48 protein-coding genes and 3 tRNA genes (1 of these 51 running past the window's edge) are annotated in these 56183 nt (G+C 63.0%); 15 read left to right on the forward strand and 36 right to left on the reverse strand.

Going from position 1 to position 56183, the window contains the following annotated elements; translation table 11 throughout:
• Positions 1-47: 47 nt before the first annotated feature.
• The 16 genes from ACRCYW_RS17600 to ruvA all read right to left on the reverse strand — a co-directional run bounded on the left by ACRCYW_RS17600 (position 48) and on the right by ruvA (position 12309).
• A tRNA-Lys gene (locus tag ACRCYW_RS17600) sits at positions 48-123 on the reverse strand.
• 45 nt (positions 124-168) lie between these two features.
• Positions 169-244: transfer RNA gene (locus ACRCYW_RS17605), tRNA-Val, on the reverse strand.
• Between the two features lie 32 nt (positions 245-276).
• Positions 277-352 (reverse strand) — tRNA-Lys (locus ACRCYW_RS17610).
• A 174-nt stretch (positions 353-526) separates the two neighbouring features.
• Positions 527-1336 carry a tol-pal system protein YbgF gene (ybgF, locus tag ACRCYW_RS17615; RefSeq protein WP_438551320.1) on the reverse strand — a complete coding sequence of 270 codons (810 nt, stop codon included), beginning with the start codon at positions 1334-1336 and terminating at the stop codon, positions 527-529.
• A gap of 159 nt (positions 1337-1495) precedes the next feature.
• Complete coding sequence (gene pal / locus ACRCYW_RS17620) at positions 1496-2020, reverse strand: peptidoglycan-associated lipoprotein Pal (RefSeq protein WP_100859355.1); 525 nt, start codon at positions 2018-2020, stop codon at positions 1496-1498.
• 50 nt (positions 2021-2070) lie between these two features.
• Positions 2071-3396 carry a Tol-Pal system beta propeller repeat protein TolB gene (gene tolB / locus ACRCYW_RS17625; protein WP_438551321.1) on the reverse strand — a complete coding sequence of 442 codons (1326 nt, stop codon included), beginning with the start codon at positions 3394-3396 and terminating at the stop codon, positions 2071-2073.
• A 93-nt stretch (positions 3397-3489) separates the two neighbouring features.
• A complete protein-coding gene (tolA, locus tag ACRCYW_RS17630) occupies positions 3490-4641 on the reverse strand; it encodes a cell envelope integrity protein TolA (protein WP_438551322.1) in 1152 nt (383 codons plus the stop codon).
• 5 nt (positions 4642-4646) lie between these two features.
• Positions 4647-5093: a protein TolR gene (gene tolR / locus ACRCYW_RS17635; RefSeq protein WP_438551323.1), complete on the reverse strand. Its 447-nt coding sequence runs from the start codon at positions 5091-5093 to the stop codon at positions 4647-4649.
• Entirely contained in the window at positions 5093-5779 is a 687-nt protein-coding gene (gene tolQ / locus ACRCYW_RS17640) for a protein TolQ (RefSeq protein ID WP_010672873.1), read from the reverse strand. Before tolQ ends, tolR begins: the two co-directional genes overlap by 1 nt.
• Complete coding sequence (ybgC, locus tag ACRCYW_RS17645; RefSeq protein WP_438551324.1) at positions 5769-6176, reverse strand: tol-pal system-associated acyl-CoA thioesterase; 408 nt, start codon at positions 6174-6176, stop codon at positions 5769-5771. The genes tolQ and ybgC overlap by 11 nt, the downstream gene beginning before the upstream one ends.
• Positions 6177-6545: 369 nt before the next feature.
• Positions 6546-6857 (reverse strand): cyd operon YbgE family protein, encoded by a 312-nt coding sequence (locus tag ACRCYW_RS17650; protein ID WP_438551325.1) that lies wholly within the window; start codon positions 6855-6857, stop codon positions 6546-6548.
• Entirely contained in the window at positions 6844-6960 is a 117-nt protein-coding gene (gene cydX / locus ACRCYW_RS17655; protein WP_100859361.1) for a cytochrome bd-I oxidase subunit CydX, read from the reverse strand. Before cydX ends, ACRCYW_RS17650 begins: the two co-directional genes overlap by 14 nt.
• A gap of 14 nt (positions 6961-6974) precedes the next feature.
• Positions 6975-8111, reverse strand: coding sequence for a cytochrome d ubiquinol oxidase subunit II (gene cydB / locus ACRCYW_RS17660; RefSeq protein WP_438551326.1), 1137 nt, complete (start codon positions 8109-8111; stop codon positions 6975-6977).
• Positions 8112-8123: 12 nt separating this feature from the next.
• Complete coding sequence (cydA, locus tag ACRCYW_RS17665; RefSeq protein WP_438551327.1) at positions 8124-9680, reverse strand: cytochrome ubiquinol oxidase subunit I; 1557 nt, start codon at positions 9678-9680, stop codon at positions 8124-8126.
• 943 nt (positions 9681-10623) lie between these two features.
• A complete protein-coding gene (gene ruvB / locus ACRCYW_RS17670; protein WP_438551328.1) occupies positions 10624-11634 on the reverse strand; it encodes a Holliday junction branch migration DNA helicase RuvB in 1011 nt (336 codons plus the stop codon).
• A 60-nt stretch (positions 11635-11694) separates the two neighbouring features.
• A complete protein-coding gene (ruvA, locus tag ACRCYW_RS17675) occupies positions 11695-12309 on the reverse strand; it encodes a Holliday junction branch migration protein RuvA (RefSeq protein WP_438551329.1) in 615 nt (204 codons plus the stop codon).
• 355 nt (positions 12310-12664) lie between these two features.
• Between ruvA and ACRCYW_RS17680 the strand changes: the two genes are divergently transcribed.
• The 3 genes from ACRCYW_RS17680 to ACRCYW_RS17690 all read left to right on the forward strand — a co-directional run bounded on the left by ACRCYW_RS17680 (position 12665) and on the right by ACRCYW_RS17690 (position 15795).
• A complete protein-coding gene (locus ACRCYW_RS17680) occupies positions 12665-13042 on the forward strand; it encodes a hypothetical protein (protein ID WP_438551330.1) in 378 nt (125 codons plus the stop codon).
• Positions 13043-13252: 210 nt separating this feature from the next.
• Positions 13253-14977, forward strand: coding sequence for a proline--tRNA ligase (locus tag ACRCYW_RS17685; protein WP_438551331.1), 1725 nt, complete (start codon positions 13253-13255; stop codon positions 14975-14977).
• A gap of 188 nt (positions 14978-15165) precedes the next feature.
• Complete coding sequence (locus tag ACRCYW_RS17690) at positions 15166-15795, forward strand: 3'-5' exonuclease (RefSeq protein ID WP_438551332.1); 630 nt, start codon at positions 15166-15168, stop codon at positions 15793-15795.
• Between the two features lie 145 nt (positions 15796-15940).
• Here the strand turns inward: ACRCYW_RS17690 and ACRCYW_RS17695 are convergent, their stop codons facing one another.
• The 3 genes from ACRCYW_RS17695 to ACRCYW_RS17705 all read right to left on the reverse strand — a co-directional run bounded on the left by ACRCYW_RS17695 (position 15941) and on the right by ACRCYW_RS17705 (position 17828).
• Positions 15941-16621, reverse strand: coding sequence for an SDR family oxidoreductase (locus tag ACRCYW_RS17695; RefSeq protein WP_438551333.1), 681 nt, complete (start codon positions 16619-16621; stop codon positions 15941-15943).
• A gap of 32 nt (positions 16622-16653) precedes the next feature.
• Positions 16654-17283, reverse strand: coding sequence for a TIGR04219 family outer membrane beta-barrel protein (locus ACRCYW_RS17700; protein WP_438551380.1), 630 nt, complete (start codon positions 17281-17283; stop codon positions 16654-16656).
• Between the two features lie 104 nt (positions 17284-17387).
• Complete coding sequence (locus tag ACRCYW_RS17705; protein ID WP_438551334.1) at positions 17388-17828, reverse strand: copper chaperone PCu(A)C; 441 nt, start codon at positions 17826-17828, stop codon at positions 17388-17390.
• Between the two features lie 89 nt (positions 17829-17917).
• On the opposite strand from ACRCYW_RS17705, the gene ACRCYW_RS17710 reads away from it, so the two are divergent.
• Positions 17918-18667 (forward strand): enoyl-CoA hydratase, encoded by a 750-nt coding sequence (locus tag ACRCYW_RS17710; protein ID WP_438551335.1) that lies wholly within the window; start codon positions 17918-17920, stop codon positions 18665-18667.
• A gap of 3 nt (positions 18668-18670) precedes the next feature.
• On the opposite strand, the gene ACRCYW_RS17715 is transcribed toward ACRCYW_RS17710, so the two are convergent.
• Entirely contained in the window at positions 18671-19114 is a 444-nt protein-coding gene (locus tag ACRCYW_RS17715; protein WP_438551336.1) for a DUF2753 family protein, read from the reverse strand.
• Between the two features lie 119 nt (positions 19115-19233).
• Positions 19234-19941 (reverse strand): ParB-like protein, encoded by a 708-nt coding sequence (locus ACRCYW_RS17720; RefSeq protein ID WP_438551337.1) that lies wholly within the window; start codon positions 19939-19941, stop codon positions 19234-19236.
• A 172-nt stretch (positions 19942-20113) separates the two neighbouring features.
• On the opposite strand from ACRCYW_RS17720, the gene ACRCYW_RS17725 reads away from it, so the two are divergent.
• The 5 genes from ACRCYW_RS17725 (at position 20114) to ACRCYW_RS17745 (ending at position 26134) form a co-directional block, all read left to right on the forward strand.
• Positions 20114-21718, forward strand: coding sequence for a peptide ABC transporter substrate-binding protein (locus ACRCYW_RS17725; RefSeq protein ID WP_438551338.1), 1605 nt, complete (start codon positions 20114-20116; stop codon positions 21716-21718).
• Between the two features lie 116 nt (positions 21719-21834).
• A complete protein-coding gene (locus ACRCYW_RS17730; protein ID WP_438551381.1) occupies positions 21835-22134 on the forward strand; it encodes a hypothetical protein in 300 nt (99 codons plus the stop codon).
• 162 nt (positions 22135-22296) lie between these two features.
• Positions 22297-23856 carry a methyl-accepting chemotaxis protein gene (locus ACRCYW_RS17735; protein ID WP_438551339.1) on the forward strand — a complete coding sequence of 520 codons (1560 nt, stop codon included), beginning with the start codon at positions 22297-22299 and terminating at the stop codon, positions 23854-23856.
• 176 nt (positions 23857-24032) lie between these two features.
• Positions 24033-25349, forward strand: a complete 1317-nt coding sequence (locus ACRCYW_RS17740) for a sphingomyelin phosphodiesterase (RefSeq protein WP_438551382.1) — start codon at positions 24033-24035, stop codon at positions 25347-25349.
• Positions 25346-26134, forward strand: a complete 789-nt coding sequence (locus tag ACRCYW_RS17745; protein WP_438551340.1) for a hypothetical protein — start codon at positions 25346-25348, stop codon at positions 26132-26134. The genes ACRCYW_RS17740 and ACRCYW_RS17745 overlap by 4 nt, the downstream gene beginning before the upstream one ends.
• A 66-nt stretch (positions 26135-26200) precedes the next feature.
• Here ACRCYW_RS17745 and ACRCYW_RS17750 read toward each other — a convergent pair whose 3' ends face one another.
• A complete protein-coding gene (locus ACRCYW_RS17750) occupies positions 26201-27703 on the reverse strand; it encodes an alkaline phosphatase D family protein (RefSeq protein ID WP_438551341.1) in 1503 nt (500 codons plus the stop codon).
• Between the two features lie 88 nt (positions 27704-27791).
• Positions 27792-29012: a DEAD/DEAH box helicase gene (locus ACRCYW_RS17755; protein ID WP_438551342.1), complete on the reverse strand. Its 1221-nt coding sequence runs from the start codon at positions 29010-29012 to the stop codon at positions 27792-27794.
• 136 nt (positions 29013-29148) lie between these two features.
• Between ACRCYW_RS17755 and ACRCYW_RS17760 the strand changes: the two genes are divergently transcribed.
• Positions 29149-29718: a hypothetical protein gene (locus tag ACRCYW_RS17760; protein ID WP_438551343.1), complete on the forward strand. Its 570-nt coding sequence runs from the start codon at positions 29149-29151 to the stop codon at positions 29716-29718.
• A 69-nt stretch (positions 29719-29787) separates the two neighbouring features.
• Here the strand turns inward: ACRCYW_RS17760 and tpx are convergent, their stop codons facing one another.
• On the reverse strand, positions 29788-30291 hold the full coding sequence (gene tpx, locus ACRCYW_RS17765) for a thiol peroxidase (protein WP_100859384.1): 504 nt from the start codon (positions 30289-30291) through the stop codon (positions 29788-29790).
• Positions 30292-30528: 237 nt separating this feature from the next.
• Here tpx and ACRCYW_RS17770 point away from each other — a divergent pair, with 237 nt between their 5' ends.
• Complete coding sequence (locus ACRCYW_RS17770; RefSeq protein WP_438551344.1) at positions 30529-32973, forward strand: zinc/cadmium/mercury/lead-transporting ATPase; 2445 nt, start codon at positions 30529-30531, stop codon at positions 32971-32973.
• A 220-nt stretch (positions 32974-33193) separates the two neighbouring features.
• Here the strand turns inward: ACRCYW_RS17770 and pulA are convergent, their stop codons facing one another.
• On the reverse strand, positions 33194-37252 hold the full coding sequence (pulA, locus tag ACRCYW_RS17775; protein ID WP_438551345.1) for a pullulanase-type alpha-1,6-glucosidase: 4059 nt from the start codon (positions 37250-37252) through the stop codon (positions 33194-33196).
• Between the two features lie 261 nt (positions 37253-37513).
• Here pulA and ACRCYW_RS17780 point away from each other — a divergent pair, with 261 nt between their 5' ends.
• Positions 37514-37924 (forward strand): hypothetical protein, encoded by a 411-nt coding sequence (locus ACRCYW_RS17780; RefSeq protein ID WP_438551346.1) that lies wholly within the window; start codon positions 37514-37516, stop codon positions 37922-37924.
• Between the two features lie 9 nt (positions 37925-37933).
• Here ACRCYW_RS17780 and dmeF read toward each other — a convergent pair whose 3' ends face one another.
• Entirely contained in the window at positions 37934-38872 is a 939-nt protein-coding gene (dmeF, locus tag ACRCYW_RS17785; protein ID WP_438551347.1) for a CDF family Co(II)/Ni(II) efflux transporter DmeF, read from the reverse strand.
• Between the two features lie 69 nt (positions 38873-38941).
• Between dmeF and ACRCYW_RS17790 the strand changes: the two genes are divergently transcribed.
• Positions 38942-39217 carry a metal/formaldehyde-sensitive transcriptional repressor gene (locus ACRCYW_RS17790; protein WP_438551348.1) on the forward strand — a complete coding sequence of 92 codons (276 nt, stop codon included), beginning with the start codon at positions 38942-38944 and terminating at the stop codon, positions 39215-39217.
• Between the two features lie 27 nt (positions 39218-39244).
• Here ACRCYW_RS17790 and bcsC read toward each other — a convergent pair whose 3' ends face one another.
• The 7 genes from bcsC to bcsG are packed head-to-tail and all read right to left on the reverse strand — an operon-like array spanning position 39245 to position 51098.
• Complete coding sequence (bcsC, locus tag ACRCYW_RS17795) at positions 39245-42685, reverse strand: cellulose synthase complex outer membrane protein BcsC (protein WP_438551349.1); 3441 nt, start codon at positions 42683-42685, stop codon at positions 39245-39247.
• A complete protein-coding gene (gene bcsZ, locus ACRCYW_RS17800) occupies positions 42670-43767 on the reverse strand; it encodes a cellulose synthase complex periplasmic endoglucanase BcsZ (RefSeq protein WP_438551350.1) in 1098 nt (365 codons plus the stop codon). Before bcsZ ends, bcsC begins: the two co-directional genes overlap by 16 nt.
• Before the next feature lie 12 nt (positions 43768-43779).
• Positions 43780-46005: a cellulose biosynthesis cyclic di-GMP-binding regulatory protein BcsB gene (gene bcsB, locus ACRCYW_RS17805; RefSeq protein ID WP_438551351.1), complete on the reverse strand. Its 2226-nt coding sequence runs from the start codon at positions 46003-46005 to the stop codon at positions 43780-43782.
• Positions 46002-48569, reverse strand: a complete 2568-nt coding sequence (bcsA, locus tag ACRCYW_RS17810; protein ID WP_438551352.1) for a UDP-forming cellulose synthase catalytic subunit — start codon at positions 48567-48569, stop codon at positions 46002-46004. Before bcsA ends, bcsB begins: the two co-directional genes overlap by 4 nt.
• On the reverse strand, positions 48563-49231 hold the full coding sequence (gene bcsQ, locus ACRCYW_RS17815; RefSeq protein ID WP_438551353.1) for a cellulose biosynthesis protein BcsQ: 669 nt from the start codon (positions 49229-49231) through the stop codon (positions 48563-48565). Before bcsQ ends, bcsA begins: the two co-directional genes overlap by 7 nt.
• A complete protein-coding gene (locus ACRCYW_RS17820) occupies positions 49222-49431 on the reverse strand; it encodes a hypothetical protein (protein WP_438551354.1) in 210 nt (69 codons plus the stop codon). Before ACRCYW_RS17820 ends, bcsQ begins: the two co-directional genes overlap by 10 nt.
• Before the next feature lie 14 nt (positions 49432-49445).
• On the reverse strand, positions 49446-51098 hold the full coding sequence (gene bcsG / locus ACRCYW_RS17825) for a cellulose biosynthesis protein BcsG (RefSeq protein ID WP_438551355.1): 1653 nt from the start codon (positions 51096-51098) through the stop codon (positions 49446-49448).
• Between the two features lie 405 nt (positions 51099-51503).
• On the opposite strand from bcsG, the gene ACRCYW_RS17830 reads away from it, so the two are divergent.
• Positions 51504-52700: an aromatic amino acid transaminase gene (locus ACRCYW_RS17830; RefSeq protein ID WP_438551356.1), complete on the forward strand. Its 1197-nt coding sequence runs from the start codon at positions 51504-51506 to the stop codon at positions 52698-52700.
• 131 nt (positions 52701-52831) lie between these two features.
• Positions 52832-53761 carry a LysR family transcriptional regulator gene (locus ACRCYW_RS17835; protein WP_438551357.1) on the forward strand — a complete coding sequence of 310 codons (930 nt, stop codon included), beginning with the start codon at positions 52832-52834 and terminating at the stop codon, positions 53759-53761.
• 26 nt (positions 53762-53787) lie between these two features.
• On the opposite strand, the gene ACRCYW_RS17840 is transcribed toward ACRCYW_RS17835, so the two are convergent.
• From ACRCYW_RS17840 to ACRCYW_RS17850, 3 genes are all read right to left on the reverse strand, one after another.
• Positions 53788-54111 (reverse strand): DUF1820 family protein, encoded by a 324-nt coding sequence (locus ACRCYW_RS17840; protein ID WP_438551358.1) that lies wholly within the window; start codon positions 54109-54111, stop codon positions 53788-53790.
• A 126-nt stretch (positions 54112-54237) separates the two neighbouring features.
• A complete protein-coding gene (locus ACRCYW_RS17845; protein ID WP_438551359.1) occupies positions 54238-55131 on the reverse strand; it encodes a YjjW family glycine radical enzyme activase in 894 nt (297 codons plus the stop codon).
• Positions 55121-56183: the 3' portion of a YjjI family glycine radical enzyme gene (locus ACRCYW_RS17850; protein WP_438551360.1), read on the reverse strand. The gene runs 464 nt beyond the window's last position; only the last 1063 of its 1527 coding nucleotides appear in the window; the start codon falls outside the window, past its right edge; the stop codon is at positions 55121-55123. Before ACRCYW_RS17850 ends, ACRCYW_RS17845 begins: the two co-directional genes overlap by 11 nt.

A 56183-nucleotide genomic window follows, 5' to 3' on the forward strand; every position in this document is an offset into this window, starting at 1 on the left:
GTGCTCTCCCAGCTGAGCTAAACGACCTGGGAACTCTGTGGTCAAGATGGTGGGTCGTGTAGGGATCGAACCTACGACCAATTGATTAAGAGTCAACTGCTCTACCGACTGAGCTAACGACCCATCTTGAACCTGTCACCGTCCGCATGTGGCGAACCGTGTTAAACATGGTGGTCGTTACTGGGCTCGAACCAGTGACCCCCTCCTTGTAAGGGAGGTGCTCTCCCAGCTGAGCTAAACGACCTGGGAATCTTGTCTTCACCCTTAGTGAAGAAATGGTGGGTCGTGCTGGATTCGAACCAGCGACCAATTGATTAAAAGTCAACTGCTCTACCGACTGAGCTAACGACCCTCACCACGACCAGGTCCGAGTGCACTGCTGCACCGGCTCTGACGGCGGCCTATATTACGGATTTATCATCCTGGCGCAATAGAAAACTCTCAAATTAAATCTGTTTGCTCACTGTGCATACAAAGCCGGGCACTGTTTACAAGACTGTTACGAAAACAGTGACCTACGGCAATGTTACAGCTTGCCGAGGCTCTGCTTGGCGAGTTGGGCCGGCGAGGTGTTCGGGTAACCCTTGATCACCTGCTCGTAGAAGTTCTTGGCTTCCGCCTTCTTGCCATCGAGCTGTGCCAGCATGCCGAGCTTCAGCAGCGCATCGGCCCGCTTGGGAGACTTGCTGTACTTGGTCGCGACCGTGGTGAACTGGGCGGCGGCGCCGGTTCTGTCACCCTTGTTGAACATCAGCTGGCCGAGCCAGTAGTGGGCATTGGGCACGTAGCTGGAGTTCGGGAACTGCTTGATGAAGCCCTCGAAGGCGGGGATCGCCTTGTCGTAGTTCTTCTCCTTGAGCACCATGTTCACGGCGGCGTCATAGGCCTGGTTCTCGTCCTGATTGGTCGAGTAGTTGGCCGCAGCGGCTGGCGTGGCTGCCGTACCGGCAGCGGCAGGTGCAGCTGCGGCGGCCGCAGGCTGGCTGTTCGCCACCTTGTCGAGCTCCTGATAGAGCTGACGCTGGCGCTCCTGGGACTGCTCCATCTGGTAGGTCTGCTGCTCCAACTGACCACGCAGCTCTGAGACCTCCCCTTGCAGGGAGTCCACCTGCTGCTGCAAGTCGGCCTGCAGGCGCAGACGGGCATTGAGGGTGCGCTCCAGCAAGGCGACCCTGTCTTCCAGGCTTCCCGTGGGCACGATGGCGCCATTGTTGCCACTGAGGACGACGCTGCTGCCGCTATCGCCACTGAGATCGCTCACCGGCGCAGCCGCCTGAGCATTCAGCGCAACGAACATGGCCAGCACAATCGGCGTTTGCTTGTACACAGATTTCATTCGGATCAAACCTTAGCGTTTAGTGCAGTAAAAACGGCCATCGCAATAGTCGCTTGCTTAGACACAAATTTCATTCGGATCAAATCGGCAGTCCGGTGTAAATAAAACGGCCATCGAGATGGCCGCTTGCTTAGACACCAATAAAATTGGGTTCAAACCTTAGTAAACCAGGACCGCGCGGCGGTTCTTGGCGAAGGCTTCCTCGGTGTGGGACAGATCCAGCGGCTTCTCTTCGCCATAGCTGACGATGGAGAGCTGCTCGGCCTGTACACCCAGGGTTTGCATGTACTTGGCGACAGCCTTGGCACGACGCTCGCCCAAGGCGATGTTGTATTCCGGCGTACCGCGCTCATCGGCGTGGCCTTCGATCAGTACCTTGACGCTCGGGCGCTCACGCAGGTAGCTGGCGTGGGCATCCAGCAGGTCGGCGTACTGACCCTGGATGTCATAACCGTCGTACGGGAAGTAGATCACGTTGTCGCGCTGCAGCGCTTCGAACTTTTGACGCATCTGTTCTTCCGGGGACAACATGCCGTTGGCGCCACCGGTTTGTACACCGCCCATGCCGTCAGTCATGCCAGACTCGGCACCAGCGGCGTCGGAGTCGGAAGAAGAACTACAGGCAGCCAGGGTGAACAGTGGCAGTGCGATGGCCAGACCCTTGAGCAGTTTATTGAGTTGCATGCTATTTCCTTAAACCTTTATAACAAAACAAAAAACAATCGATTTTTTTATCAATTCAAGAAGGGCGACCAAGCTGGTGCACGAATTTCACCGCTATTGGTCGGGAGCACTGCCTTGAAGCGACCGTCGGTCGACACCAAAGCCAGACTCTTGCGACCTTGATAGATGGTGGCATAAATGATCATGCTGCCATTGGGAGCCACACTTGGCGACTCATCCAGAGCACTCTGGGTCAACACCAACATGGCTCCGTTTTCCATATCCTGGCGAGCGATGCGATATTGTCCCTGAACCCGGGTCACCATCACCATGGACTTGCCGTCCGGGGTAATGGAAGCACCCTGGTTGGAATCTCCTTCCCAGGTCATCCGGCGAGTGACACCAGTCGCCAAATTTACGCTATAAATCTGGGGTTTGCCACCACGTTCAGAGGTGAACAGCAAAGTTTGACCGTCCGGCATCCAGGAGGGTTCGGTGTCTATGGTGCGGTTATTTGTGACTCGAGTGAGTTGCTTGCTAGCAACATCAACAACATAGATATCGGGCTGCCCATCTTTGGACAGAACAATAGCCAATCGACGACCATCTGGTGACCATTCCGGCGCACCGTTGATGCCGCGGAAACTGGTGATCATGCTGCGCTGCTGGGTGTAGATATCCTGCACATAGATCTCGGATTTCTGGTTCTCGAAGCTGACATAGGCCAGCTTGCTGCCATCCGGTGACCAGGCCGGGGACATCAGCGGCTCGCGGGAGCGCAGCAGGGTCTTCTCGTTGTAGCCGTCATAGTCGGAGATGCGCAGCTGATACGGGAACTGAGTGCCCTGCTGAACGGACACATAGGCCAGTCGGGTCAGGAAGGCACCGCGCTCGCCGGTCAGGCGCTCGTAGACGATGTCGGAGATGCGGTGGGCGAACTGACGCATCTGGGCACCGGGGATGGTGGCCATGCGGCTATCGAGGATGTAACCGTTCGCTTCCCCGCCCTGGGTCTTGGCCAGCTGGCCCTTCAGTACGTCGACCAGCTCGAAGTTGATCTTGTAGGAGCCATCCCCCACGGCGGCAATGGTACCCACCACCACGGCTTCCACCCCCTGGGAGGCCCAGGGTGCGAAGTTGATCTCGCCGCTGGTGCTCGGGGTCTGCGGCATCTGGCTGCGAGCCAGGGGCTTGAACTTGCCGCTGCGCATCAGGTCGTTGGACACCACCTCGGCGATGTCCTGCGGCAGTTGACCATTGCCTTCCCACTTGAAGGGGGCGATGGCGATGGGACGTGCGCTGTCAATACCGCCGGTGATGACGATGTCCAGGGCCGCCTGAGCGCTCTGGCCCAGCAGAAGGCAGCCAACCAAAGCAAAAAACACTTTTCTTATCATGGCTTAAATACTCTGTTCCAATAAAAATGAGAGGTGAAAATCCTTTATCAGCAGAAGCTGCCAATCACAATCTGTTACTCAGTTGTATCACGCTTAGATGCTTGGTTCTAACTTGAGGTTAAACTCCTTCAACATCTCGAACGCCGCAGGATCCTTCGGCACCGGCAACTGGTTCGCCTTCAACACCGCCGCCTTGCCGGAGCGACAGACCGCGGGATCCCCCTGGCCGTTGTCCACCGAGATGACGAAGCCGGTACTGGCCAATTTCACACCGATGGTACAGGTTTTGCCCCGCATGGTGGGGTCCAGGATCATGTAGCGCTCGACCGTGGCCTTGATGAGAGCGGCATACTTGTCCACCTCTCCCTTGGCGGCTGCGGATGCGGCCTGGCTGCGTGAGTTGGCCTCAGCCTCCAGCTGCTGCTGCATCATGGCTTCCATCTCTTTTTGCAACTTGGCTTCTTCCGCCGCCTTGCGCTTGCGCTCAGCCTCAATCTTGGCCTTCTTGTCGGCCTCTGCCTTCGCCTTCTTCTCTGCGTCAGCTTTTGCCTTCTTGGCGGCTTCATCCGCGGCTTTTTTCTCGGCCTCAGCCTTGGCCTTCTTCTCAGCTTCTGCCTTGGCCTTCTTCTCAGCTTCTGCCTTGGCTTTCTTCTCTGCCTCGGCCTTGGCCTTCTTGTCGGCCTCCGCCTTCTTGGCCGCGTCCGCCTTGGCCTTCTCGTCGGCCTGCTTCTTCTCCAGCTCTTCTTTCTTTTTCTTCAGCGCCAACGCCTTGGCCAGCTCTTCTTCCTGGCGCTTGGCCTCCGCCTTGGCTTTCTCGGCCGCCTGCTTGCGGGCTTCCTCGGCCTTCTGGGCCTTCTCTTCCGCCTGCTTCTGCTCGGCAACCTTCTTCTGCTTCTCGGTCTCGGCCTTGCGGGTCGCCTCTTCGGCCTCCTTGCGCTTGGTCTCGGCGATGCGCAGGCGCTCCTGCTCCTTCGCCAACTCGCGCCTGGCCTGATCGGCGTCTTCCTTGTCTTTTTCCTTCTGCTGCTGAGCGGCCTTGGGCTGCGCCTGTTTCTGCTGCTGGATCTGCTGGGCCTGTTGTTCCAGGAAGTCGCTGTCCAGCATCACAGCGTTGACTATCTGTCCCTTCGACTCGGGGCGCTTGGGCTTGCTAAAGTCGATACCGACCAGCAGTATGATGCCGATGATCAGATGCAGCAGCAGCGACGCGACGAGATAACCGGAAATACCACGCTTCACATCCATCTCCGTCAGTTCACCGGATCCGTCATCAGGCCAACCTGAGGCACACCGGCCTTCTTGAGGGCGACCATCAACAGGATCACCTCTTCGTAGCGCACGGACTTGTCACCGGCCACCACCACGGGGGCGTTCTGGTTGATGGCCAGGTAGCCCATGGCCTTCTCAGTGATGTATTGCTGCATCGCCTCGGGCGTGCCACTCGGCACCGGCTCGTCATCCGCCTCACCGGCCTTGATGACGTACTCACCCTCGGTGTTCACGCTGACGATGAAGGGGGGCTTGGCATCCTCGGGCAGTTGCTCGGCCTCTGCCTGGGGCAGGTCAACCTTGACCCCTTGCGTGATCACCGGCGTCACCGCCATGAAGATGATGAGCAACACCAGCATGACGTCGATGTAGGGCACCACGTTGATCTCGGCGACCTTCTTGCGTTTGAGCCGCTGATAGGTTTGCATTACTTCTCACCCTGCTGTGCGATTTGGCGGTTCAGAATGGTGGTGAACTCGTCCATGAAGTTGGCGTAGGCGTTTTCCAGCCGTTCCACCTTGTTGGTGAAGCGGTTGTAGAAGATGACCGCCGGAATAGCCGCAAACAGACCCATGGCGGTGGCGATCAGCGCCTCCGCGATACCCGGTGCCACCATCTGCAGGGTGGCCTGCTGGACCTGACCCAGGGCGATGAAGGCGTTCATGATCCCCCAGACGGTGCCGAACAGACCGATATAGGGACTGATGGAGCCGATGGTCGCCAGTACCGGCAGGTTGGACTCCAGATCATCCACCGCACGGGACAGGGAGACCCGCATGGCACGATAAGTGCCGTCCATCACCGCATCCTGGCCACGGGCGCCGGCCTTGAGCAGACGGGCATATTCCTTGAAGCCGGAGTAGAAGATGTCTTCCATGCCTTCGATGTCATCGCGGCGGGAGGAGGACTCCTGATAGAGGCGGTTCAGATCGACCCCGGACCAGAATCTGTCCTCAAACTGCTCGGAGGCTAGGTTGGCCGCCTTGATGGCCTTGGAACGCTGGATGATCAGCGCCCAGGAGACGACCGACATGCCCATCAGGGTCATCATGACCAGTTTGACCAACAGACTGGCTTGCCAGAACAGGCCAATAAACGAAATTTCAGCGTGCACTTAACAGCACTCCCTTGATATTTTCAGGTATTGCGACAGGTTTCATTTGCGGATGACTGACACAGGCTATCTGTACCATGGCCTGGGTGATCAGTCGTCCATCAGCCGCCAGGATCTGCTGCGAAAAGCGCATGGATGCGCGTTTCACTTCAGTCACTTGCGTCAATACGGTCAGCAGTTCATTGAAGCGGGCCGCGGCGCGAAAATCGATCTCGGTGCGACTCACCACGAAGGCAAGCCCGGCCTGCAGCAGGACGTCCTGCTCGATGCCGCCGGCACGCAGGAATTCGGTACGGGCCCGTTCCATAAACTTGAGATAGTTGGCGTTGTAGACGATGCCTCCGGCGTCCGTGTCCTCGTAGTAGACACGCACCGGAAACTCAGAGACTTCCCCCATAAAAATCTGTGATCCATTCGACAGTCAGATGGGGGGCTATCATAGCGCAGGGCTGAATAGGAAAGAAGCAGGGGGAGACAGGGAAATCCCATCCCTCAGTATTTTTTATGGCAGGAAATATTTCAGGGTCAATCCATGCCGAGACGAGTCACTGGCATCGGAGCACAAAGGGAAATAGAGACGCAGGTGAATGGGGGATAACCAACATGAGGCGCAGGGAAAGCCATGCCTTGTCCCCCAGATGGCAGGAGATGGGGTTGGCTCAGACAGACTCACAAGGAGAGCAATCGGAATCGAGAGAGGCGCGAGTCGCCGACTGACGCGGTAAAAGCAAGAGGGAGACAGATAACGCTCTGCCTCCCTCTCTTTTTATGACAGGAAATAACCCTGGGTCAGCCAAAGCCCGTATAACAGCGTGGGCAAGGCGAGCCAGGGGCAAAACAGCAACCGACCGATGAGGCTGCGGGGATGGAATCCCAGCCCGTGCATCACGCCACAACTGACCGCCCACATCAGCCAGGGGGCGAGCCAGAGCCCGTGCTCACTGGTGTTGGCGGCGATCAGATTGGGCGCCTGCAGGATGGCGACGGCGAGCAGGGTCGCCGCCACCAACATCACCCCTTGCCAGGGTTGGCGCTCCAGGGGAGCCGCCAACCGAGCGAGGAGATCACTTGTTTTCATCGATCTTGCGATCCATGTTCTCGGTGTGTTCCAGCCAGAGTGCGTTGATGACACCGAAGGCACAGGCCAGCAACAAACCCAGGATCCAGGTGAAATACCACATATCAGGGCACCTTCTTAATAGAGCGATTGTTGGTTGTCTTCGATGTGCTTGTTGCTCACCCGGCCAAACATCTTGATGTAGGTCCAGAGGGTATACGCCAGCACGGTCGGGACAAAGATGACAGCGACCACCGTCATCACCTTGAGGGTGTTGAAGGAGGCGGTGGCATCCCACATGGTCAGGCTCTGGGACGGCTCCAGGCTGGAGGGCATCAGGAACGGGAACATGGAGAAGCCCGCCGTCAGAATGATGCCCGCAATGGCCAGGGAGGAGCAGAGGAACGCCAGCCAGCCCTTGCCGATCTTGGCCGCGGCCGCGGTCAGCAGGCACATCGCCAGACCCAGCGCGGGGGCCGCGATCATCCAGGGGTAGAGGCTGTAGTTGTTCATCCAGGCACCGGCCTGCACCACCACTTCCTTGTGAAGCGGGTTGGTGACGGCGTCGGTGGCCATGCTGCCCACCACCACGTAACCATCCATGCCGCTCACCCAGACGCCGGCCAGAGCGAACAGCACCAGGGTCAGCAGGGAGAAGATCATGGCGGCGGTGCGGGAACGGGCCAGCACTTCACCCTCGGTCTTCATCATCAGCCAGGTGGCACCCTGGGTGACGATCATGAAGAGGCTCACCAGGCCGGCCAGCAGGCCGAACGGGTTGAGCAGACCGAAGAAGTTGCCGTGATAGGTCAGCATCAGGAACTGGTTGAAGCTGAACGGCACACCCTGCAGCAGGTTGCCGAAGGCGACCCCGAAGATGACAGGCGGCACGGCGCTACCGACGAAGAGCCCCCAGTCCCAGTTGTTGCGCCACTTGGCATCTTCCCGCAGGGAGCGGTACTTGAAGCCGACCGGGCGCAGGAAGAGGGCCATCAGGGTCAGGATCATGGCGATGTAGAAGCCGGAGAAGGCTGCCGCATAGACCATGGGCCAGGCCGCGAACAGGGCTCCACCTGCGGTCACCAACCAGACCTGGTTACCTTCCCAGTGCGGGCCCATGGTGTTGAGCATCACCCGACGCTCGACATCCTTCTTGCCGACGAAGGGAAGCAGGGCACCCACCCCCATATCGAAACCGTCGGTGACGGCGAAGCCGATCAGCAGTACGCCGACCAGAACCCACCAGACCAGACGCAATAATTCGTAATCAAACATGGGATCCTCTCCTTAAGCCTTGCTCTGTTCGAAGTGGTACTTGCCCGTTTTCAGACTGCTCGGGCCCAGACGCGCGTACTTGAACATCAGGTACATCTCGATGATGAGCAGCACTGTGTAGAACAGGCAGATTCCGATGAGGGAGAACCAGATCTCGGAGGCCGGGAGGTTGGATGCGGAGACGGAGGTCGGCAGCATCTCGGCGATGGTCCAGGGCTGGCGACCATATTCCGCGACGAACCAGCCACATTCGATGGCGATCCAGGGCAGCGGGATCCCGTACAGCAGCGCCTTGAGCAGCCACTTGCGCTCGCCGATCTTGTGGCGGGTGCTGTCGTAGAAGGCGATGCCGATCAGCAGCAGCATGACGATGCCGCAGGCAACCATGATGCGGAACGCGAAGAACAGCGGTGCCACCTGCGGGATGGAGTCATCCACGGCGGACTTGATCTGGGCGTCGGTCGCATCGGTCACGTTCGGGGTGTAGCGCTTGAGCAGCAGACCGTAGCCCAGATCCTGCTTCACCTCGTCGAAACGGGCGCGGGTATCGTCGGACTTGTCACCGGATTGCAGCTTGGTCAGCAGGTCATAGGCGACCATGCCGTTGCGCACACGCAGCTCGTGCTCGCTCTTCAGATCCTTCAGGCCGGTCACCTGACCGTCCAGGGAACGGGTGGCGATGATGCCAAGCGCATACGGGATCTTGATGGCGTAGTCGGTGCGCATCTCTTCTTGGTTCGGGATGCCGAACAGGGTGAAGGAGGCCGGCGCCGGCTCGGTGTTCCACTCGGCTTCGATGGCAGCCAGTTTCACCTTCTGCACTTCACCTGTCTCATAACCGGACTCATCACCCAGGATCAGCACGGAAACGATGGAGGCCATGCCGAAAGCGGCCGCGATGGCGAAGGAGCGGCGGGCGAAGGCCACGTCACGATTCTTCAGCAGGTAGTAGGAGGAGATACCCAGCACGAACATGGCGCCCGTGGTGTAGCCCGCCGCCACCGTGTGGACGAACTTGACCTGGGCAACCGGGTTGAACACCAGATCGGCGAAGCTCACCATCTCCATACGCATGGATTCGAAGTTGAACTCGGCACCGACCGGGTTCTGCATCCAGCCGTTGGCGACCAGGATCCAGAGGGCGGAGAGGTTGGTACCCAGCGCCATCAGCCAGGTGGCTGCCAGGTGCTGGCGTTTGCTGAGACGATCCCAACCGAAGAAGAACATACCGACGAAGGTGGACTCCAGGAAGAAGGCCATCAGCCCTTCGATGGCCAGGGGGGCCCCGAAGATATCGCCGACGTAGTGGGAGTAGTAGGCCCAGTTGGTCCCGAACTGGAACTCCATGGTCAACCCTGTGGTCACCCCGAGGGCAAAGTTGATCCCGAACAACTTGCCCCAGAACTTGGTCATGTCCCGGTAGACAGTGTTGTTGGTCATCACATAGACAGACTCCATGATCGCCAGGATGAAGGCCATCCCCAGCGTCAAGGGTACAAACAGGAAGTGATAAAGGGCCGTCGCAGCAAATTGGAACCGCGATAGGTCTACCACATGCTCAGCAATCATGATGTTTCCTCACCGATTATTGGCACGGCTATTTTAAGTTTTAAGGACAAAGCTTCCATTGGAAGGCCCCGAATGATCGGCCATACCAAGATCGATGACCGGATTCGACTGCAACCACATTAACAACAAGGCAATATACAAGAACAAAAAAAGCTAATGTTTAACATCTAGTAAACATTAACTGCAATTCTATTCCCGCCTATAATGACCGCTGTTTTATATCACCTTTATTTGATTGAAATCAATGTAAAACCATCACCAATACATGCCTTTTCAGGGCAACTTATCGGGATGAAAGCCTTAATTATGGGAGCCACATCACAAAACAACACAACACATAAATGTTTGATTTAAATCAATTTTAATACATAACGAAATAGTTTCAATTCTGTTAAACAAATAATGCTTCGCCATCCTTCAACCCTGTATTTCCTAAACTGAAGCCCAACCCTTGATTGCAATTTAAAACCAGTAAAAACACATGTTTATGCTTATTTCACACCACCACATAAAGATTACTTAATCTAATCCGATGGTGGCAAATTTTCTTGTTTGTCCGGTCCGTCGAGTGCTCCTACAATGCGCCTCGCAGTGAGGGCACACCTCTGGATACAGGCCGGTCATACTGGGTTCCCGGTACGTATTCGATGAACATTTCGAACCTGTTTGTTGGGATTAATGATGAAAAAGTTTGTTGCCAAGACCATTCGTTACTACAAGCTTTCGTTCGTTCAGCTCTATCAAATGAACCGACTCTGAGGCCTCGCGACGGCTCTCTTCGTGTTTTCCTGACCGGTCTCCAGACGCACTCACTGTCTGTGAACATCCATCCTGAATTGTCTTTGCCCACCGCATCCGCCGTGGGCTTTTTTTTGGCCCGGGAATTTTGTCAGAATAGTAAAAAACCGCCCCTGGAGGCGGTTTTTCATTCAATCAGATATTTCTATGCTTCCGGCGGTCGCTGCAGGCCGAAGTGGGCATAGGCCCTCGCGGTCGCCAGCCGTCCCCTGGGGGTACGCTGCAGATAGCCCTGCTGGATGAGGTAGGGCTCCAGCACATCTTCGATGGTGTCCTTCTCTTCACCGATGGCCGCGGCCAGGTTGTCAAGGCCAACCGGCCCCCCCATAAACTTGTCGATGACGGCCAACAATAGCTTGCGGTCCATGAAGTCGAAGCCTTCGTTATCCACGTCCAGCATGTCCATGGCACGGGCCGCAATGGGTCCATCAATCCGCCCGTCGGATTTCACCTGGGCGAAATCCCGCACCCGTCTTAACAAACGGTTTGCAATTCGCGGGGTACCGCGGGAGCGGCGAGCCACCTCCAGCGCACCGTCGTCCGACATCTCGAGTCCGAGGCAGCGGGCGCTGCGGGAGACGATGTCGGTGAGATCCTTGACGTTGTAGAACTCCAGCCGCTGGACGATGCCGAAGCGATCCCGCAGCGGGCTGGTCAGCGACCCGGCCCGGGTGGTGGCGCCGATCAGGGTGAAGGGGGGCAGATCGAGCTTGATGGAGCGGGCGGCTGGCCCCTCCCCTATCATGATGTCGAGCTGGTAATCCTCCATGGCCGGATAGAGCACCTCCTCCACCACGGGGCTGAGGCGGTGGATCTCGTCGATGAAGAGCACATCGTGGGGTTCGAGGTTGGTGAGCAGGGCAGCCAGATCCCCGGCCTTCTCCAGCACCGGGCCCGAGGTGGTCTTGATGTTGACCTCCATCTCGTTGGCCACGATGTTCGCGAGTGTGGTCTTGCCGAGGCCGGGCGGGCCGAAGATCAGCAGGTGATCCAGGGCCTCCCCACGCTGGCGGGCCGCCTCGATGAAGATCTCCATCTGGCCGCAGACGTGATCCTGGCCGGTGTAATCCGCCAGCTTCTTGGGGCGGATGGCCCGGTCGATGACCGCATCCTCGCGGGATTCTCCCGCCGATATCAGACGATCCGCTTCAATCATGTACTACCTCACCTGGCTGCACCGCCATGGCCAAAGGCTTTGCGTTATACATCGTCATCCTTACACCAGACTACGCAAGGATTCACGGATGATGGCCTCGACCGACATGCCCTCTTTCGCCACCTTGGCAACGATCTGGCTGGCCTGCTGGGGCTTGTAGCCGAGTGCCACCAGGGCGCTGGCCGCTTCCTCGCTGGAATCCGGCGCGCGCAGCCCGCTCTCTTTCTCGGGCAGACTGATGGCGGCGGGGGAGAAGAGATCGTGGCTGACCCAGCCCTTGAGGCGGTCTTTCATCTCCACCACCAGGCGCTCGGCGGTCTTCTTGCCCACACCGGGCAGCTTGACGAGGGAGCTTATCTCCTCGCGCTCGACACTCATCACGAACTGGGTGGCGGTCATGCCGGAGAGGATGGCCAGCGCCAGCTTGGGGCCGACCCCGTTGGTCTTGATCAGCTCGCGAAACAGCGCCCGCTCCTGCTTGTGGTTGAAGCCATAGAGCAGCTGGGCGTCTTCGCGCACCACGAAGTGGGTGTGAATGACCGCTTCCTTGCCAAGATCCGGCAGATCGTAGAAGCAGCTCATGGGCATGTGGACCTCGTAGCCCACACCGCCGACCTCCAGCAACACCTCAGGGGGTTGTTTCTCGATGATGACGCCTCTCAAGCGACCGATCATGTTCTCTTCCTCGCCACGCAGACTCTGTATGAATTGGGCCATAGCATAAAGAATAACTGGATAAGTATCCAGCATAGGGAGGGGCCACCCCGCACGATGCGACCGCCATCTCCGAGGCTATTCGTCGCTCTAGAAAAGGGTCTCTTTTGAGTTTCTTACCCGATGTATCAAACACATCTCTGCAAGGCGACATTTTTAATCTGTTTGAATTCAGCGTGATAAAGAAAAAACCCACTGACGGGACTGGCGATATCTTGCGGGCTGGCTAGTCTCAATCAGCCAAAGAGATCCATATGGAATCTAAATTTGGTTTCCTTCACCTCTATCACGCGCCTGAGCGCGTAAGGACAGCAAGATGGCTAAAGGACGGATCAGCTTTTGGGAAGGCAATGGCGCCACTCAGGATCAGGTCGGCAACACCCTGAGCGGCGGAGTCAGCTACAACATCGACTGCAAGAGTGGCGATCAGGGCTTCAGCAATGATGAGGCCCGCTCCCTGAAGCTGGAGGGCATCCCCGGCATCACCCTCATCAAGGTCTACGACAGCCCCTCGGCCAGTACCGACGATGACTGGGCCCAGATCCTGATCAAGGGACCCATTACCGACACAGTTGTGGTTGGCAGCTTCAACAGCAGCGCCAACCTGGACGGCGGCAACGTGGTCGTCACCAGCCATTATCACAACGGCCTGGATGGCAAGGTGTCCAAGATCCTGATCGACTACCTGGGTTGATCCCTCTGAGGAGGGGGTCGCCCAGCCGCCCCCTCTTCGATCCTCTCTTTCACCTCTCTCACCCGCATCCGCCCAGCCTCTCCCCCGCCGACCAGGCTCCCCTCCCCCAACACCTAATTTAGCCCTTGGGCCGCGCGCCTCGGCCTGTTAAAATTCCGCACTTGCAATTTTCCAGGGCCAAGTCGCCCGAACTAGCTAAGGTCTACCGCGATGCGTACCAGCCAATACCTGCTCTCCACTCTCAAGGAAACCCCCTCCGACGCGGAAGTCGTCAGCCATCAGCTGATGCTGCGCGCCGGCATGATCCGCAAACTGGCCTCCGGCATGTATGCCTGGTTGCCGTCCGGCCTGCGGGTCCTGAAGAAGATCGAGAACATAGTTCGCGAAGAGATGAACAAGGCTGGTGCCATTGAAGTCTCCATGCCGGTGGTGCAACCGGCCGAGCTGTGGCAGGAGTCCGGCCGCTGGGACGACTACGGCCCCGAGCTGTGCCGCCTGACCGACCGTCACAACCGTCCCTTCGTGCTGGGCCCGACCCACGAAGAGGTGATCACCGCCCTGATCCGTTACGAGGTGAACAGCTACAAGCAGCTGCCCCTGAACCTCTACCAGATCCAGACCAAGTTCCGTGACGAGGTCCGCCCCCGCTTCGGCGTGATGCGCGGCCGCGAATTCCTGATGAAGGATGCCTACTCCTTCCACATCAACAAGGAATCTCTGGTCGAGACCTACGAGAAGATGCACGCCGCCTACTGCGCCGCCTTCACCCGCATGGGCCTGAACTTCCGTCCGGTGCAGGCCGATACCGGCTCCATCGGTGGCACCGGCTCCCACGAGTTCCAGGTGCTGGCCGAGAGCGGTGAAGATCTGATCGCCTTCTCCGACACCTCAGACTACGCCGCTAACATCGAGATGGCCGAGGCCCTGGCGCCGGCCGGTGAGCGAGCCGCCGCGACCAAAGCCCTGACCAAGGTCGCCACCCCGGCCGTCCACACCATCGACGAGGTCGCCGCCTTCCTCTCCGTGGCTCCGGCCACCATCGCCAAAACCCTGCTGGTGCTGGGCGAGGCGGATGAGCACGGCAAGCAGGCGGTCATCGCCCTGGTACTGCGTGGCGATCACGAACTGAACGAGATCAAGGCCGAGAAGCTGGCCGGTGTCGCCAACCCGCTGACTTTCGCCAACGACGAGCAGATCAAAGCCGCCGCCGGCTGTGACGCAGGCTCCATCGGCCCGGTCGGCTTCACCGGTCGCATCATCGCCGATCGCAGCGCCGCTCACCTGGCAGACTTCGTCTGTGGCGCCAACGAGACCGGCTTCCACCTGACCGGCGCAAACTGGGATCGCGACATCGCTTCTTACGAAGTGGCCGATCTGCGCAACGTGGTGGAAGGCGACCCCAGCCCCTGCGGCCAGGGCAAGCTGCTGCTCAAGCGCGGCATCGAAGTGGGCCACATCTTCCAGCTCGGCACCAAGTACTCCGAAGCCATGAAGGCGAGCGTGCTGAACGAGGGCGGCAAGTCCGTCACCATGGAGATGGGTTGCTACGGCATCGGGGTTTCCCGCCTGGTGGCCGCAGCCATCGAGCAGAACAACGACCAGTACGGCATCATCTGGCCGGAAGCCATCGCCCCGTTCGAAGTGGCCATCGTGCCGATGAACATGCACAAGTCCGAGCGCGTCGCCGAGCAGGCCGAGCAGTTCTACGCCGAGCTCAAAGCCGCCGGTGTGGACGTGCTGTTCGATGACCGTAAGGAGCGCCCGGGCGTGATGTTCGCCGACATGGAGCTGCTGGGGGTTCCCCACGCCATCGTCATCGGCGATCGCGGCCTCGACAACGGCGTGGTGGAGTACAAGTGCCGCCGCACTGGCGAGAAGCAGGAAGTGGCCATTGGCGACATCATCGCCCAGCTCAAGGGCAAACTGGGTCGCTGATAGCGCTGACACAGCCTTTCGCTGTTCATGAGAAAGCCCCGAGTGTCACGGCACTCGGGGCTTTTTATATGCTCCTCTCTCCTTCATGACTCACAGCCATGCGGCTCTGTTGTTGAGAGAGATCGCGCTGTACACGGTACGGCTGATTTCCTAGACTGGCGCTCTTTACCCAGCTTGCCCGAGAAATTATGTCCATCGCCTCAGCCAATACCGTCGTCGTGCTCGACTTCGAGACCACAGGGCTCTCACCCGGACAAGGGGATAGAGCCATCGAGATCGGTGCCGTCAGGATCAAGGATGGCCAGATCAGCGAGCGTTTCTCGGCGCTGATGAATCCGGGCTTCAACGTCAGCAGCTTCATCGAGCAATACACCGGGATCAGCAACGCCATGCTGAAACAGGCTCCCCCCTGCAACGAGGTGATGGCGGATTTCGTCGACTTTATCGGTGATGACAATCTGGTCGCCCACAACGCCTCCTTCGACAAGCGCTTCCTGGATGCGGAAGTCGAGCGGCTGCCGGCGCGATACCGCGGGCAGTTCGCCTGCTCCCTGCTGCTGTCGAGGCGCCTGTTTCCCGATGCCCCGGATCACAAGCTGGGCACCCTGGTGCAATACAAGCGACTGCCCAATGACGGGGTGTTTCACCGCGCCCTGGCGGATGCCGAGGTGACGGCCCACCTCTGGCTCGCCTTGTTGGAAGAGCTGGCGTGTCAACATGGCATCATCGACCCGGATTTTGAATGGCTGCTGACCCTGGGCAAGAAGCCAAAACAGATGATCCCATCCTTCCTGCGGGAATATGTGACGCGGAAATAATATGTGCCGACATGCATCGTCATGGCCCGGCGTAAAGACACGCAAACCAGATAGTATTTACCACTGCATATGAATGAAAAAAGCGCGTCAATAGGCGCGCTTTTTGTTTTCCGGGCAGCAATCACTGCTGCCAGAGCGGTAAGGATCAGTCGTTGCGTCCGATGAAGAGATCCGTCACGTGGCAACTGCTGCGCGCCTCCAGGGCGTCCAGCATGTAGGCGGCGGCATCCTCCGGCGTCATGAAGCGGCTCGGGTCCACGTGATCCGAGTTGTCCCAGAATTCGCTGCGGATCCCGCTCGGATAGAGGTTCACCAGTCGCAGGGGGGAGCCCTTGAGCTCAGCTCGCAGGGACTCCAGAAAGCCTCGCATCCCCCACTTGGAGGCGCAATAGAGGCTCTCGTTGGCCTTGCCGACCTGGGCCGCGGAGGAGAGCACATTGGCCAGCACGCCCCCCTTCTCACCGATGAGGCGCACCGTCTGCTGGGCCACCAGGATGGTGGAGACCAGGTTGCTCTCCACCACCCGGCGCACCTGCTCGGCGGTATAGACCCCGACCGGGCCGAACTCCCCCACCCCGGCGCAGTGGATCACCAGATCCGGCAGACCGCCCCAGGCCACGGCGGCCGAGAAGGCCATCTCCACCTCCTCGTGGTGAGCGAGATCGGCGGCGATGCCGACCACGGCCTTGCCGAGCAGCTGTTCCTGCTCCTGCAGCTTGTGGTAGCGGCGCCCCATCATGGCAACACTGTGGCCGCGCGCTACCAGTCCGATTGTCAGCGCACGTCCGAGGCCGGAGCCTGCGCCTGTCACTATGATGTGGCCCATCATCCCTCCCGGATCAGATCTGAATACTCAGATCAGAAAGTGAATTCGCCGCCGATGAACCAGCCATCGACCTTCTGATCGACCTTGTCGAAGTCCATGTCCACTTCACGCCAGCCGGCACGCAGCTTGAGCGGCACGGAGGCAAACTTGTAGGAGCCGCCCAGACGGTAGTCGTAGTTGTCCGCATCCTGCACACGCAGATCGCCGAAGGCCGCGAAGCCGGTACCCGGAATGCGGATCTCGCCGCCGGTGTAGGCCATCAGCACATCCTTGTCATAGGAGTAGTGCTGGGTGTTGAAGTCACCGTCGTAACGGCGGCCGGTCAGACCCAGATCGAGCTGGAACAGGTCGTTGTTCATCAGGCGATAGTAGAGGGTCAGGTCGTAGGCCAGCAGATCGTTGTTGAAGGAACCGCCGCTGCTGCTGAGATCGGACATTTCGAACTTGGCGTTGGGCAGCAGGAAGATGCCGTGCTCCAGTTGCAGGTAGCCGTTCCAGTTGTAGTTGTCGTCATAGCTGCCATCGGCGCCGTCACCGTTGATCTGGCCACTGCCCTGGGCGTTCCACAGGTCGGCACCCGCCGCGAAGCGCCAGTCGTCGGCGGCCATGGCGGCGTGGCTGAACAGAGCAAGCAGGCTGCCGGCAATCAAGGTCTTCTTCATCATATAACTCCCTTATGGACTGGAAAGGCCATCATTTTACCCAGAGCGCAAGGAATACCTAGAGTAAAAAGCTGAACCAGCGTCCATTAATGTCCGGGCCGATGTCAGTGCTGCATGCCTTTCATCGGCTCGACTGGCTTCACCGGCAGGCTCAGGCTGAGGGTCTGACCATCGTCCAGGGTCAGGGTCAGGGGGAAGGGAGTAGCCTGGGCGAGTTCCCTCACCTCGAACAGCATGACGTGGAAGCTGCCGGGTTTGAGGGCCACCTCCCCCTTCGCGGGGATCTGGATGCCATCCACCTGGCGCATCTTCATCACCCCGTTCTCGTGCAGATGGGTGTGCAGCTCGGCTCGCGCGGCCTCGGGGGAGGATACGGCGGTCAGGGTCACCGGCTTGTCGCCGTCGTTCTTCAATACCATGAAGGCCGCCGTGTTGGGGGAGCCCGGGGGCAGCAGGCGCACATAGCCATCGACGGCCTCCACCTTGGCCAGGGCGGGGGTGGCCAACAGCAGGGTCAGCATGGAGTAAAACGCACGTTTAAACATGGTTTGAATCCTTTTATGATGTTGTTAAACGATGGAAAGCTTACCCCCCTGGCAGGCTTTTGGCAGCTTCAAATGACAAGGATTCAGACATGGCCCCCACTATTCTGGTCGAGCAGCAGGATGGCTTGCTCACCCTGACCCTCAACCGGCCGGACAAACGCAACGCCCTCAACACCCAGATGTACCAGGCCCTCACCGCCGCACTGCAACAGGCGAGCCAGGATGAGAGCGTGCACGTGGTGCTGTTGCAGGGCCAGGCGGAGTGCTTCACCGCCGGCAACGATCTCGCCGACTTTATGGGCAAGGAGAGCCTGGATCCCGACGATCCCATCCTGCTGTTCCTCCACGCCTTCGCCGATTTTCCCAAGCCCGTCATCGCCGCCGTCGCGGGCCCGGCGGTCGGCATAGGCACCACGCTGCTGCTGCACTGCGATCTGGTCTATCTGGGGGACAACGCGCGACTGCAACTGCCCTTCGTCGAGCTGGGGCTGGTGCCGGAGTTTGCCTCAAGCCTCCTGCTGCCAAGGGCGGTGGGTCACCTGAAGGCATCCGAGCTGTTGCTGCTGGCGGAGGCGATGGATGCGGCCGAGGCGCTGCGCCTAGGCCTCGCCAACCGGGTGGTGGCGACCGACGAGCTGCTCGGATTCGCGCGGGAGCAGGGATTGAGACTCGCCGCCAAGCCGCCGAGGGCGCTGCAAAAAAGCAAGGCCCTGCTCAAGCAGGAGCTGAGGCAAGCGGTGCATTTCGTCATCGACATGGAGGCGCGCGCCTTCTCCCAGGCCTTGCAGGGGGAAGAGGCGCAAGATCGCATCGCCCACAAGCTGGGGCGGCGGGGCTAGCCCCTAGTTCAGGCGGAAGCGGCCGATCAGCTCGCAGCCCTGCACCTTGTCCTGCACCTGGATAAGCCGGGCTATCTCGGGGTTCGGGTGGCGTTTCAGGAAGGAGAGCAGGGCGGCGCGGCAGCAGCCCAGCTCGCTGATGAGGGATTCACACTCCCGGTTCGGACATTGTGGCACCAGGGCGGTGACCAGTTCGGAGGCGAGCTTGAGGTAGCGCAGCTCATAGGCAGGCTCCTCCATGGCGCGCCAGAAGTCGGCGAGGCGGTGACAGGTGGCGACCCGCATGCTGGCGAGTTCGTCCAGCTCGTCCAGGTTCAGCTCATCCGCCCCCAGCTCATACACCTCTCCCAGCGCCTGCTGGTAGAGGCAGATGGCCGTGCCGAGCGCCCCCATGTCGAGGGCGTTTTCCGCCTCCAGCATGTAGCGTTGCCAGTTGTGATTCGTCATCTCCCTCTCCCCTGCCGACATGAGTGGAAGCTGTATCATGGCTAATTGAGAATAAATATCAACCAGACCTTTTGTGCAGGATCCACCCGCTCTCCCCATCGAAGGGGCCGGAGCCTGATTCAGCTCGCACTCTTCGATTGATTGACGCGACACTGCTTGCCGGGGTAGCCGGGCAGATCCCTGGCCTTGCTGCTGCAGGCGAGGCGTTTGGCCTGACTGAGACGATCCGCCAGGTTGGCCCCGTCGACCGGCAGCCAATCCATCTGCTGGCCGAGCCAGCTGGCCCAGGCGAACTCGACGAAGTAGACCTGACCCTTCTTGCTGAAGTAGCCCGCATCCTGCAACTGACCCGCCAGGGTGCGATAGGGGTAATCCGGCAGCTCGCCGATCTGCTTGGGCAGCTGTTGGGGGGTCAGGGGCTGGCCCTTCTCATCTTTGAGCCAGGCCCAGTGATTGTTCTGCATCTGGCTCCAGAAATTGGTCTTGTCCTGCAGCCTGGCTATTACTTTGACCCTGGCCTGCTTCACCCCCTGCTGCCACAGCGCCTTGGTCAGGTGATGCCTGTCCACCAGCCAGTAGCCGCCGTCCGGTGCTATGACCACAGGGATCTCCTTCTTCTTCATCAGCTTGTCGAGTTGCTCGGCGCTCTTGTCCGCCAGCTCCCGCGCCGTGGCATCGACCTGTAGCTGACCCACCCCACCCTGGGTCGGGTGCAGATCCGTGATGCTCACCTCGCACCAGCTCCCCACCGCGCTGGTGCGCTCGCAGGGGGCCAGCGCCCAGGCACTCTGACTCAGGACACAGGCCAACAACATCCATATTCTCATCGCTCACTCCTCTTCCGGCGAAGGCTCGGGCTAAACAAGGTAGCACGGTCCGGCAATCCAGGGGACTCATGCTGGCGGTCTGACCAGCAAAGGGGATATCATGATTCCCCGTCTGCCGGCGAATTTTTCTCGCCGAGTTTCTCCCCGCTTCACACTATTTGAAGGATTCGCCATGAAAGGATGGAGCCCCCTGCTGGCCCTGCTGGGCTGTGCCTGTGTCCAGGCCGCCGATGTGCCGGCCGGCACCCAACTCGCCGCAGACCAGTCGGTCGTGCGCCACCTGAAAGACGAGCCCACCAGCCTGAGCCCCCTCAAGCTGGTCGGCCTGCCGGAGTTGCAGGTGCTGCGGGATCTCTACGAGGGGCTGTTGACTCAGGGGCCGGATGGCAAGGTGCTGCCCGGGGTGGCATCGCGCTGGGACAACGAGGGTAATCAGAAGTTTACGTTCCATCTGCGGCCGGATGCCCGCTGGTCAAACGGGGATCCCGTGCGCGCCGCCGACTTCGTCTACGGCTGGCGCAAGCTGGTGGACCCCAAGGAGGCCGCCACCTTCGCCTGGTTCGCCCAGCTCGCCCACTTCAATAACGTGGATGAGATAGTGGCGGGCAAGGCCGCACCGAGCGAGCTCGGGGTCGAGGCACTGGACGATCACACCCTGCAGGTGAACCTCTCCCAGCCGGTCCCCTACTTCCTGAGCCTGCTGACCCACCCCAGCCTGTCGCCACTGCACCGGGCCAGCATGGAGCAATACGGCAACCAGTGGACCCAGCCGGGCAAGCTGGTGGGGAACGGTGCCTTCGTGCTGAGCCACCGCGTGGTGAACGAACGGCTGGAGCTGACCCCGAATCCCCATTACTGGGACAAGGCCCACACCGTGCTGACCAAGGTTACCTTCGTGCCCATCAACCAGGAGAGCGCCGCCACCAACCGCTACCTGGCGGGGGATCTGCACATCACGGAATCCTTCCCCAAGGAGCAATACCAGAAGCTGATGAAGCAGATCCCGAGGGAGGTCTATACCCCTGAGCAGCTCGGCACCTATTACTACGCCTTCAACACCCAACGCCCCCCGTTGGACGATGTGCGGGTGCGCAAGGCGCTCTCCTACACCATAGACCGCGGCCTCATCGCCGATCGGGTGCTGGGTACCGGGGAGAAACCCGCCTATCACTTCACCCCGGACGTGACCGCCGACTTCGATCCCAAGCCGAATCTGCTCTCCACCAGCAGCCAGCGCGAGCTGGACGAGCGGGCCAAGGCCCTGCTGAAAGAGGCGGGTTATGGCCCGGACAAGCCCCTCAAGCTGACCCTGCTCTACAACACCGCCGAGATCCACAAGAAGATGGCGCTGGCCATCGCCAACCTGTGGAAGCAGAAACTCGGCGCCCAGGTCGAGCTCACCAATCAGGAGTGGAAGACCTACCTCGACAGTCGCCAGAGCGGCCAGTTCGAGGTGATCCGCTCCTCCTGGGTCGCGGATTACAACGATCCGTCCGCCTTCCTCGGCCTCTGGGGCAGCCAGCACAGCGGCAACATGGCCCGCTTCGCCAACCCCCGTTACGATGCTCTGCTGGCCAGGGCGGCCAGAAGTCTGGATGAGCGCGAGCGCGCCAAACTGTTCGACGAGGCCGAGGCCATACTGCAAGAGGAAGCGCCGATCGCCCCCATCTACCAGTACACCAATGCCCGCCTGATCAAGCCCTGGCTCAAGGGTTATCCCATCAACAACCCGGAAGACGTGGCCTACAGCCGCCAGCTCTACCTCATCAAGCACTGAGCATCCCAACAGCGGGGCCAGCCAGGCCGGCCCCGCTTTTGTCACTGTTGCGAATCAAGTTCCCGGCTTAGAATGCCGCCTCTCTGATCTCATCCATGCCATTAGACAAGTCCCCCATGCGCCCTCTGTTTCTGCTCGCCCTGCTCTGTACCCTGCCCGCCCAGGCGGCCACCGAGGCCGAATGCCAACAGGCCTTCACCGACTGGATGCTGAGCCAGCAGCAGGCGTTCAGCGATCGCAAGGCCAGCAAGATGGTGCGGCGCAACGCCGAGCGGGCCATCGATCAGGTGCGCGATGAGTACGCGAAGCAGGAGAGCTTCTGCCAGGCCATGGCCTGGGTCGAGGCGGACAAAAAGAAGGATCCCAGCTTCAAGCCGAGAAGCGGGGAGATCCACGACTTCAGAACCGGCCGATAAGCCCCCGAATACACCTTTCAGCTGTTCTTTTTCGTCGTCATAGTGTCGATTTATTGACCCAAGCCAAGATAGCCCCTTGGGCCGTCCCTACAATGAAGCCTGCACAACGAACAACAATAAAAACAAATTTATCAGTTACTTGGCTCAAATCAGGATGCGCACATGACCACAACCCAACGGGAAGGGGAGATCCGCTTTCCCGACCAGATATCCTTGATCTCCACCACGGACCCCGCCAGCCACATCACCTATGCCAACCAGCACTTCTGTGATGTGGCGGGTTACAGTGCCAGCGAGATGGAAGGGGTGCCCCACAACCTGGTGCGCCACCCGGACATGCCCAAGGCCGCCTTCGCCGACATGTGGCGCAGGTTGCAGCAGGGAAAGAGCTGGATGGGGCTGGTGAAGAACCGCGCCAAGAGCGGCCAGTTCTACTGGGTCAACGCCTATGTCACCCCCATACTCGACGAGCAGCGGCAGATCATCGAGTACCAGTCGGTGCGCACCCGTCCCAATGAAGAGGACATCGACTGGGCTGAGCGGCTCTACGCCCGCATCCGGGCCGGCAAGGCCCTGCCCTGGCTGAGTCGCCTCAATGTGGAGCCCGGCCCCCTCACCCTCTGCCTATCGGGCATCACCCTGCTGGCACTGTGCCTCGCCCTGGTCACGGGGCAGCCCGCCTGGGGCTGGGTAGCCCTGCCCTGCCTGCTCGGCCAAATGACCCTTGGCTGGCGCTGGCAGCAGCGGATGAAGCGGCTCATGGCCAGCGCCGGGGAGGAACTCGGCACCCCGCTCTGCCAGCTGATCTACAGCCGGCGGCGGGACAGCCTGGGGGCCATAGAGCTGCTGCTGCGCATGAAGAAAGCGGAGCTCAGGGCCGTGGTGGGTCGCAGTGTCGACACCAACCAGCAGATCCTGCAGGCCGCCGAGGATGACAGGGGCCACATCCAGACCATAGACACCCACCTGCAGCAGCAGCGGGCCCAGAGCGAGCAACTGGCCGCCGCCATCACCCAGATGAGCCAGTCGATCCGCGATGTGGCCGACAACGCCCATCAGGCCAATGCCCTGGTGAGCGAGGTGCAGCAGGTCTCCGCCAGCGGTCAGCAGGCCATCGCCACCACCCGCTCATCGGTCAACCGGTTGCATCAGGAGTTGGATGCCAGCCAGGGCGTGCTGGCCCGCCTGACCCGGGACAGCCAGAAGATAAGCGGGATCCTAGAGGTGATAGGCCAGATCGCGGATCAGACCAACCTGCTCTCCCTCAACGCCGCCATCGAGGCGGCCCGGGCCGGCGAACAGGGCCGTGGCTTTGCCGTGGTGGCCGACGAGATCCGGGCCCTGGCCCAGAAGACCCGCAGTTCCACCGGCGAGATCAGCGACATGATAGGGGCGCTGCAGCAGAGCACCCAGCAGCTCTCCGACGGCATGAGCCAGGGGGCCCAGACCTCGGCCCTGTGCCAGCAACAGATGGGGGCCACCGCCGAGGTGCTCGACCGGATCAACCAAATGCTGTCCCGGGTCACCCACACCAGCGACGAGATAGCCCAGGCGGTCAGCCAGCAGGCGGATGTCACCAGCACCCTGGATCAGGGGATCCACCAGATCCACCAGCTGGCCAACCACACCGCCGACAGCAGCCGGCAGGCGCTGGATGGCATCACCCTCCTGGTAGAGCGGCTGCACAACCTCTCTCGCCTCATCAACCAGTTCCACGACTAGCCCTGCCCGGGGCGCGCACCCGCCGCGCCCCGTCTCCCCCGAGATCAATCCTTTTTGGCTGACGCTCCCCATATGGGGCCTTTCATTTATTTGTAACAAAAATGTAAATGAAATGACCTCTATGCCCGCCATAACAGTCACTTTCCACCGTGCCTCGACCAAAAAGGACTTAGATGATGCACCTGCTCCCCCGATACACCGCCCTGATCTTCGCCGCTTCCCTGCCGTTGCAGGCGCTGGCCGATACCGATGTCTATCTCACCAACAACGGCCCCGAGCCCCTGCAACTGGAGATCCGCCAGAGCGGCAGCGGCCAGTTGCAGCAAGGCAGCCAGTGGACCCAGCACAGGACGGATCTCGGCCCCTGGGAGAGCGCCATGGTGCTCAGCTTCAATCGCTACGAGGGGGTCAAGGCGGGGAAGAACTATCTGTTCGAGACCCGGGTCACCACAGCCGGCGGTGACACCTATCGTCTCAACCAGCTGATGGAGGGCACCTGGTGGAACACCACGCTGCAACACGGCGGCGAGACCCCCACAGGCGCCTCCGGCTGGCAGAGCGATCGCGCCATCCACCGCCTCCCGGGGCCCCAGGAGCTCGCCTTCGCCGCCAAGTTCACCGGCCGCTACGACGATCTGCACTATATGCTGACCCCGCCCAAGCGAGTGGAACAGCCGGAACCCGCCGAGAACAGATTAAAGGTCGCCAGCTACAACATCTGGGCCCTGCCGGTGATCGCCTCCAGCATCGGCGAGCGACTGACCCTGCTGCCCGATTACCTCAAGGGTTACGACGCCCTGCTGCTGCAGGAGGTGTTCGACGGCCGCCGCGAAGGCTTCCTGCAGGCCCTGGCCAAGGAGTATCCCTACCAGACCAAGGTGCTCGACAAGCCGGGGGTCAACATTCACGATGGCGGCGTGGTGATCGTCAGCCGCTACCCCATAGTGCGGGAGGCCCAGTTCGTCTATCCCCAGTGCACCGGCACCGACTGCTTCGCTGACAAGGGGGTGATGTACGCCGAGGTGATCAAGGGGGGCAAGGCCTGGCACCTGTTCGCCACCCACACCGCCAGCTTCGACACCGACGAGGCGCGCAGGCTGCGCCAGATCCAGTTCGGCCAAATCCGCTCCCTGGCCGCCAGCCTCAAGATCCCGGCCACGGATACCGTCATCTACGGCGGCGACTTCAACGTCAACAAGCGCAAGTTTGCCGATGACTACGCCAACATGCTGGCCAACCTCAATGCTCATGAGCCCGCCTATGGCGGCTATACCGAGGCGACCTTCGACCCCAGGCTCAACCCCTATGCCGGCGGCCCCCTCTCCGGCGGCGCCAACGTCGAGTACCTGGACTATCTGGTGGTCAGCCGGGAGTACGGCGCCGCCAGCCATAACCTCAACAGCGTCTGGATCCCGCGCTCCAGCGATGGCAGCCTCTGGCCCGCCAGCAACCTCTCGGATCACTTCCCGGTCAAGGGGGAGATAGCCCGATGAGACGGCGCTACTGGGTCCTGGCCCTGGCCATAGTGCCGCTGGTGTTGCTCAACCTCATCTGGCAGGACGAACCGGCGGGCTCAACGGGCGCTGAGGCCAGCCAAAGCAGTGCCAGCCCGCAGCAGGCGATGTCAGCATCCTTAGAGCCCATCTCGGCAGATGCGCCATCGTCGGTAGTCACCAGCAGCCAGACGCCCGCCCCGGCCCCCAGCTGGCGGGCACTGCCACAGGAGGCCGAGGAGCGACTCGCCAGCGAGATTCAGGAGAGCGACCAGCCCCTGGACGAGCGGCTGGAGAACTTGATAAACGTGGAGGCCCAGTGGCCGAGCGAGGGGGAGAGCCTGACCCTGCTGCAGGGGCGCTACGCCGAGGCGCTGGCACAGCTGGCCAGCGAAAGTGAACAACTGACTCTGACCGAGCGGCTGGCCGCCCTGACCCGATTGCAGGACGCGTGGGCGGCGCAATACCCGGATCTGGCGGCGGATCTGTTCAACCCGGACGCCCGCTTGTTGCAGGCGCGCCAGCTGTGGGGGGATGAGGAGCTCGAAACCCTGGCCCGTCACTTCCTGCCCGCCGAACGGGCCGAGGCCAGCCTCGGCTTTGCCAGGGCGCGCCAGCAGCAACTGGATCAGCGCGGCCGCTACCAGCAGCAGCTGGCCGAACTGGAACAGCAGTTGGCGGCGAGCCAGGGAAACATGGATTCAGCGCGCTGGCAGCAGCACAGGGAGGAGGTGCTGGGCCAATTCAGGCGCGACTTCTTCGCCCAGGAGCAAACCAGCCCCTGATGCCGGAGGCGCCGACACCCACAAAAAGGGCCCGTATGTGGGCCCTTCTCTTGTCACTCAACCCCATCAGGCCAGGGGATAGCTGGCATCCAGCCCGTTTTCGCAACGCCAGTTGGCCCACAGCTTGCCGTCCGTGCCCATCTGCAGGGTGGCGAAGTTGCGGGTGCGCAGATAGACGGGGGCGCCGAACGGCTTGATGAGCTCGGTGCGGATCAGCCGGCTCTCGTCCAGGTACTCTGGGTTGTCGTTGGTCATGGCGAGGATCCCCATCCACTGAAACTGGGTCGGACAGGGATGGACTATGCCGGAAGAGACCAACTGGTGCAGGTTCAACACCCCCTCCCGCTTGTCCTGAATGACCCCGAGACACCCCACGTGCACATCCCCGGACAGGATCAGGGTCTTGGGCTCCAGACTGGTATTTTTGTCCGCCTTGGCATTCTTGCGCCGCAACCTGGCATTGTCCAAGAGCCGCATGATGAGGCGCGCCCTCTCCCCCTCGTGGGCCTTGGCGCGCCAGTGATCCTTGAGATCATCGGTCAGCTCCTCCTCCCAGGGGGTGGCATCCAGCGCCGCTTCGCTGAAGGAGAAGTCCCGATAGACCACGGGCACCCCGGTCATGACCAGCAGATCCCCGCTGCTGCAGCCCGCCAGCGCCTCGTTGACCTGATCCCACTGGGATCGGCTCATCACCTGGGTCAGGGTGCGGGTGGCGCGGTTGTCCAGGGCCAGGATCTGGTAGCCCCGAAAGCTCAGCCGCCAGGAGTGATGATTCAGAGCCTTGTCCAGCAACGCCGTGTTGGCGCCGGTGCGCAGTTGGAACAGCCGGAAATATTTGGCAGCGGCGGCATAGATGGCCTGATAGACCTCGCAGCCTTGCAAGTCATCGGGGTAGCTGCCCCAGCCATCAAAGATGTCGTGATCGTCCCACATCATGGCGCTCGGCACCCGGGCCAGCATGAAGGCGACCTCGGGGCGGCCCCACTGCTTGCAGTAGAGCTCGCAATAGAAGCGGTCCAGCTGATCCACCATGGTCCGGGTCGCCTTGCGCTTGACCTTCTCCGCCCTGTCCAGCTCATTCCAGGCTTTGATGGTCGGCACCGAGGTCCAGAGGGAGTCCGCATAGACCTGATCACCCCCCATCAGCAGCAGGGAGAAGGGATGGGCCTTGTGTTCGGCAGCCAGCTTGTCCCACATGGCGTAGGGGGCCGGGGTGGAGGTGAGCAGTTTGAAATCGGAGAAACCGTTGCAGGAGGCGTAGCCTATCAACACATTCTCTTTCTTCCCCGGCAGATAGAACTGCCACTTATCGTACCCACCGAGATCTTGCGCTGGCTTGTCGTCCAGCAGGATCTCGTAGTCGATGGGGGTACCGGCCTTCTTGGGGCTCGCCTGCCAGACCAGCCGCCAGAAGCTCCCTTTCGGGGTGTCCGCCTGCTTGCCGGCGGCCAGCACCTCGCCGTTGATCCTCACGGACGCGCGCTTGCAACCGGCTTCCGTCATGAAGCAGAGGCTGTATTGGGTCTCTGATTCGAGCCCCAGCAAGGGCCCCATTACCAGACTGGTCATTCGTCATCCCTCCATGGTGAAACCCATGGAGCATAGCGAAACGGTATCTATTTGATACTGACCAGTTGGGCGAGCAGAAGGCTTGGGCTTAGCCTCTGCTCTTGAACTGCTTGACGCTGCGCTTGGCCTGGGTGCGTCTATTGGCCTGCTTGTCGCGCGCGGGGCGCTTGCTCTCCCCGCTGGATGGCAGATCCGTGACCGGGAAGCCGGGCAGCTCGGCCAGCGGCAGCTCGCGCCCGGTCAGGGTGCGGATGGCGGCCAGGGTATCGGCCTCGCCGTGGCACACCAGGGAGATCGCAAGCCCGCTGCGACCAGCCCGGGCGGTGCGCCCGACCCTGTGCACATAGACGGGGGCGCTGGCCGGCAGGTCCAGGTTGATCACCAGGGGCAGCGCCTCCACGTGGATGCCCCGTGCCATCAGATCCGTGGCCACCAGCACCCGCACCTTGCCGCTCTTGAAATCCCCGAGCGCCTGCTCCCGCACCGCCTGCTCCTTGTCCCCATGCAAGGCCGCCACAGGTATTCCCGCCTTGGCAAGCTTGCGGGCCACCCCGTCCGCGGAGTCACGGGCACTGATGAATACCAGCACCTGGGGCCAATCCTGTTCTTTCAACAAGGCGATGAGGGCCGGCACCTTGCCGCTCTTGTTCACCAGATAGAGCCGCTCCTCGATATCCTCCGCCACGCTGTTGAGGGGATCCGCTTCGAGGCGGCGGGGGGCACGCAGCAAGTCGCTGGCCAGGGTCTCCAGCTCGGCCGGCAGGGTGGCGGAGAAGAGCAGGGTCTGGCGAGTCGCCGGCATGGCGTTGAGTATCACCTGGATATCGGGCCAGAACCCCATCTCCAGCAGGCGGTCCCCCTCATCCAGCACCAGCATGCGCAGCTCATCCAGCCCCAGAGCCTGCTGACTCAGCAGATCCCGCAGCCGGCCCGGGGTCGCCACCAGCAACTGGGGCCCCAGTGCCAGCTCACTCGTCTGCAGCTCCTGCGCGACCCCGCCGCACAGGGTCAGCACCCGCAGCCCCAGAGCATGGGCCCCCGCCTTCAGCGCCTCGCTCACCTGGGTCGCCAGCTCCCGGGTCGGTACCAGCACCAGGCCCTGCATCTGTGGCTGCGCCGGGTTCAGTCGCTGCAGCAGGGGGAGCCCGAACGCCAGCGTCTTGCCGCTGCCGGTGCGGGCCAGGGCCAGCAGGTCATCCCCCGCCAGCACCGCCGGGATCGCCAGTCGCTGTATGGGGGTCGGCCTTTGCAGGGTGGCCGGCAAGGTGGCCAGCAAGGGGGGGGAGAGTTCTAGTTCGCTGAAGGTCATGGCGCTACATGGATAAAGAAGTGGGAGGCGAAGTCTAGCCAGCGATGACCGGCCAGTGCAACAACCATGGACAATCCTGGCTCCCTGTGGTGTTCTTTTTATCAATCCCCCGACCCTCATTCAGGAGTACAGCAAGATGGTCACCCCCTTCCCCCGCACTCTGGTTGCCACCCTGCTGGTCCTTGGTCTGGTCGTCCCCTTCTCTGCCCAGACCCGGGCCTGTGGCTACGACATGCTGGTGGGTGATCCCTTCGCCACGGCCTGGCCGGGGTCGCTGGATGTGGCCATCGCGACCGCCAATGCCATCTCCTCCCACCGCATCAGCCCCATTCCCCCGCTGGCGGGAGGGGAAGGTTTCGTACGTGCCCAGCAGTGGCTGCTGCAACTGAAAGACCTGCTGCAACGGGCCGATCAGCCAGGGGGCTTCTCCATCCTGCTGGTGGACTCCGGGCTCTGGTCGAAGATGAGGGGCAAGGAGGTCTTGCTGCTGCAACTGCACAGCCCGGCCCCCACCCCACAGGATCGGGTGGTCATGGTCAGCGAGGCGGGGCTCAATGCCCTGCTGTCCAAAGAGATCACGGTCGAGCAGGCGCAGCAGCTCGGTGTGCTCACCCTGCAGCAGGATCCCGGTCAGCAGCTCGGCCTGCACCTGCACAGGGCGCTCGCGCCAACGGCAACGGATGCAGACACCTCAAAAACCGGATAAAAAAACGGCCCGCTCACAGAGCGGGCCGTTTTACTTTCGACACATCTACTCGCGTAGACAGAGTCGTTATCAGGCCAGGGCAGCCAGGGCGGCGGCGTAGTTCGGCTCGTCGGCGACTTCGGCCACCAGCTCGCTGTGCAGCACCTTGTTGTCGGCATCCAGCACAACAATGGCACGAGCAGCCAGACCCACCAGCGGGCCGGAGGAGAAGGCCACACCGTAGTCCTGCAGGAAGGAGACGCCACGCAGGGTGGAGAGGTTCACCACCTTGTCCAGACCTTCAGCGCCGCAGAAGCGAGCCTGGGCGAACGGCAGATCGGCGGAGATGCACAGCACAACGGCGTTGTTCAGGGAGCTGGCCTGTTCGTTGAACTTGCGCACGGAAGTCGCGCAGGTCGGGGTATCGACGCTCGGGAAGATGTTCAGGATCTTGCGCTGACCGGCGAAGTTGGCCAGGGTCACATCGGACAGGTCCTTGGCAACCAGGGAGAAGGGCTTGGCCTGCTCACCGGCAACGGGGAAGTGACCGGAGACGGAGACAGGGTTGCCTTGCAGGGTGACGGTATTGCTCATGTTATGTCCTTGATTATTGATTGAGGATCCGGGCTCCCAGTATAGGCCCAGCCGAGAGGGACAAACACCCGTCAATGACAGGGATTTAAGAGGCTGACCATGGATTGAACCGACAAGAGTCCTTTCGCACTGGCAGGGACAAGAAGTGGCTTGACCTTGGACTAAACACCAAGGTTTACACTCGGCTCAGATATCCAGGATCTCGCACCGGCGTGATCCACTCAAGAGGGACTTCATATGAGCAAATCCTGCTGCAACCATGCACATGCCGCCTCCATCAAGGCGATCAGCAAGGCCGCTTCCCACCAGAGCGAGCATCAACACGACAGCCACTGCTGTGATAACGCGGCGCCCGTCAGTGGCTGCACCAGCCAGGCTCCCCATGACCATCAGGCACACGGCGAGAGCGATCCGCCGGGAGATGAAGAGCCCCCCAGAGGGAGTTGCAGCGGCCAGGCCTGTTGCAGCGCTCAGCCTCAAGTTCCCGACCATGCCCATGCCCATGATCATGGGCATCAAGATGCGCACGGCCATCATGACCACGACGATGCTCCCGACCAGCTCGCCCCCTTGCATGAGCCAGCGCAGAACACCAGCCGCCACAGCTGGCAAGTATTGGGGATGGACTGCCCCAGCTGCGCTCGCAAGATAGAGACAGCTGTCGGCCGGGTCGCCGGCGTGCAACAGGCACGCGTGCTGTTTGCCACCGAGAAGCTGGTGGTGGATCTCGCCCCCGGTCTCTCCCCCGATCCCATCACGGCCGCCGTGCTGGCCGCCGGCTTCCAGCTCAAGGGAAATTCCCAGACCGCTGATGCCAAGCCACGCAGCCCCCTGATGACACTGCTCGGCAAATACTGGCAGCCCCTCTCTCTTGCAAGCTTGATGCTGGTGGCGGCGCTGCTGCCCGATGCAGTCGGCAAGCCGCTGTTTATTCTGGCCACCCTGTGGGGGCTCTGGCCCGTCGCCCGCAAGGCCTGGGCCCTGACCAAGAGCGGCTCCCCCTTCGCCATCGAGACCCTGATGACGGTGGCAGCCGTCGGTGCCCTCTTCCTCGGTGAGACCGCAGAAGCGGCCATGGTGCTGCTGCTGTTCATGCTGGGGGAACATCTTGAGGCCTATGCCGCCGGTCGCGCCCGCGCCGGAGTCACCGCCCTGATGGCGCTGGTTCCGGACAAGGCCCTGCGCATTCGCCAAACCCCTGAGGGCGAGCTGTGTGAAGAGGTGGCCGCCGACGAGCTGCGCCCCGGCGACATCATAGAGATAGCACCCGGTGCCCGGCTGCCCGCCGACGCCCGTCTGCTCGATACCCTCGGGGCCTTTGACGAGAGCGCCCTGACCGGTGAATCCATCCCGGTGGAGCGCAGACAGGGGGACAAGGTGCCCGCCGGCAGTCTGGCGGCGGATCGGGTGCTGCGCCTGGAGGTGGTCTCCGAGCCCGGCAACAACGCCATCGACCGCATCCTGCATCTCATCGAGGAGGCCGAGACCCAGCGCGCCCCCATAGAGCGCTTCATCGACCGTTTCAGCCGCTGGTATACCCCGGCCATGATGCTCGTCGCCCTGCTGGTGGTGCTGGTACCCCCCCTCTTCTTCGGCCAGAGCTGGGATGAGTGGATCTATCGCGGGCTGGCGCTCCTGCTCATCGGCTGCCCCTGCGCCCTGGTGATCTCCACCCCGGCGGCGGTCACCTCTGCCCTGGCGGCGGCTACCCGGCAAGGGGCCCTCATCAAGGGAGGCGCGGCGCTGGAGCGGCTGGCCCACGTCGATACCGTCGCCTTCGACAAGACGGGCACCCTGACCCTGGGCAAGCCGCAGCTCACTGAGCTGATCAGCCTGGATGGCAGATCCGAGTCCGAGTGGCTGGCGCTGGCCGCCGCCATCGAGCAGGGCTCCCATCACCCCCTGGCCCGCGCCGTAGTCGCCGCCGCAAACGAGCAGGGGCTGACCCTGTCTAGCGCCACGGACCTTCGTGCCCTGCCCGGCATGGGAGTGGAAGGGCGTATCGACGGCGTGCTCTGGCAACTGCTGGCGCCGAGCCGGGTTGAATCGCTGGATGACGAGACACAGACCAGGATCGCCACCCTGGAGCAACAGGGCAAGACAGTGGTCCTGCTCTGCCAGGCGGGGGCCGCACCGGTCGCCCTGCTGGCGCTGCGCGACCAGATCCGGCCCGAGGCAGCCGCCGCGCTGCAAGAACTGAGCGCACTTGGGCTGCAGAGCCTTATGCTGACCGGGGACAACCCCAGAGCCGCCGAAGCCATCGCCGGCGAACTCGGCATGGGCTGGCGCGCCGGTCTGCTGCCGGAGGGCAAGGTGGAAGAGATAGCCAAGCTGGCCCGGACGCAGAAGGTGGCCATGATAGGGGACGGCATCAACGACGCCCCCGCCATGAAGCGGGCCAGCATCGGCATCGCCATGGGTGGCGGCACGGATGTGGCGCTGGAAACTGCAGATGCGGCTTTGACCCACAACCAGCTCGGCGCCCTCGCCGCCATGATCCGATTGTCCCGCGCCGCACTCGCCAATATCCACCAGAACATAGCGCTGGCGCTGGGGCTCAAGGCCATCTTCCTGGTCACCAGCCTGCTCGGCATCACGGGCCTGTGGATAGCCGTGCTGGCCGACACCGGTGCCACCGCCCTGGTCACCGCCAACGCCCTGCGATTGCTGCGCAAGCGCTGATCCCATCTACCCTGTCCCTCGCCGGAGCAGCAGAAACAAAAAGCCGCAATGAGAGTTGCGGCTTTTCTGTATAAACCCGGCAGAAACCGGGCCAAAAAATCAAGGCGCGGCTGATGATGGCAGTCCGCGCCTTGTGCTTACGCTCTCGGCTTATCCCACCCTTGGCGAGGTGGAATTCAATCCGGGGCTGCCGAGCCAGTCCCGGACTCGATGGGTTGGCTTACTTGGGGGTGCACTCCTGGATAATGACGGTACCCACTTCGCCAGAGGCCTTGCTCGGATCGACCTTGATGAGGAAGCTCCACAGACCGCTGTCCAGCGTGACACTGTTGTTACCCATGCCACCATCCCCATGCTGCAGCGGATAGGATTGCTCGGCGCTCAGGGGGAGCAACTTGCCACCCGCATCCTGGACGTAGAACTGCTTGCTCCAGTTGGCGTCGTCGTTGGCAAACTTGAACTCGAAACTACCCGCATAGTTGAACGCCGCCTGGTAGATGGCCAGGTTGCCATCCATCCCCTTGTAGTTCAGCTGGTAGGCAGCCTGGGCATTCCAGCTGCTCAGGCTGCCGCGCACATAGAGCGGGAAGCCAAGCGGATTGCCTGCCACCGTATCCAACACCTTGCAGGCTTGAACCGGTTCGGTGTAGCTGACGCTCAGGCTGGGTTTTTCCTTGTTCATGGCCGTGAACACGAACTTGTAGGTACCGGCCTTGTCGACATTGAACGGCAGATCCCCGCCATTGGCGCAAAGCACGCTGACTTGGCCTGCCGCCAGCTGATCGGAATCGCTGCATTTGCCGTAATTGATGGGCCCGCCCCAGTCGCTACCGGCGATCTTCACCTGAGTCGATCCCAACTGATCGGTAGTCACTTCGGTGGTGAACTCATAAGTAAAGTTGCCACTGAAGTTCATCTTGTTCACCGGATCCCACTGGTTCAGGAAGCCGCGCACGAAGACATCGGTATCACCAAACGGGGGTATGGTGCTCAAATCCGTCTTCTTGCCCACCGGCAGGCCCGTGCCCTGAGCGCCGGCCTGGGGTTTGACGAAGACGGCGGCAGACCAGGCCCCCAGAGTGAGCTCACCGCTGCCGACGGAGGCGCCGCTGGCGATGCTGTCGCTGCCGCGATGGGCACTGCTCAGCACCATGCCGGAGAGATCGATGGGCTGATCGTTGCCGTCACGGAAGTCGCCGATGCTCTGAGGCGCGTTGGTGGCGTTGATCATCACCACCAGGCCGTCGATGGCGGGATCCAGATCCGCGCCGGCACTGGTACCGTCATCCACGCTCATCACGATGAGGCCCGGGATCTGATCCGGCCCCGTGTTGCGGAAGTCGACCCGCTTAATCACCTCGGCACCGCTACCCAGACGCAGCAAACGGGAAGATTGGCGCAACTCGGCCAGCTCCTGATAGAAGCCCTGCATCGCCTGCATCTGGTCCGGCGTCGGCTTGCTGTGCTGGCCGAGCACCTGCTCGATCAGCCCATAGTTGGCCTCATCCTTGTCCTTGCGCGGCAAGCCCTTGTCAAAGTTGTTGTCCCCCAGGGTGTAGTCAACCCGGTTGTACCAGTCACCCGAGTCATAGCTGTCCCGCTCCATGGATTTGGAGCGCAGCAGTTCAACCCCTGCGTGAGTGAAGGGGATCCCCTGCCCCAGCATGGCGGTCGCCAGCGACACCCCTTGCATACGCACCAGATCGGCGTTTTGTGGAGCCTTGTAGACCAGGTTATCGAACAAGGTCTGGTTGTCGTGCTTGTCGACATAGTTCTGCACTTCGGTCGGATCCTGGGCATAGCCCGCCGCCTGACCGTTGTAGTCGATGTCCGAGCCCTTCTTCGGAATGCCGTCCTTGTCGGTCAGCACGAACTCCTTGAGGTTGCCCGCCATGCCGAGGCGCACCAGATCGGACTGATGCAGGGCGGTGGCGAGTTCCACACCGTTCACCTCGTTGGGATCGACGAAGGCACCGTTGCCGAAGCCCTGGGTCTTGCGAATGCCGTCGCCGCCGTCAAAGGGACTGCCGCCGCGCACCGCATCCCGCAGCCGGTCCGAGAAGGAACCGATGCCGGTACCGCCGAGGTGTTTCTGGGTCGCCTGCACGAAGCGCTTGTCGTTCTCCACCTCGCCGAAGTTCCAGCCTTCCCCGTAGAAGTACATCTCGGGGTTGACCTTCTTCACCTCGGCCAGGGCCTGCACCATCTGATCCTTCGGATGGTGGCCCATCAGGTCGAAGCGGAAGGCATCGATCTTGTAGTCCCGCGCCCAGGTGACCAGGGAGTCATCCATCAGCTTGGCGAACATGGCGTGTTCCGGCGCCGTGTTGGAGCAGCAGGTGGAGTTCTCCACCGAGCCGGTCTCCGGGTTCAGGCGCTGGTAATACCAGGGCACTATCTTGTCGAGCACAGACTTCGGACCCAGCCCCGCCTCGTTGGTGTGGTTGTAGACCACGTCCATCACCACGTTCATGCCGATGTTCTGCTTGATGGCCTGCACCATCTCGCGGAATTCCTTGATCCGGACTGTCCCCTCCGCATTGGTAGCGTAGGAGCCTTCCGGGGCCGTGTAGTGGTAGGGGTCATAGCCCCAGTTGAAGGAGTCCACCCCGCGCAGATAGCCGTACAGCTCCTGCACCACCGGGTTTTCCTTGCTGTCTGTGGTCTGCAGATCCGTCAGTACGGATTCTATGGTCTGGCCGCCGCCGCAATGGCTGGCGAACTTGGAGTTTTTCACCTCGGGATTGACCTCGCACAGCTTGCTGAAGTCGTCGCCGATGTTGGCCACCTTGGCCGGATCCTCGTTGACGGTGGCGATGTCGAACACCGGCAGCAGGTGCAGGTGGCTGACGCCGCTCCTGGCCAGGGATTGCAGGTGCTTGACCGGCACACTGTCGCTGTCGGTCAGCCCCAGGAACTTGCCCCTGTGCTCGACCGGAGTGGACTCGTCGTTGCCGGTCAGATCCCGGACATGGGCCTCATAGATGACGATGTCGGCCGGATTGGCCTGGCTGTGGGGCGCCTTCAGGCTGTCCCATCCCTCGGGTTTGAGGGCCGGATCATCCAAGTCCACCACCTGGCTGAACTCGGAGTTCATGGCGAGGCTGAGGGAATAGGGGTCGGTAACCTGATAGGACTCCAGCTTGCGGCTAAGCGGATGGTAGACCTGGATGTCGTAGCGGTAATACTTGCCCACCAGATCGCTGCCAGCCTGTAGGCTCCAGCTGCCGCTGGCCTCGTCTTGTGTCATGGTCCGCTCGCCGAGGGACTGGTGCTTCTCATCGAACAGCGCCAGCTTGACCGACTTGGCGGTGGGGGCCCAGAGCCGGAAGGTGACATTGCCACCCTCGACGATGGCGCCATAGCTCAGCTTGGTCGCGGCCTCGGCGTAGACGGCGTCGAGGGCCCCGGCGCTCTGCACCAGGGTCGCCCCCTGCAGCACGCCGCTCGCGTCCGTGCCGATGGCCACCAGCTCCCCCTTGAGCAGGGGCTTGAGATCCTTGCCAGACGGCAGCGCGAAGGCGGCGGCATCCTTGAGGTGCGGATACTTGGCCTGCTGCTCGGCGGTCAGGCTGGTGGGGGTCAGCTTGAGATAGGGGAAGTCGAACACCCCCTCGCTGTTGGCCGTGATGGTGCCGGATTCGGTGTAGTAGAGGCGCACATGGGGTTTGTCCTTGCCCCCTTGCCAGATCAGGGTGTTGCCGTCGATCAGATGGGCACTGGCCCCGGCCACGCCGAAGGCGGCGGTGAAGGCCTCGGCGCGGCTGCCGAAGATCTCGTTCTTGCCCGCGACGATTGCCACGGTGCGGTCCGGATGATCGCTGAATACCACCTTCATGTCGGCGCCGGTCAGGTTCGCCAGCTCGCCGTTACGGGCGATAAAGTTGATGCAGCCTTCCATCTTGGAGAGGGGCACCACCCAGGCGGGGCCGAAGCTGTCTGCCGCCGACGCCGTCTTGCTGGCATCGTCCCAGCTCGCGTTCAGGCCACCCTCGGCGGTGGCATTGCAGGCATCGTTGTTCCACAGGTGCAGGCTGTGGCCGGCGAAGGGGCCGTCGATACTGCGGGCCGCGCTGGTCTGGGTGTCGACCAGGGCGATCACCGCCTCGTTGGGGCCGGCCACCAGCAGCTCGGCCGGCGGTTGCATATTGGGAAGGCGAGCGACGGGCTCATCCTGAGGAGTGGGGGTGGAGGACGAGGAGCTGTTGTCATTACAGCCAGACAAAAGCGCGAGCAGTGAGGCTGTTACCAGCGCCACTTTGGTCTTTTTCATATCCATTTTTTTATAATTCCCGCTGTAGTTAGTCTCGATAGACGAGTACCCGGCCGTGGCCGAGCGGTGCCATATTAATCAGCGGGGATTGCCGTAAATGTGAGCAGGTCGGCAAAAAAAACCAATCTCATTCAACAAGATAACGTTTTCATAACGAAAATTGGAGCGAGCTCACAGACCAGAGCCAAAATATGCCGCATCACCAGATGAAGCCAGTTCATGGTAGAAAAAATCAATTCCGATCAAATGGATAGAGAGGATTAACGGATGACGCGCATCGAAGATCAGGCGAAGCGGCTGGACGCGGATTACCTGGCCCTCAGCCAGCTGTTTGACCAGTTTTGTCAGCTGGCGGGGAGCCTCGCCGAGCAGTATCACTTCTTCAACTGGCCGGATTACGAGGACACGCCTCCCCTCTCTCGCGCCTTCACCCTGCTGGGGGAGCCCAGAGCCTTGCGGCTACGCTGCCAGCCCGGCGAACGGGGCAGCCTCCACGGCCTCCTGCAGATAGTGGATGAGGAGGGGGAGATACATGCCAGCCTGGGTTACCATGCCGACGGCCAGTTGTTGCTGGAGTCTGGCCGCCTGCTGGACAACCCGCCGGCACTGCTGCTCAAGCTGCTGCTCGGCACCGTCTGGCATCAGGCTCCCCATGAGGGCGTGCGCCAGCCCCACTGATCCCTCCCCCTACTCCGGGGCTATCTCTATGGTGAGGTGTACCAGCTCCTCGTGGATGGCGAGCCGCTCGCGGATCTCGCTGGCCGGCACGGGCGCCGCCATCGTCAGGGATAGCACCCCGGCATACTCCCCCTGCCCGACCCGCCACACGTGCAGATCGCGGACCTCGGCGCCGGGCAGCTCGGCAATCACTTCCCGGATCTCCGCCACCACGGGGGCATCCATCTCCGCATCCAGCAACACCAGCCCGGTATCCCGCAGCAGGCCCTTGGCCCAGACCGCCACCAGCACGGCCCCCACTATGCCCATCAGGGGATCCAGCCAGTCGGCCCCCCACAGCATGCCTCCCACCAGCGCCAGTATGGCCAGCACCGAGGTCAGGGCATCCGCCAGCACGTGGAGGTAGGCGGCGCGCAGGTTCAGATCCCGATGGCCGTGCTCATGGTCGTGATGATGATCGTGCCTGTGACCATGGTCGTGGCCATGGTGATGGCCGTGATCGTCCTTCAGCAGCCAGGCGCAGGCGAGGTTGACCAGCAGGCCCAGCAGGGCGATGCCGATGGCCTGCTGATAGTGGATGGGGCTGGGGTCCAGCAATCGGGCCACAGATTCGAACAGCATCAGGCCGGCCACCCCCACCAGCAACAGGGCGCTGGTGAAGCCCCCCAGCACCTCTATCTTCCAGGTGCCGAAGCTGAACCTGTGATCCCGGGCATAGTGACGGGCGGCGCGATAGGCCAGCACGGAGAGGCCGAGGGCCAGGGCGTGGGAGCTCATGTGCCAGCCATCGGCCAGCAGAGCCATGGAGTTGAAGATCCAGCCGCCGCCGATCTCCGCCACCATCATGACGGCGGTGAGCAGTACGGCCCAGCGGGTCTTCTGTTCGGCCAGGGGATTGCCTCGATAGACCACGGGTTGGCAGCAGTGTTGCGATGCGGCGGATGACATGAATTTCTCCTGCAAGATGGAATGCAATATACTATACCCCAGTATAGTTTTATTGTGCGAGAGGATCCCATGTCACACACGGTACACGACAAGAAGAAACTGCTGGCACGGGTCAGGCGCATCAAGGGACAGACGGGGGCACTGGAGAGCGCGCTGGAGCAGGAGAGCGACTGCGCCGCCATTCTGCAACAGATTGCGGCCATCCGCGGCGCGGTCAACGGCCTGATGCTGGAGGTTCTGGAGGGCCATATGCGCGAACACCTGGGCGCCGCCGAGGCGACTCCGGCCGAGCGGCTGGAGGATCTGGACCAGGTGGTACGAGTGCTGCGCACCTACCTGAAATAACTACGCCCGACGAGTCGGGCGTATGGGTCAATCGAAGTCCGCGTAGGGAGTGAGCGGCCGGGGTGGCATGTCGAGATCCCCCTGCCAGGGCTTGAAGGTATAGCGCAGGAAGAGGGTGGCATGGCTGGGGGCATAGTCATCGGCCTGCTGGATATCCACCCGCCCGCCGATGCGCCAGTGATCCGTCAGCCTGTGCTCCACGATGGCGTTCAGTGTGTAACCGAAGCCACTGCTGCTGCCGCCTTTCACCGGCGCATCTCTGTCTGGCAAGCCGGCCGGCAGCAGACCTTCCAATGGGTAGCGGCGACTGTCGTCGGTGCGGGAGTGGGACCAGGATCCCGAGCCCCCCAGCTCCCAGGACCAGTCCGCGGTGCGTTGCCGGTAGTTGACCGGCACCGAGAGCGAGAAGTAGCCCTGCGGACTGTAATAACCCCCCTGCCCGAGCGTATAGCCGCTCAGATCCTTCTGGTAGTGCCACAGCATGCTGCTGAGCCCAACGCTGACCCTCCGGTTCGCCTCGTTGACCAGCTTGTAGTAGGTGCCTCCCATAAGGCGGGAGCGCCAGTTGTCCGGCACATTCTTGCCGGTCAGCAGGTGCTGCTGGGCACTGCCCCAGAAGCCGATGGCACCGCCGAGATCGTGGCTGAGATCGATGCGAACCCCATTCGCCCGTACCCCGCCCCAGCGGATCCCGGTGCCGGGATCGACCGTGCCCGAGTAGGAGAGCAATGAGCTGCTGACGGGACGTCGGGAGAGGGTGAGCCCCCAACCGAGATCCCCCAGGTCCCCTTCCACCGTCGCGCCGCCGACCCAGTCCACCACCTCGAAACCGAGCGGCGTGGTGCCGAGATCGAAGGCCCAGACCCCCCCGTGCCAGCCTGCCGCCAGAGTGGTGCCGGTGTTTTGCTGATGCTCCTGCCCGTAACAATCGCGGGCGGCACAGGTGCCGAACTCCTCCCGGTAGGGGGAGGCGGGCAACTTGCCGGCATCCATGTCCACCAGTTCCAGCCGGCCGAAGAAGGTGCCACCGGCCAGCGGGGTATCCAGTTGCAGCATCTGGGTCAGGGCGCGCAGATCCGAGAGGCCCCCGGTGCCGCTGGATCCCCAGTAGTCGCTGTCGAGGGAGACTGTGGTCTGGCTCTGCCGGTAGTGCCTGTCAAGATCGCTGCGAAGGCCAGAGGCCAGCCACCCCTCCCCGTCCCGACTGCGGGCAAGCCGGGTCAGTGCGGCCTCGTCCAGATCTTCGCGAGGGGCGAGACCGGCGGCCACCAGCCCCTTGCGATCCCGCTCGATGGCCCCTTCCGTATCGCCGGCGTCGAAGCGCTGGCGGGCGGCGTCGCGCCAGAACAAGGCCGTCTGTTCGGAGGCGGGCTGCCCCCGTACCAGGGGTTCGTAGGTGGCAAAGATGGCTTGCGCCTTCTCTTCCTGCCCCAGCGCCTGATAGAGGTTGGCGACCCTGCGGTAGAAGTTGAACTCATCCGCCGGCAGCGGGCTGACCGGCCAGACGGGCAGCCAGCCGAGGGCCTGTGCCTCGTCCCCCCTGGCCTGCATCAGCTCGGCCATGCCAAGCCTGGCTTCGTCCTGCTGCGGGGAGCGCGCCAGCACCTCCCGGTAGTGCCCCTCCGCCGCGGTCCAGTCACCGCGAGCGGCGGCCCACTCCGCCAGGGTCAGGGAGACCTCTTCATCCGGCAACAGGGGTCGCAGCAGCCTCTCGGCCCCGCGCTCATCCCCGCGCTCGTGCAGCGCCCTCGCCTGCGCCAGCACCTCGCCGCGGGCGAGTCGTTCATCCAGCTCGCGCATGTCCGCCGACCAGGTCCGGGGCGGTACCGCCGCCAGCAGAACACGCGCCTCGGTGTTCTTGTCCTGGCCCGAGAGGTAGAGGGCGGTAGCGTAGCGCAGGGAGATCTCCTGCGGCCGCGCCGCCAGCTTGTCTCGCAGCAACTTCTCCCCCCCGGAGGCATCGCCGAGGCGGGCCCGGGTCACCGCCACCCGGTAGGCCAGCCAGACATCGTTCGGGGTGAGGGTGAGCGCCTGCTCACGCTGGGCGAGGGCCTGCTCCAGCTTGCCGGCCTGATCCAGGGTATCGGCCTGGGACTGCAGCAATTCGGATCTCAGCCGCCCTGCTTCTTGCTGCCAGGCCGGATCCCGGCTCTGGGCCAACAGCGCCAGCGCCTGCTCCGGATCCTTCTCCTTGTACAGTTCGAACAGCCGGGCCAAAACCCTATCCCGGGCCCCCAGGCCAAGCGCCTTGCGATAGGCCGCTTCGGCCTCGGCCTCACGGTGCAGTGCCAGCTCGGCATCCCCCAGACCCAGCCAGGCCTCGGATTCCCTGCCATCCTGCTTGATGGCCTGGCGATAGAGGCCGCGCGCCTCCTCCCCCTGCTGCCGTTTGGACGCCTGCTCGGCCTGATCGATCAGCAGCCAGTAGCGGTTGGTGGCCAGCAGGCTGCTCCATTTATCCTTGTTGGTCACATCGGGGTGGCGCAGTAGCCGCTCGAACTGGGCGATGGCCAGCGCCCGCTGGTTGTTGCGGGAGTAGGCCTGCCCCAGTGCCCCCATCAGCTCGGGATCATCGGGATTGGCGGCCAGCGCCCGCTGCAATTCGGCGATGGAGGCCTTGCCCCCCTCGTTGCTGGCCAGCGCCTGCTGACGCGCGCGATAGGCGGGGGAGGCCCACTTCGCCTCCTGCTCGGCGAGCAGCGCCATGCCCTGCTTCGCCTCGGTGCCCGTGCCGAAGGCGGCAATATAGCGCCGCAACTCGGCCAGGCTGCCGGGCCCGACGGGCAGCTCCTTGATGTTGGCCAGCCAGATCTCGGCGGCTTCGCCGCGGTCGTATTCGCTCCTGGCCATCTGCTCCAGCAGCACCCTGGCCTCCTGCCAGCGGTCATCGGCAAGATAGTTGCGGGCCAGAGCGGCCCGGATCCTGGGCTGGCCCGGGTAAGCCCTATTCAGCGCCTCCAGCCCCGCCATGCCCTTGGCACGCTGGCCGGGCAGGCGCAGCTGCAGGGAGGCGTACTCGATCGCCATCTCCAGGTTCGGCGCCACTCCGTCCACGAACAGGGAGCGATAGAGTTTGGCTCCCTCCTCCAGCCGGCCGGCGTTGACCAGCAGCCTCGCCTGTTGCAACTGCTGGCGCTGCGCCCCGTTGTTGACCGCCAGGTTCGCCATCCCCAGGCGATAGAGGCGCGAATCCGGCGCCAGCTTGCCGAGCCGGGCGAGCAGCGCCTCGGCCTCCTTGATCTTGCCGCTGCGCAGGGCCTGACGGGCCTTGGCTGCCAGCAGCTCGGGGTGTTCGGGGTCGACCAGAGAGAGGGAGTAGAGGGCGTTGCTGACCAGATCCTCCCGACCCGTGGCCTCCCCGATGCGTACCCGTTCCAACAGGGATGAGACCGGCTCGACGGCGGCCTGGGCCAGGTTGCCGCTCACCAGGACGGCGAGCAGGCAACCCAGGGTCAATCGGCTTTGCATGATTCACTCCAGCGGGGTTGCAGGGTGCCATCCTGGGCGAAGCGATAGCGTCCCTGATCCCAACCGGTCCCGAACAGGGTCAGCACGCTGCCGTAGTAGGCATCGCTCTGCACCCCTTGCTGCTTCACCTGCTCCCGCAGGGTGGCCAGGGTCGGTTGTCCCTGAGACAGCGGCAGCAGGGCGGCGGAGAATCCCGCCGGCCCCCGTCCCTGACTCTGGCCCGTCTGGCTGTCGACCCGCTCAGGCACTGCACCGAGTTCGGCGATCCTGGCCTGCATGGGGGCGAAATGGGCCACCAGCGCCCCCTTGGCGGGATCCTCGTCGCTCAGCATGCCGAGCCAGAGATAGACGCGGATGGCGTCATAGCTGCCCTGGGGCCCCTTGTCCGCCACTTGCCAGCCCTTGTCGGTCTGCCAGTCGATCCAGTCCGGGGAGAAGCCCTGGGGGGCGCTCTCCTTCAGCAGCCGGGGCAGCAGGGCCCGCATCTCGCGCCAGGGCCCCTGCAGGCTGGCGAAGCGCGCCAGCAGCTGGGGAGGCAGATAGCTGGGGTTCAGGGTCCAGCGATCCCCTGCCGCAAACCCCTTCATCCCCGGCAGCATCACGGGGCCAAGGCCAGGCAGCAGGGCCACCTCCTCCCGGGCGATGCGGCGCAGCAGCATGGTGCCGATGGAGAGGTAGCTGTGGTTATCCCAGAGCCGGCCCGCTTCCAGCAGGCTGTAGGCTATCCAGAGATCCGAGTCGGAGGCGCTGTTTCCGTCGAGCACACCCCAGCTGCCATCCTCCTTCTCTCCCCACAGCCAGGCGGGCAGGAAACCGGTCAGATCGCCGCTGGCGAGGTGCTGCTCCGTCCACCCCAGCAGGCGGGCGAAGGTCTCCCTGTCGTCGTTCACCAGGGCGAAGAAGAGGCCATAGCTCTGTCCCTCGGAGGTGGTGATGCGCCGCCCCTCGGCGGGGTCGATGACCCGTCCCTCCTCGCTGATGTAGTGCTGGCGAAAATGCTGCCACTCTGGCCAGTCACAGGCCGCCATGGCGGGCACGGCACCCAGGACCCACAACAGCAGCAGGGCACATAGTTTTTTCATCTGATTCATCACTTAGTCTTCCTTCAGACGGCGGCGGCTGGCGCTGGCCAGCAATACCCGCAGCCCCCAGCCCAGTACCAGCATGCAGAGCAGGGTCAGGCCGGCGAGGCGCATGGGATAGTTGGCAAACAGCTGCCAGACCCGCTCCCACCAAGGCAGATACCCCACCTCGTAGCGATCCCCCACCGCCAGGCTCTTGACCCCGGACTCGCGGATGATGGCGACCGATCCGGCCACCTCGCCGCGCAGGGTGGCGTTCTGCAGGGTGTCGTTGAGCAGGGTGAAGCCGGCGGCTCCGTCCGCCAACAGGGCCACCAGGCTGCGCTGATCGTGGGTCGGGGATTGCAGCCCCAGGATGGCGGCGATGGCCTCGTTGCCGTTGATGCCTACCCTGGCCTGGGGCTCCCGGTCGGCCCGGGAGTGCTGCACCTCCTCCCGGTAGGTGCGATTGGGCTGATTGACCCAGCTCATGGTCGAGGCCAGCAGGGCGTCGGGCTCGGCATCGTGCTGGAACTCCCTCGGCAGGGAACCGATGAGCAGGGTATCGAGGTCCGCCGTCCGTGCCTGTTCCCAGTCATCCAGGACTCGCAGGGAGAGAGCGGGGTAGCCGGTCTCGGCACCGATGGCGCCGGCGGCGTCGAGCAAGGTGGTGATCTGGGCTGCATGGGGCTTGGCGGGCATCACCACCTGGGTCTCGGCGAGATCGGCCATGCGGCTGAACGGGAAGCCCGCGTTGGCGAAGACCTTGAGATCCGGCATCTCGATGAAGTGGCGATAGCCGGTGAAGTCGATGGTAGAGCTGCCATCCATCCGTACCTGATGGGCGGGCGGCAACACCAGATCGCAGCGGCCATTCGCATTGCCCCCCATGGACTCCTCGGCATATTCGAAGCTGAAGCTGAGGTTGTTGACCTGGCTGGTCTTGAGGCCCGGCATGCGCAGGGCCCTGGACTGTTCATCGCCGGCGAACCAGAGCGGCAGAGTGAGCAGTTGCTCGCTCTTGAACTCACCGGGCTCCAGGGGGAAGGACTTCATGAACTGGCCGTTGACCGCCACGTCCAGGCGCGAGCCGTCCCTGATGATGGGGGCGGTATGATGGTACTGGAGGTCGGCCTTGATCCCCCGGGCTCCCAGCAGGTAGAGATCGGGGGGCAGGCGCAGGGTCAGGCTCATGGGCCAGAGCTTGCGTCCCGTGGCCTGCAGCTGGCCCTGATAGTCGGTCAGCTCGTCGAAGCGCATCTTGCGATCCAGCCGCACCCAGTTGGGGGCATCATAGGGCTGGCGCGGGGCAAGTTGCTTGACCTCGTCCACCCGCACGCTCTGGCCCCGCAACAACACATCCCCCTGTGCCAGCCCCTTGACCGCCGTCAGCAGATCCTGCTGATCCCGCCCCAGCACCAGCAGCAACTTCACATAGGGGTTGTCCGGGGAGCTGATCATGTCGATGGTCGGCCCCTTCACCTTGGGGTAATCCACCAGGAAATCGGGTCTGCGCTCATTGGTGGCGAAGACCACGCCGTTGCGATCCGGCAGCCGGTCGATCAGCACGGGGAAGTGCTGGCCGCGCCACTGGGCCTTGGCTCCGAACCAGGAGGCTAGCACGGCCGCCGCCTGCTGCTGCAGGAGGGGCACCTCGCCACTGAACATCATGGGCAGCACCAGCTTGCCGTTGTCCCGCACGTCGAGGAAGGGCATGGGGAAGAAGGAGAGCTCGTTGCGCACCGGCAGGGTCTGCAGCTGCAGGTTCAGCTTGCTGTCGCGGTTGATGTTGAGCCAGAGGGTGCTGCTCGACGGGTTCTCGCACACGTTCTGGTAGTGGCCGACGAAGCTCACCTTGAGGCGGTTGAAATCCTTGGCATAGCGCGGATCCAGCTCGATGTGGGCATGGTTGCGCTCCCCCATCTGCTCCTTGGTGAAGGCGGTCACCCCCATCAGCTCGTCGTTGAGGTACACCTTGACCTGGGAGATGAGCGGCAAGAGGGAGGGGGACGGGGTGAAATCGAGATCCAGGCTGGCCTTGGTGACCACCTGGTCCCGGCGCACCGTGAAGTCCGCCAGCCCGTCCGGCGCATTGCCCCGCAGGGAGAGGGTACCCGGGGCCGAGGCCATCTGCTCGAAGCTCAGATCCTGGCTGCGCACCGGCGCGGACACGGGCGGCAGGGGCCCGGCGGCCTCGGCAGCCAGCGCGCTCTGGGTCATCAGCAGGAGAGGAATAAAATAGCGTTGTGGTTTCATCATCCTTTCACTGTCTGTGGGGTCGGAGCCTGGGACCGGTAATCCGGCGAGACGCGACGTGGAACGAAGGAGAGCAGCCAGCGGGCCAGCTTCTCGAGCAGGATACAAACGGGTTCTAACGGTGAGCTGCGGGCCAGGCGCCAGTAAGCCCCCCAGCCCAGCAGCGTGATGTCGATCAGGCTGTGCAGCGGCCTGTCCTTGCCGAGTCGCTGCTGCCACAAAGACCAGGTGTCGGCCCGGGCGAAGGTGCACTGGATGAAGTCGATGTTCTGCTGCTGCGCCATGGGCTCCAATTCCAGCCCCAGCTTGCGACCAAACACCCGCTGCACCTTGGCGGCGAAGGCCTGCTCCCGCTGGCCGTTGCGCAGCAGCAGCCAGACCCGCTCCTTGCCGACCAGGGGCAGCTGATCGTCCAGCAGCACCCCTACCCCGCCGTTGGAGTAGTCCTTGAGGGTACAGGGGTAGAGATGACCGTTGGCCAGCTTGATGGCCGCCGGCATCACCATCTCCACCCTGGGATTGGAGCGCACCTGGCGCGACTCGAAGGCCACCGCCAGGGCCCCCCCCAGTATGGTCATGTTGTAGAGGGTCCAGATCATGCTGAGGATCAGGGTCAGGATCTCATCGGCGGGCCCGGTCAGGATGCGCCAGACGCCGAACCCCAGGCCGCACAGGCTGAGCAGGATCAGGATGAGATAGGGACGGGAGACCGACAGATCCAGGTAGACCTCCTCCGTCATGCCCCCCTTGGCGGTCACGTTGAACTTGCCCTTGTGGGGAGCAAACAGCGCCACCGTGGTGGGACGGGCTATGTACCAGGCCAGCACGGTTTCATACACCTCCCCCCAGAAGGAGTGGCGCACCTTGCCCTGCAACCGGGAGTTGGTCAGGGCGCTGTGGAAGATGTGCGGCAGCATGTAGAGGGCGATGGCCGCCGCCGGCGCATAGATGATGTAGGCATGCAGGATCAGGAAGGCCAGGGGCGCTATCAGGAAGATGAGCCGCGGAATGCCGGACAGGAAGTGCAGCATGGCGTTGAAGTAGCAGAGCCGCTGACCGAAGTTGAGCCCCTTGCCGAACAGGGGGTTGTCCAGACGCAGGATCTGCACCATGCCGCGGGCCCAGCGGATGCGCTGGCCGATATGGGCGGACAGGCTCTCCGTGGCCAGCCCCGCCGCCAACGGGATCCGGATGTAGGCCGAGGTATAGCCGAGCCGGTGCAGGCGCAGCGAGGTGTGGGCATCCTCGGTGACCGTCTCCACGGCGATGCCGTCGATCTCGTCCAGGGCCGAGCGCTTGATGACGGCGCAGGAGCCGCAGAAGAAGCTGGCGTCCCACATGTCGTTGCCATCCTGCACCAGGCCGTAGAACAGGGCCCCCTCGTTGGGCATCTTGCGAAACCGCTGCAAGTTATGCTCGAACGGGTCGGCCGAGAAGAAGTGGTGGGGGGTCTGCACCACCCCCAGCTTGGGATCCCGGTAGAACCAGCCCACCGTCATCTGCAGGAAGGAGCGGGTCGGCAGGTGGTCGCAGTCGAAGATGGCCACCAGATCCCCGGTCGCCTGCTTGAGGGCATTGTTGATATTGCCCGCCTTGGCGTGCTCGTGGGTCTCCCGCGCCACGTAGCGGATCCCCGCCCCTTCCGCGAACTCGCGAAACGACTCCCGGCCCCCGTCATCGAGCAGCCAGATGGTGAGCTTGTCTTTGGGCCAGTCGAGCCCCTGGGCCGCATAGACGGTCCCCCTGACGATGGCGAGATCCTCGTTGTAGGTGGGGATCAGCAGATCCACCGTCGGCCACTGGGACGGATCCGCCGGCAGGGGGGCCGGGGGCCGGTGCAGGGGCCAGGCCGTCTGCCAGTAACCGAGCAGCAGCACCACCCAGGCATAGGTCTCGGCGAACAGCAGCAGCAGGCCGCAGGTGAGGCTGACCGGATCGAACCAGTCCAGGGTCGAGGTGTAGCGCCACCAGATATAGCGGCAGGAGACGGTGAGGGAGAGCACCATCATCATCAGCATGGGGTAGCGGCCCGGCACGGCCCGCAGGATGAAGGCCATCACCACCAGCATGATGACGAACATCAGCTGCGCCCCCAGGGTAAAGGGCTGGGTGATGCAGAGCAGGGAGAGGGTACCGGCCACCACGCAGAGCAGCACGCTCTTCCAGCGCGCCTCCCTGGGAGTGGCGCGGGCGGCGGCCAGCCCTTTCTCTTCCTGGCGCAGCAGGAAGCTGGAGAGCCCCTGGGTGCCCCGTTGCCAGGCACGCTGCCAAGAGGCCGGCCAGCGCAACGGTATGGGTTCGGGCCGGCGCACGATCAACCAGAGGCTCTGCAGCAGGATCCGCAGGGGATCCCCCGCCTTGGGCCGCCTTATCTGCGGATAGAGGCCGCGGGCATGGCTCAGCACCCACTGCCAGCCGTGACGCTCCAGCGGGAACAGGGTCCAGGCCAGCAGCCAGAGCAGGGTCAGGCTGACGCCCCCCGCCCGGGAGGCGCCACGGCGACGCAGAGCCCGGTAGCGCTCGGCACACCAGATCCCCGCGGTCGGCGTCAGCAGCCAGGCTAGCATGGGGTCCCCTCGTCCCGCTCCAGGCACCAGAGCGCCAGGGAATTCAGCTCATGGGCGATCAGGCTGGTGGGAGCATAGCGGCCCACCGGCTGCTTGGCCGCCATGGCCTCCGCCATGGCCTCGTCCCGATGCAGACGCAGGGTGAGCAGGGGCAGGTTGCCGGCCAGCCAGAGATCCAGCAGATCCTGCTGCAGCGCCCGCCTGCTGGTGAACTGGGTGACCAGCAGCCGTTCGTCGGCCGCCAGGGCATGGTCATAGAGGCGCACATGACAGTTGGCATCGGCGTTGACCACGGTCAGCAATCGGCCGGGCAGCGCGAGGGGAGCCCCCGCGGGCAGGTCCAGCAGCAGCAGATCATAGCCATCGATCGCCCCGAGCCAGTCCGCTCCACCCTGGGACCGTGCGCCGCCATGGGGCAGCAGATCCAGCCCGCTCTCGTAGTGATGCAACATGGTGCGCCACTCCTGGCCGGGGGCGGCAAGCCGGCTCCAGCCCCTGCCATCGTCGTGGGGCAGGCCGAGGTGGATACCGAGCAGGTTGTCGGGGCAGAGATCCAATGCCAGCACGCGTGCACCCTGCTCCCGGGCGGCCCAGGCCAGCCCGGCCACGATGGAGGTGGTCCCCACGCCTCCCCGGATCCCCTGCAGAGCCACTATGTGCATTTGCGGCTCCGTTGTATGTCCAGCTCAGCCAGCAGCGGGAAGCGCTCGCGCAGGGCGACGAGGTGTTCGTGGAGGGCGATGTCCTGATAGGCCAGCTGGACATCGAAGGCCTGCTGCACCATGGCCACGTCGCTCACCAGGCCCCCCTCCACCGGCACGCCGAAGGGGGCCCGCACCGTCTGCGGCTTCTCAGTTTGCATAGATCACTCCTCCGTCACTGGGGATAGGGAACCCAGTCCCCCTGCCCCAGCTTGATGTGATACTTGTCCTGGTACTCGATCACCACCGAGCCCTGGTTCTCCGCCACGGACGGGGTCTCCGGCAGGTTGTCCAGCAGGGCATTCCAGTCGATGGTGTCGCTGTCGAACAGGTCGCCCCCCACCAACCGGGAGGTCAGCTCGGCGACGGCCAGGAAGCTGCTGGGGCTGTCGATGTGCCGGGTCGCCTCGTGGGGGGCCTTGGTACCGATCAGGGCGACCCCGACCGGCACCTGGGTGATGCTGGGGCTGGGGATGTCCCGCAGGCCGGCCATCTGCATCCTGTCCCCTGAGATGGCCGCCCCGTGTTCGGGCACCACCACCACGGCCACCTTGCGACCGGACTGCTCCAGCGCCTTGAGGAAGCTGTCCAGCTGGTCGAGCAGGGTCTGCAGCCGGGCCTTGTAGGGGGCTATCTGGCGGTTGGCCGCGTAGCGGTTGCCATCGTGCAGGGCGATCAGGTTGAAGAAGGTGACGTTGCGGGCGGCCTTGCTCTTCTCCCGCTCGCTCAGCCAGTGGCCGAGCACGTCCGAGGTCCGGTAGATGGGCTCACCGTCGAAGGAGGCCAGATCGTGAGCCATCCCCTCCTTGCTCATGAGGGGCACGCTCAGGCTGGCATACTGCTTAAGGTCCTTGAGGTAGTTGCCGAAGGCCCCCGAGTGATCCATGGCGACCTGCTGCTCGAAGCCGAGTCGGGCCAGGTTGTTGAACAGCAGGCACTGGCCTGGCGGCGTCACATAGAGGCCCTGGTGACTGGTCTGCCCGCAACTCGCCCGCAGCAGACGGATGGAGGCCGGACCGCTGTAGGAGGTGGCGGCGTTGAAATGTTTGAACATCACATCGAAGTGGCGCCAGATCGGGTGCTCCGTCAGGCCGCTCGCCTCCACGTCGCTCCAGGCCAGGGAGCAGATGTTGATGATGAGCAGATCGAAAGGGGCCGCCTTCGCCGGCAGCGTCGCGGGCAGGCTCACCAGGCGATCCCGCTCCTCGCCGTAGAAGTCGTCGAGGTAGGCATTGAGATTCTGGTTGGTGGGCGGCGCGCTCTGATCCAGCTGCTCCGTCATCGAGACCGTCTTGCCGGCGGACTCTGGGGCTGACGACTTGGGCTGGGTCTGGCTAGCCGTCGACCCCTCCTGGGAGGCGAAGGGGTTGCCGACTATGGGGGAGAGCCACAGCCCGATCAGGGTGAGCAGGATCCAGGGGGTGAAGCGCAACCACTGGGCGATGAACAGATAGAGGGTCAGCATGATGAAGCCGGCGCCGATCATCTCCCAGTTGATGAAGCGCCCGAGCAGCTCCAGCCAGTAATCCAGGGTGAAGGAGAAGACCTGGGCCCCCTGGGACTGGATACTCTCAATCCCGGGCAACCAGGTGTCGTGGTAGAAGATCCCCACCCCCACCGGCAGCGCCACCCAATGGCGCACACGCCGCAACCAGGCCCAGGGCAGAGGGAAGAGCAGCGCGGCGGCAAACACCAGGTTGATGAGAGGGTGGAAATTGAGATAGCCCGCCCACAGCAGGGCAAATTTGGCGAGGAAATAGATATTCCATCCCCCCAGGCCTTGCCAGTCCAGCCAGGGAGAAGCGGGGTGAGATAATGGTCGAGTCATCGGCGATGGGTCACCTGTTATAGTCGGTTCCCCGAGAAGGGGCCGAGCACACTGCATTTATTATTGAGTGAAACCTTAGTTTATTATGCAACTGGTTGCGCCTCCCCGGTGACCCCCAGATGAGTGCTGGCCCTCGGGAGGGCCGGCCTTGGCAAAGCCCCATATGAGCCCCAATACTATCCAAGTGACGCCACAAAGCCCATCCCTTGGCCCTTCCATAAAGATCTATTTTTTGTATACAAATGTGACAGGCCTCCCGGTTCATGGGTTTCGAGGCGGTCTGGCTACGACAACAGCTGTCATCCGGAGCGGCAAATCGAACTGCTTGAGGCCACCAGCGGATTACGCCATGATAACGGCCCCGGCCGGCGGCCGGATCTGGACAGTCAACTTCAAGGACCCCCCATGTTTGAACACGTCGATGCCTATGCTGGCGACCCCATACTGACGCTAGTCGAGACCTTCCACAAAGATACCCGCGAGCAGAAGGTGAACCTGGGGATCGGACTCTATTACGACGAGCAGGGCCGCATTCCGCTGCTGCCCTCGGTGCAGCAGGCCGAGGCCCAACGTGCCGCCGCCCCGGCGCCGCGTCCTTACCAGCCCATGGAAGGGGCCGCTAACTACCGCACCGCCGTGCAGCACCTGCTGTTCGGGGCCGAGCACGCCGCCGTCAAGGCCGGTCGCATCGCCACCATCCAGACCATAGGTGGCTCGGGCGCCTTGAAGATAGGCGCCGACCTGCTCAAGCGCTACTTCCCGACCTCCGAGGTCTGGGTCAGCAATCCGACCTGGGACAACCACAAGGCCATGTTCGAGGGGGCCGGCATCAAGGTGCACGACTACCCCTACTACGACGCGGCCACCGGTGGCGTCCAGTTCGATGCCATGCTGGCCTGCCTGAGCCAGCTGCCGGCCAAGAGCATCGTATTGCTGCACCCCTGCTGCCACAACCCGACCGGGGTGGATCTCTCCCGCGCCCAGTGGGATCAGGTCATCACGCTCGTGGTGGAGAAGAATCTCATCCCCTTCATGGACATCGCCTATCAGGGCTTCGGTGACGGTCTGGAAGAGGATGCCTACGCCATCCGCGCCATGGTGGATGCCGGGGTCAGCTTCTTCGTCAGCAACTCCTTCTCCAAGAACCTCTCCTTCTACGGCGAGCGCTGCGGCGGCCTGTCGGTCATCTGCCAGGACGCGGAAGAGGCGGGACGGGTGCTGGGCCAGATGAAGGCGACCGTGCGTCGCAACTACTCCAGCCCCCCCACCCACGGTGGCCAGATCACCGCGGCCGTGATGAACGACGCCGACCTGCACGCCCTCTGGGTCGGCGAGGTGACCGAGATGCGCACCCGCATCAAGGCCATGCGCCAGAAGCTGTTCGAGGTGCTGAGCGCCAAGGTGCCTGGCCGCGACTTCAGCTACTTCATCAACCAGCGCGGCATGTTCAGCTACACCGGCTTCACCCCGGAGCAGGTGGACAGACTGCGGGAGGAGTTCGCCGTCTACCTGGTGCGCTCCGGCCGCATGTGCGTGGCCGGCCTCAACAGCCGCAACGTGGACTACGTGGCCGATGCCATGGCCGCCGTGCTCAAAGGCTAATCTGCACAAGCCCCGCCCCGGCGGGGCTTTTTGTTTCCACCGCCTTTCTCCGGAGCCGCTATGGGTCTTATCACCCTCTCCAGGCAGGGAGGCCGCCATCTGCCCATTCTCATTCCATCCCAGGAGTCGCCATGGATCTGATCGCCCTCTCCCGTTTGGGGGGACGCCATCTGGTCACCCTGCACCTGCTGCTGGACAGCCAGAGCGTCACCCGCAGCGCCGAACGCCTCTGCACCACCCCCTCCTCCGTCAGCAAGACCCTCAATCAGCTGCGCGAGCTGCTGGGGGATCAACTGCTCTACCGCCAGGGCAACCAGTTGCTGCTCACCCCCTTTGCCGAGCGGATAGGCCCCAGCCTGCATCGCCTGCTGCGGGAGCTGAATGGCCTCACCAGCCAGGAGGGCTTCGACCCCGCCAACTGGCAGGGTCAGCTGCACATCGCCCTGCGCGAGAGCGGCATGACCTGGCCCATGGGGCCCATTCTGGGTCGCTTGATGAAGGAGGTGCCCGGGCTGGTGCCCGTCATCTGGAACAAGGAGGAGCAGGCGTTGACGGCGCTGGCGGCGGGCAAGCTCGACTTCGTGATCCTGCCCCATGATCAGAGCCAGCCCCTGCCGAACCAGGCCGGCCTGGTGTGGGAGCCCCTGCGCGAAGACAGGCTCACCTGCCTGCTGCGGGCGGATCACCCTGCGCTCTCCCGAGACTGGGATCTGGATGCCTACCTGAGCTGGCGTCACATCGCCATCCGCGACACCGAGCTCGCCAGCCCCTTCTTCGAGCAGAGCCTGGCTCAGCTGCAGGTGCGCCGACAGATCGGCGCCACCCTGCCGGACTTTGGCGGCGCGGCGGCCCTGCTGCGCCAGAGCGATCTCATCCTCACCACCCTGGAGGGCTGGGCGAGGCAGGCCAGTCTGCCGGGCTTGGTGAGCCGCCCCGTGCCGTTCGACTTTGGCGCCCTGACCCACAGCCTGGTATGGTATGGCCCCACCGGGGAGGATCCCGCCCTGCGCTGGTTCCGCCAGCGGATCCTGCAACTGGGGCAAGAACTGGGCCGGTCATAGCGCGGCCATGGACCCAGCGCCCTGGCTCAGGGCTTCTTGGTGTAGATGGGGCTCGGGAAGGAGGCGACGTTGTTGCCAAGATCCGTGATGCGCGCCGCCCCCTGCTTGCGCACCTGATCCACCCGCAGCACGTGGTGCATGGGGATCAGGGTGCGGTTGACGTCGGCGAACTCGCTCTTGAGCTTCTCGTGGCTGGGGTCGACGATGAAGGCCGTGTGGTTGTCCCAGACGAAATTGGCAATCTCGATGAAGCCGAACAGCTGCCCCTGATTGACCTCTCTGACGTAGACCTCGTAACGCTCGTTGTGACAAATAAACTGCACTCGGTATAAGGCGTTGGCTTCGCTCATGGCTGTCTGTAGGTGGTGGACGGTTTCCCCATTCTAGCGATCACCGGGCCCGCGCCCTATAGACGAAGTTCACAGTTGCGTCATATCGGGTCTCAGCCCTTTTTACCTCTCCTTAACACCCGAACGTCATATGAGAGCGGGCAGGGAGACAGATCCAAACCCCTTGTTGATCAGTGCCTTGGCCAACCTCTCCAGCTCCTCCCTCGAGGTCTCCTGCCAGTCAAGAGCGGCCCCGCGCACCCCGTGGTGGCGAAAACCGTTGAGGCGGATGGGAACAGGACCCAGGCTTTGCAGGAAGGCAGCGAGACCGGGATCCAGCGCCCCGTCCTCGCCCAGGAAGTCGCTCTGTCCGGGCACCTGGAGCAGCCGCAGCTCGGTCAGCTTGCCGCACCGCGCCAGCAGTTGCAGGGAGGCGAGCACCCGCTCGCGATCGTAACCGGTCAGGGCCCGATGCACCCCGTCCCGCCACCCCTTGAGATCCAGCATGGCACCGTCCAGCACGGGCAACAGCCGCTGCCAGCCCGCCGGCGCCAGGGAGCCGTTGCTGTCCAGCAGGCAATCCAGCCGGGCCAGCTCGGGATCGGCCTTGATCTGGGTGAAGAGGGCGACCACGAACGGCAGCTGGGTGGTCGCCTCGCCGCCGGAGACAGTGACGCCGGTGAGCAGCGGGGCGTAACGGTGCAGCTGTGCCAGCACCTCGGCCACCGACATGATGCTGGTCTTAGGGCTGGCCTGGCGCGGGCAGACGTCGGTGCAGCGATCGCACTGGGTACAGAGCGATGCCTGCCAGCTCACCCGCCCCTCCGCCATGGTCAGGGCGCCGCTCGGGCAACCCGGTACGCACCCCCCGCAGTGATCGCACAACCCTATGGTGTGCGGGTTGTGGCAGCCGGGGCAGCGAAAGTTGCACCCCTGCAGGAAGATCACCAGACGATTGCCCGGCCCATCCACGCAGGAGAAGGGCAGTATCCTGCTGACGATGGCGGTGCGCGCCAGCAGGCGACTCCGGTCAGCCCCCACTCAGGTTCGCCTCCAGCCCCACCACCCGGGGTGCCCGCCGGCGGATGCCGGTCAGCTCGCTCGCCTCGGCGCCGAGGCAGGTGGTCTGCAAGCGGGAGCCCTCGGCCGCGAAGCGGGCCACGTCGCTCTGGCGGATCATGTAGCCGGTCACCCGCACCAGATCACTGTCTGCCACGTTGGCGCTGAACTCCCGCATGCCGAGGGCGAAGGCCCCCTTGCAGAGCTGCAGCAGGGCCAGGGGGTTCTGGCGTATGGTGGGATCCAGGGTCAAGATCTCGCTGATCCCCGAGCCGTAATAGGCGTGGTGGGGGGCCAGTGCCAGCAGGTGGCTGGCGGGATCCGGCTCCTCGCCGTAGGGGATCCGCACGCCCGGAGTCACCCCGCGGTCCAGGCTCAGGCCCCCCTGGGCATGGAGCAGGGCCCGCCCGTTCCAGGCGCGGGGCTGAGCGTGGCCGGTGACATAGAGCGACAGCTGGGCCGAGATGCGATGGCCGAGCTGGTTCGCCCCCTCGTCGTGGCCGTAACGACCGGGCAGGCCCTCCTTCGCCAGCAGCAGGTTCACCGCCTCCGCCATGCCATAGACGCCGAACATGGGCACGAAGCGATCCTCGTCGATGAGCCCCTCCTGCACCAGGAAGCTGTCGAAGAAGCCGGACTCTTCATGCAGGAAGCGGGTGCGCGCCTCGATGAGCAATGAGGCCTGCTCGCAATAGTGGGGCAACCAGCGACTCATGAATGCCTCTATGCCGGCGCTCTGCTCCGCCACCCCCTTGAGGGAGACTCGCACTAGCGTGTTGGCGCCGCCCCCGAGCGGCAGCGCGTTGTAGCAGCTGACGATGCCAAACCCGCGCTCGTCGAAGGTGTCGCGGTGAAGCGGATAGTTGACGATATGAGGCTTGCCGCACTTGGCGATGTTCTCCACCCCCTGCAGCAGCAGGTCGTCCGGGCTCTGGGCCGGATCGTGGAACAGGCTGAGGTTCGGCGCCACCTGTTTGAGCTCACCGTCGATGCGCAGGATCAGCCGGCAGATCCGGTTGTCATCCGGGCCTATG

This window comes from Aeromonas sp., assembly GCF_051657805.1.
Lineage (GTDB): Bacteria > Pseudomonadota > Gammaproteobacteria > Enterobacterales > Aeromonadaceae > Aeromonas.

What these genes read in the sequence shown, in the direction of transcription:
- ybgF (WP_438551320.1), bottom strand. Translation starts at nt 1,336, where the DNA reads ATGAAATCTGTGTACAAGCAAACGCCGATTGTGCTGGCCATGTTCGTT.
- pal (WP_100859355.1), bottom strand. Translation starts at nt 2,020, where the DNA reads ATGCAACTCAATAAACTGCTCAAGGGTCTGGCCATCGCACTGCCACTG.
- tolB (WP_438551321.1), bottom strand. Translation starts at nt 3,396, where the DNA reads ATGATAAGAAAAGTGTTTTTTGCTTTGGTTGGCTGCCTTCTGCTGGGC.
- tolA (WP_438551322.1), bottom strand. Translation starts at nt 4,641, where the DNA reads ATGGATGTGAAGCGTGGTATTTCCGGTTATCTCGTCGCGTCGCTGCTG.
- tolR (WP_438551323.1), bottom strand. Translation starts at nt 5,093, where the DNA reads ATGCAAACCTATCAGCGGCTCAAACGCAAGAAGGTCGCCGAGATCAAC.
- ybgC (WP_438551324.1), bottom strand. Translation starts at nt 6,176, where the DNA reads ATGGGGGAAGTCTCTGAGTTTCCGGTGCGTGTCTACTACGAGGACACG.
- ACRCYW_RS17650 (WP_438551325.1), bottom strand. Translation starts at nt 6,857, where the DNA reads ATGAAAACAAGTGATCTCCTCGCTCGGTTGGCGGCTCCCCTGGAGCGC.
- cydX (WP_100859361.1), bottom strand. Translation starts at nt 6,960, where the DNA reads ATGTGGTATTTCACCTGGATCCTGGGTTTGTTGCTGGCCTGTGCCTTC.
- cydB (WP_438551326.1), bottom strand. Translation starts at nt 8,111, where the DNA reads ATGTTTGATTACGAATTATTGCGTCTGGTCTGGTGGGTTCTGGTCGGC.
- cydA (WP_438551327.1), bottom strand. Translation starts at nt 9,680, where the DNA reads ATGATTGCTGAGCATGTGGTAGACCTATCGCGGTTCCAATTTGCTGCG.
- ruvB (WP_438551328.1), bottom strand. Translation starts at nt 11,634, where the DNA reads ATGATTGAAGCGGATCGTCTGATATCGGCGGGAGAATCCCGCGAGGAT.
- ruvA (WP_438551329.1), bottom strand. Translation starts at nt 12,309, where the DNA reads ATGATCGGTCGCTTGAGAGGCGTCATCATCGAGAAACAACCCCCTGAG.
- ACRCYW_RS17680 (WP_438551330.1), top strand. Translation starts at nt 12,665, where the DNA reads ATGGCTAAAGGACGGATCAGCTTTTGGGAAGGCAATGGCGCCACTCAG.
- ACRCYW_RS17685 (WP_438551331.1), top strand. Translation starts at nt 13,253, where the DNA reads ATGCGTACCAGCCAATACCTGCTCTCCACTCTCAAGGAAACCCCCTCC.
- ACRCYW_RS17690 (WP_438551332.1), top strand. Translation starts at nt 15,166, where the DNA reads ATGTCCATCGCCTCAGCCAATACCGTCGTCGTGCTCGACTTCGAGACC.
- ACRCYW_RS17695 (WP_438551333.1), bottom strand. Translation starts at nt 16,621, where the DNA reads ATGGGCCACATCATAGTGACAGGCGCAGGCTCCGGCCTCGGACGTGCG.
- ACRCYW_RS17700 (WP_438551380.1), bottom strand. Translation starts at nt 17,283, where the DNA reads ATGAAGAAGACCTTGATTGCCGGCAGCCTGCTTGCTCTGTTCAGCCAC.
- ACRCYW_RS17705 (WP_438551334.1), bottom strand. Translation starts at nt 17,828, where the DNA reads ATGTTTAAACGTGCGTTTTACTCCATGCTGACCCTGCTGTTGGCCACC.
- ACRCYW_RS17710 (WP_438551335.1), top strand. Translation starts at nt 17,918, where the DNA reads ATGGCCCCCACTATTCTGGTCGAGCAGCAGGATGGCTTGCTCACCCTG.
- ACRCYW_RS17715 (WP_438551336.1), bottom strand. Translation starts at nt 19,114, where the DNA reads ATGACGAATCACAACTGGCAACGCTACATGCTGGAGGCGGAAAACGCC.
- ACRCYW_RS17720 (WP_438551337.1), bottom strand. Translation starts at nt 19,941, where the DNA reads ATGAGAATATGGATGTTGTTGGCCTGTGTCCTGAGTCAGAGTGCCTGG.
- ACRCYW_RS17725 (WP_438551338.1), top strand. Translation starts at nt 20,114, where the DNA reads ATGAAAGGATGGAGCCCCCTGCTGGCCCTGCTGGGCTGTGCCTGTGTC.
- ACRCYW_RS17730 (WP_438551381.1), top strand. Translation starts at nt 21,835, where the DNA reads ATGCGCCCTCTGTTTCTGCTCGCCCTGCTCTGTACCCTGCCCGCCCAG.
- ACRCYW_RS17735 (WP_438551339.1), top strand. Translation starts at nt 22,297, where the DNA reads ATGACCACAACCCAACGGGAAGGGGAGATCCGCTTTCCCGACCAGATA.
- ACRCYW_RS17740 (WP_438551382.1), top strand. Translation starts at nt 24,033, where the DNA reads ATGCACCTGCTCCCCCGATACACCGCCCTGATCTTCGCCGCTTCCCTG.
- ACRCYW_RS17745 (WP_438551340.1), top strand. Translation starts at nt 25,346, where the DNA reads ATGAGACGGCGCTACTGGGTCCTGGCCCTGGCCATAGTGCCGCTGGTG.
- ACRCYW_RS17750 (WP_438551341.1), bottom strand. Translation starts at nt 27,703, where the DNA reads ATGACCAGTCTGGTAATGGGGCCCTTGCTGGGGCTCGAATCAGAGACC.
- ACRCYW_RS17755 (WP_438551342.1), bottom strand. Translation starts at nt 29,012, where the DNA reads ATGACCTTCAGCGAACTAGAACTCTCCCCCCCCTTGCTGGCCACCTTG.
- ACRCYW_RS17760 (WP_438551343.1), top strand. Translation starts at nt 29,149, where the DNA reads ATGGTCACCCCCTTCCCCCGCACTCTGGTTGCCACCCTGCTGGTCCTT.
- tpx (WP_100859384.1), bottom strand. Translation starts at nt 30,291, where the DNA reads ATGAGCAATACCGTCACCCTGCAAGGCAACCCTGTCTCCGTCTCCGGT.
- ACRCYW_RS17770 (WP_438551344.1), top strand. Translation starts at nt 30,529, where the DNA reads ATGAGCAAATCCTGCTGCAACCATGCACATGCCGCCTCCATCAAGGCG.
- pulA (WP_438551345.1), bottom strand. Translation starts at nt 37,252, where the DNA reads ATGGATATGAAAAAGACCAAAGTGGCGCTGGTAACAGCCTCACTGCTC.
- ACRCYW_RS17780 (WP_438551346.1), top strand. Translation starts at nt 37,514, where the DNA reads ATGACGCGCATCGAAGATCAGGCGAAGCGGCTGGACGCGGATTACCTG.
- dmeF (WP_438551347.1), bottom strand. Translation starts at nt 38,872, where the DNA reads ATGTCATCCGCCGCATCGCAACACTGCTGCCAACCCGTGGTCTATCGA.
- ACRCYW_RS17790 (WP_438551348.1), top strand. Translation starts at nt 38,942, where the DNA reads ATGTCACACACGGTACACGACAAGAAGAAACTGCTGGCACGGGTCAGG.
- bcsC (WP_438551349.1), bottom strand. Translation starts at nt 42,685, where the DNA reads ATGCAAAGCCGATTGACCCTGGGTTGCCTGCTCGCCGTCCTGGTGAGC.
- bcsZ (WP_438551350.1), bottom strand. Translation starts at nt 43,767, where the DNA reads ATGAAAAAACTATGTGCCCTGCTGCTGTTGTGGGTCCTGGGTGCCGTG.
- bcsB (WP_438551351.1), bottom strand. Translation starts at nt 46,005, where the DNA reads ATGATGAAACCACAACGCTATTTTATTCCTCTCCTGCTGATGACCCAG.
- bcsA (WP_438551352.1), bottom strand. Translation starts at nt 48,569, where the DNA reads ATGCTAGCCTGGCTGCTGACGCCGACCGCGGGGATCTGGTGTGCCGAG.
- bcsQ (WP_438551353.1), bottom strand. Translation starts at nt 49,231, where the DNA reads ATGCACATAGTGGCTCTGCAGGGGATCCGGGGAGGCGTGGGGACCACC.
- ACRCYW_RS17820 (WP_438551354.1), bottom strand. Translation starts at nt 49,431, where the DNA reads ATGCAAACTGAGAAGCCGCAGACGGTGCGGGCCCCCTTCGGCGTGCCG.
- bcsG (WP_438551355.1), bottom strand. Translation starts at nt 51,098, where the DNA reads ATGACTCGACCATTATCTCACCCCGCTTCTCCCTGGCTGGACTGGCAA.
- ACRCYW_RS17830 (WP_438551356.1), top strand. Translation starts at nt 51,504, where the DNA reads ATGTTTGAACACGTCGATGCCTATGCTGGCGACCCCATACTGACGCTA.
- ACRCYW_RS17835 (WP_438551357.1), top strand. Translation starts at nt 52,832, where the DNA reads ATGGATCTGATCGCCCTCTCCCGTTTGGGGGGACGCCATCTGGTCACC.
- ACRCYW_RS17840 (WP_438551358.1), bottom strand. Translation starts at nt 54,111, where the DNA reads ATGAGCGAAGCCAACGCCTTATACCGAGTGCAGTTTATTTGTCACAAC.